At 63.8% G+C, this 57671-nt stretch carries 49 protein-coding genes and 1 pseudogene (2 of these 50 only partly in view); 24 read left to right on the plus strand and 26 right to left on the minus strand.

From position 1 onward, the window contains the following. Together NOX35_RS24235 and NOX35_RS24240 are read left to right on the plus strand one after the other, a co-directional pair. Positions 1-925, plus strand: the 3' portion of a protein-coding gene (locus NOX35_RS24235; RefSeq protein WP_256495018.1) for an aminopeptidase. Its footprint begins 257 nt before the window's first position; only the last 925 of its 1182 coding nucleotides appear in the window; its start codon lies off the left edge, out of view; the stop codon is at positions 923-925. Positions 926-1028: 103 nt separating this feature from the next. Beyond that, complete coding sequence (locus NOX35_RS24240; RefSeq protein ID WP_182284763.1) at positions 1029-2726, plus strand: phosphoethanolamine--lipid A transferase; 1698 nt, start codon at positions 1029-1031, stop codon at positions 2724-2726. Positions 2727-2824: 98 nt separating this feature from the next. Here NOX35_RS24240 and NOX35_RS24245 read toward each other — a convergent pair whose 3' ends face one another. The 5 genes from NOX35_RS24245 to NOX35_RS24265 are packed head-to-tail and all read right to left on the minus strand — an operon-like array spanning position 2825 to position 7122. After that, positions 2825-3595: an ABC transporter permease gene (locus tag NOX35_RS24245; RefSeq protein WP_003073654.1), complete on the minus strand. Its 771-nt coding sequence runs from the start codon at positions 3593-3595 to the stop codon at positions 2825-2827. A gap of 8 nt (positions 3596-3603) precedes the next feature. After that, positions 3604-4452 carry an ABC transporter ATP-binding protein gene (locus NOX35_RS24250; RefSeq protein ID WP_256495019.1) on the minus strand — a complete coding sequence of 283 codons (849 nt, stop codon included), beginning with the start codon at positions 4450-4452 and terminating at the stop codon, positions 3604-3606. A 57-nt stretch (positions 4453-4509) separates the two neighbouring features. After that, positions 4510-5538 (minus strand): ABC transporter substrate-binding protein, encoded by a 1029-nt coding sequence (locus tag NOX35_RS24255; RefSeq protein WP_182284765.1) that lies wholly within the window; start codon positions 5536-5538, stop codon positions 4510-4512. A 53-nt stretch (positions 5539-5591) separates the two neighbouring features. Beyond that, complete coding sequence (locus NOX35_RS24260) at positions 5592-6092, minus strand: nucleoside deaminase (protein WP_182284766.1); 501 nt, start codon at positions 6090-6092, stop codon at positions 5592-5594. A gap of 13 nt (positions 6093-6105) precedes the next feature. Continuing rightward, the gene (locus NOX35_RS24265) at positions 6106-7122 is read right to left on the minus strand and encodes an ABC transporter substrate-binding protein (RefSeq protein ID WP_182284767.1); all 1017 of its coding nucleotides are present in this window, start codon (positions 7120-7122) and stop codon (positions 6106-6108) included. Positions 7123-7596: 474 nt separating this feature from the next. Between NOX35_RS24265 and NOX35_RS24270 the strand changes: the two genes are divergently transcribed. Continuing rightward, positions 7597-8595, plus strand: coding sequence for an isopenicillin N synthase family oxygenase (locus NOX35_RS24270; RefSeq protein WP_256495020.1), 999 nt, complete (start codon positions 7597-7599; stop codon positions 8593-8595). A 192-nt stretch (positions 8596-8787) separates the two neighbouring features. Here NOX35_RS24270 and NOX35_RS24275 read toward each other — a convergent pair whose 3' ends face one another. The 6 genes from NOX35_RS24275 to NOX35_RS24300 all read right to left on the minus strand — a co-directional run bounded on the left by NOX35_RS24275 (position 8788) and on the right by NOX35_RS24300 (position 14766). Further along, positions 8788-9042 carry an acyl-CoA-binding protein gene (locus NOX35_RS24275; protein ID WP_003050754.1) on the minus strand — a complete coding sequence of 85 codons (255 nt, stop codon included), beginning with the start codon at positions 9040-9042 and terminating at the stop codon, positions 8788-8790. Positions 9043-9225: 183 nt separating this feature from the next. Further along, complete coding sequence (locus NOX35_RS24280; protein ID WP_182284769.1) at positions 9226-10431, minus strand: porin; 1206 nt, start codon at positions 10429-10431, stop codon at positions 9226-9228. Between the two features lie 249 nt (positions 10432-10680). Next, positions 10681-11652, minus strand: coding sequence for a quinone oxidoreductase (locus NOX35_RS24285; protein ID WP_182284770.1), 972 nt, complete (start codon positions 11650-11652; stop codon positions 10681-10683). 107 nt (positions 11653-11759) lie between these two features. After that, positions 11760-12728, minus strand: a complete 969-nt coding sequence (locus NOX35_RS24290; protein ID WP_256495021.1) for a tripartite tricarboxylate transporter substrate binding protein — start codon at positions 12726-12728, stop codon at positions 11760-11762. Positions 12729-12745: 17 nt separating this feature from the next. Beyond that, the gene (locus NOX35_RS24295; protein WP_003073674.1) at positions 12746-13804 is read right to left on the minus strand and encodes a 3-keto-5-aminohexanoate cleavage protein; all 1059 of its coding nucleotides are present in this window, start codon (positions 13802-13804) and stop codon (positions 12746-12748) included. Positions 13805-13917: 113 nt separating this feature from the next. Next, positions 13918-14766, minus strand: a complete 849-nt coding sequence (locus NOX35_RS24300; RefSeq protein ID WP_182284772.1) for a TauD/TfdA family dioxygenase — start codon at positions 14764-14766, stop codon at positions 13918-13920. A gap of 156 nt (positions 14767-14922) precedes the next feature. On the opposite strand from NOX35_RS24300, the gene NOX35_RS24305 reads away from it, so the two are divergent. Beyond that, positions 14923-15957 (plus strand): AraC family transcriptional regulator, encoded by a 1035-nt coding sequence (locus tag NOX35_RS24305; RefSeq protein WP_256495022.1) that lies wholly within the window; start codon positions 14923-14925, stop codon positions 15955-15957. Here NOX35_RS24305 and NOX35_RS24310 read toward each other — a convergent pair. Together NOX35_RS24310 and NOX35_RS24315 are read right to left on the minus strand one after the other, a co-directional pair. Then, positions 15944-17155, minus strand: coding sequence for a M20 aminoacylase family protein (locus tag NOX35_RS24310; protein ID WP_256495023.1), 1212 nt, complete (start codon positions 17153-17155; stop codon positions 15944-15946). The two genes, NOX35_RS24305 and NOX35_RS24310, sit on opposite strands and share 14 nt — an antisense overlap. Positions 17156-17239: 84 nt before the next feature. Further along, positions 17240-18400 (minus strand): ABC transporter substrate-binding protein, encoded by a 1161-nt coding sequence (locus tag NOX35_RS24315; RefSeq protein ID WP_182284775.1) that lies wholly within the window; start codon positions 18398-18400, stop codon positions 17240-17242. A 161-nt stretch (positions 18401-18561) separates the two neighbouring features. Here NOX35_RS24315 and NOX35_RS24320 point away from each other — a divergent pair, with 161 nt between their 5' ends. The 5 genes from NOX35_RS24320 (at position 18562) to NOX35_RS24340 (ending at position 25369) form a co-directional block, all read left to right on the plus strand. Beyond that, the gene (locus NOX35_RS24320) at positions 18562-20625 is read left to right on the plus strand and encodes a molybdopterin-dependent oxidoreductase (protein WP_182284776.1); all 2064 of its coding nucleotides are present in this window, start codon (positions 18562-18564) and stop codon (positions 20623-20625) included. Between the two features lie 195 nt (positions 20626-20820). Further along, positions 20821-22380, plus strand: a complete 1560-nt coding sequence (locus tag NOX35_RS24325; protein ID WP_256495025.1) for a sensor domain-containing diguanylate cyclase — start codon at positions 20821-20823, stop codon at positions 22378-22380. A gap of 301 nt (positions 22381-22681) precedes the next feature. After that, positions 22682-24277 (plus strand): flavin monoamine oxidase family protein, encoded by a 1596-nt coding sequence (locus tag NOX35_RS24330; protein WP_182284778.1) that lies wholly within the window; start codon positions 22682-22684, stop codon positions 24275-24277. Between the two features lie 30 nt (positions 24278-24307). Further along, a complete protein-coding gene (locus NOX35_RS24335; RefSeq protein WP_182284779.1) occupies positions 24308-24805 on the plus strand; it encodes a cytochrome c in 498 nt (165 codons plus the stop codon). 18 nt (positions 24806-24823) lie between these two features. After that, positions 24824-25369 (plus strand): RidA family protein, encoded by a 546-nt coding sequence (locus tag NOX35_RS24340; protein ID WP_182284780.1) that lies wholly within the window; start codon positions 24824-24826, stop codon positions 25367-25369. 64 nt (positions 25370-25433) lie between these two features. Here NOX35_RS24340 and NOX35_RS24345 read toward each other — a convergent pair whose 3' ends face one another. The 5 genes from NOX35_RS24345 to NOX35_RS24365 all read right to left on the minus strand — a co-directional run bounded on the left by NOX35_RS24345 (position 25434) and on the right by NOX35_RS24365 (position 30984). After that, positions 25434-27059, minus strand: a complete 1626-nt coding sequence (locus NOX35_RS24345; protein WP_256495028.1) for an MFS transporter — start codon at positions 27057-27059, stop codon at positions 25434-25436. Further along, a complete protein-coding gene (locus NOX35_RS24350) occupies positions 27049-27459 on the minus strand; it encodes a DoxX family protein (protein ID WP_182284782.1) in 411 nt (136 codons plus the stop codon). Before NOX35_RS24350 ends, NOX35_RS24345 begins: the two co-directional genes overlap by 11 nt. A 1-nt stretch (position 27460) precedes the next feature. Continuing rightward, positions 27461-29350 (minus strand): amidohydrolase, encoded by a 1890-nt coding sequence (locus NOX35_RS24355; protein WP_256495029.1) that lies wholly within the window; start codon positions 29348-29350, stop codon positions 27461-27463. A gap of 151 nt (positions 29351-29501) precedes the next feature. Continuing rightward, entirely contained in the window at positions 29502-30179 is a 678-nt protein-coding gene (locus NOX35_RS24360) for an isochorismatase family protein (protein WP_256495030.1), read from the minus strand. Positions 30180-30264: 85 nt separating this feature from the next. Next, positions 30265-30984, minus strand: a complete 720-nt coding sequence (locus tag NOX35_RS24365) for a pirin family protein (RefSeq protein ID WP_256495031.1) — start codon at positions 30982-30984, stop codon at positions 30265-30267. A 176-nt stretch (positions 30985-31160) separates the two neighbouring features. Between NOX35_RS24365 and NOX35_RS24370 the strand changes: the two genes are divergently transcribed. After that, positions 31161-32063 carry a LysR family transcriptional regulator gene (locus tag NOX35_RS24370; RefSeq protein WP_003050708.1) on the plus strand — a complete coding sequence of 301 codons (903 nt, stop codon included), beginning with the start codon at positions 31161-31163 and terminating at the stop codon, positions 32061-32063. Between the two features lie 109 nt (positions 32064-32172). Here the strand turns inward: NOX35_RS24370 and NOX35_RS24375 are convergent, their stop codons facing one another. The 3 genes from NOX35_RS24375 to NOX35_RS24385 all read right to left on the minus strand — a co-directional run bounded on the left by NOX35_RS24375 (position 32173) and on the right by NOX35_RS24385 (position 35377). Further along, positions 32173-33147, minus strand: a complete 975-nt coding sequence (locus tag NOX35_RS24375; protein ID WP_182284787.1) for a tripartite tricarboxylate transporter substrate binding protein — start codon at positions 33145-33147, stop codon at positions 32173-32175. A 100-nt stretch (positions 33148-33247) separates the two neighbouring features. After that, complete coding sequence (locus tag NOX35_RS24380; RefSeq protein WP_256495032.1) at positions 33248-34282, minus strand: TraB/GumN family protein; 1035 nt, start codon at positions 34280-34282, stop codon at positions 33248-33250. A gap of 24 nt (positions 34283-34306) precedes the next feature. Then, positions 34307-35377, minus strand: a complete 1071-nt coding sequence (locus NOX35_RS24385; RefSeq protein ID WP_256495033.1) for a fumarylacetoacetate hydrolase family protein — start codon at positions 35375-35377, stop codon at positions 34307-34309. Positions 35378-35486: 109 nt separating this feature from the next. On the opposite strand from NOX35_RS24385, the gene NOX35_RS24390 reads away from it, so the two are divergent. The 8 genes from NOX35_RS24390 to NOX35_RS24425 all read left to right on the plus strand — a co-directional run bounded on the left by NOX35_RS24390 (position 35487) and on the right by NOX35_RS24425 (position 45087). Next, positions 35487-36278: an IclR family transcriptional regulator gene (locus NOX35_RS24390; RefSeq protein WP_182284790.1), complete on the plus strand. Its 792-nt coding sequence runs from the start codon at positions 35487-35489 to the stop codon at positions 36276-36278. Between the two features lie 25 nt (positions 36279-36303). After that, on the plus strand, positions 36304-37464 hold the full coding sequence (locus NOX35_RS24395; RefSeq protein WP_182284791.1) for a DUF3108 domain-containing protein: 1161 nt from the start codon (positions 36304-36306) through the stop codon (positions 37462-37464). 284 nt (positions 37465-37748) lie between these two features. Beyond that, the gene (locus tag NOX35_RS24400) at positions 37749-38048 is read left to right on the plus strand and encodes a DUF3567 domain-containing protein (RefSeq protein WP_182284792.1); all 300 of its coding nucleotides are present in this window, start codon (positions 37749-37751) and stop codon (positions 38046-38048) included. Positions 38049-38286: 238 nt separating this feature from the next. After that, positions 38287-39744: a nitrate/nitrite transporter gene (locus NOX35_RS24405; RefSeq protein ID WP_182284793.1), complete on the plus strand. Its 1458-nt coding sequence runs from the start codon at positions 38287-38289 to the stop codon at positions 39742-39744. A gap of 13 nt (positions 39745-39757) precedes the next feature. Next, complete coding sequence (locus NOX35_RS24410; RefSeq protein ID WP_256495034.1) at positions 39758-41299, plus strand: FGGY family carbohydrate kinase; 1542 nt, start codon at positions 39758-39760, stop codon at positions 41297-41299. Further along, positions 41296-42978: a glycerol-3-phosphate dehydrogenase/oxidase gene (locus NOX35_RS24415; RefSeq protein ID WP_256495035.1), complete on the plus strand. Its 1683-nt coding sequence runs from the start codon at positions 41296-41298 to the stop codon at positions 42976-42978. Before NOX35_RS24410 ends, NOX35_RS24415 begins: the two co-directional genes overlap by 4 nt. Continuing rightward, complete coding sequence (locus tag NOX35_RS24420) at positions 42972-44519, plus strand: FAD-binding oxidoreductase (RefSeq protein WP_256495036.1); 1548 nt, start codon at positions 42972-42974, stop codon at positions 44517-44519. The genes NOX35_RS24415 and NOX35_RS24420 overlap by 7 nt, the downstream gene beginning before the upstream one ends. A gap of 1 nt (position 44520) precedes the next feature. Further along, the gene (locus NOX35_RS24425) at positions 44521-45087 is read left to right on the plus strand and encodes a glycerol-3-phosphate responsive antiterminator (RefSeq protein ID WP_034390045.1); all 567 of its coding nucleotides are present in this window, start codon (positions 44521-44523) and stop codon (positions 45085-45087) included. A 16-nt stretch (positions 45088-45103) separates the two neighbouring features. On the opposite strand, the pseudogene NOX35_RS24430 reads toward NOX35_RS24425, so the two are convergent. The 3 genes and pseudogenes from NOX35_RS24430 to NOX35_RS24440 all read right to left on the minus strand — a co-directional run. Next, positions 45104-45301, minus strand: a pseudogene (locus NOX35_RS24430) (DUF1016 domain-containing protein); the annotation flags it as partial. 107 nt (positions 45302-45408) lie between these two features. Further along, positions 45409-45741, minus strand: coding sequence for a hypothetical protein (locus tag NOX35_RS24435; protein ID WP_256495037.1), 333 nt, complete (start codon positions 45739-45741; stop codon positions 45409-45411). Between the two features lie 305 nt (positions 45742-46046). After that, positions 46047-47156 (minus strand): AbrB family transcriptional regulator, encoded by a 1110-nt coding sequence (locus NOX35_RS24440; RefSeq protein WP_256495038.1) that lies wholly within the window; start codon positions 47154-47156, stop codon positions 46047-46049. Between the two features lie 148 nt (positions 47157-47304). Here NOX35_RS24440 and NOX35_RS24445 point away from each other — a divergent pair, with 148 nt between their 5' ends. Then, positions 47305-48219 (plus strand): ChaN family lipoprotein, encoded by a 915-nt coding sequence (locus NOX35_RS24445; protein WP_182284798.1) that lies wholly within the window; start codon positions 47305-47307, stop codon positions 48217-48219. Between the two features lie 5 nt (positions 48220-48224). On the opposite strand, the gene NOX35_RS24450 is transcribed toward NOX35_RS24445, so the two are convergent. Both NOX35_RS24450 and NOX35_RS24455 read right to left on the minus strand, forming a co-directional pair. Beyond that, on the minus strand, positions 48225-48548 hold the full coding sequence (locus NOX35_RS24450) for a hypothetical protein (protein ID WP_256495040.1): 324 nt from the start codon (positions 48546-48548) through the stop codon (positions 48225-48227). A gap of 7 nt (positions 48549-48555) precedes the next feature. Continuing rightward, complete coding sequence (locus tag NOX35_RS24455; RefSeq protein ID WP_256495042.1) at positions 48556-51255, minus strand: EAL domain-containing protein; 2700 nt, start codon at positions 51253-51255, stop codon at positions 48556-48558. A gap of 51 nt (positions 51256-51306) precedes the next feature. On the opposite strand from NOX35_RS24455, the gene purU reads away from it, so the two are divergent. From purU to NOX35_RS24480, 5 genes are all read left to right on the plus strand, one after another. Continuing rightward, positions 51307-52155, plus strand: a complete 849-nt coding sequence (gene purU, locus NOX35_RS24460; RefSeq protein ID WP_256495043.1) for a formyltetrahydrofolate deformylase — start codon at positions 51307-51309, stop codon at positions 52153-52155. Between the two features lie 24 nt (positions 52156-52179). Continuing rightward, positions 52180-53082: a LysR substrate-binding domain-containing protein gene (locus NOX35_RS24465; RefSeq protein ID WP_182284801.1), complete on the plus strand. Its 903-nt coding sequence runs from the start codon at positions 52180-52182 to the stop codon at positions 53080-53082. 110 nt (positions 53083-53192) lie between these two features. Next, entirely contained in the window at positions 53193-55112 is a 1920-nt protein-coding gene (locus tag NOX35_RS24470; protein ID WP_256495044.1) for a UvrD-helicase domain-containing protein, read from the plus strand. A 156-nt stretch (positions 55113-55268) separates the two neighbouring features. After that, positions 55269-56390 (plus strand): ABC transporter substrate-binding protein, encoded by a 1122-nt coding sequence (locus tag NOX35_RS24475; RefSeq protein ID WP_182284803.1) that lies wholly within the window; start codon positions 55269-55271, stop codon positions 56388-56390. Between the two features lie 138 nt (positions 56391-56528). After that, positions 56529-57671 carry the 5' portion of an FAD-linked oxidase C-terminal domain-containing protein gene (locus NOX35_RS24480; protein ID WP_256495045.1) on the plus strand. It continues 405 nt past the right edge of the window, so only the first 1143 of its 1548 coding nucleotides appear in the window; the start codon lies at positions 56529-56531; its stop codon lies off the right edge, out of view.

Here is a 57671-nt window from a genome sequence, read left to right on the forward strand (position 1 = left end):
CTACGCTCAGCTGCAGCGCCCGTTTGCGGTCTGGAACGTGGTGGCGGCCCCGGCCTACAGCCTGGAGATGCACCAATGGTGCTTTCCCGTCACCGGCTGCATTGCCTACCGAGGCTACTTCAGCAAGAGCGACGCACAGGCGCAGGCACTAACGCTTCAGTCCCAGGGTTTGGAAACCAGCGTCTATGGCGTGCCTGCCTACTCCACGCTAGGCTATCTGAACTGGCTGGGCGGCGATCCCTTGCTCAGCACCTTCACCTCCTGGCAGGAGGGCGACTTTGCCGGCCTGCTGTTCCACGAACTGGCCCACCAGTTGCTGTATGTGAAGAATGACACGGCCTTCAACGAATCCTTTGCCACCACGGTGGAACGCATGGCCACCCCCTTGTGGCTGCACAGCCATGCCAGCGCCGCCACGCAACAACGCTGGCAACAGAGCCTGCAGCGGCGAGAGCTATGGCAGCAGCTGACGCGCGAGACCCGTCAGCGCCTGCAACAGATTTATGAGCAGAAAAATACTGAAGCCTTTGATGCCAAAGTGCTGGAAGCCATCAAAAGCAAAGTATTTGACGAATTCCGTGCCACTTATGCGCAGCTCAGGGCGCAATGGATTACCACTGACGAGCCCCTGCTGACCAGCCTCGCCCTGCGCGAGCAGTATTACCGGCGCCTGGCCCAGACCGATGAATGGGTGGCCCAGGCCAACAACGCCAGTTTTGGAGCCCTGGCCGCCTATGACGACTGGGTGCCGGCCATGACTCGCTGGTGGCAGCAACTGCGCGGCGAAGGCCCGGCCACTCCCGAGACCTGGCGCGGCTTCTATGCCCAGATGCGCGAGCTGGCAGCCTTGCCTGCTGAAGAGCGCAAGCTGCGGCTATGTGCCCAATGGGGAGAAGCTGCAAAAACAGCGACTCAGTGCCAATAAATACCTCAAATTGGCATAAAACAATTTTTTACAAGGGTTAACCATGTAGGAGGCTTCAGCGGTTTTTAAGAAAGTCCCGCCAGACTTCTCCGATACCTATTTTTTGCCGTCTGCTGTGGCCACCAAAGACTCCGTTTCTGCCCCATTTTTCAAGGGGCTTTTTCAACCTCGCACGCCTCAGTTCATCGCTCTGGCCCTGGCCATCTGGCTGACACTGACGGCCAACTGGGCCCTATGGCTGCGCCTGCCTTCCCTGGATGGCTATCACGGCAGTCTGGCCCTGCTGGCCCTGCGGGTTGTGCCGCTGGTGCTGGGCGCCAGCCTTCTGCTGACCTCTTTGTTTGCCTGGCCGCGCTTTACCAAGCCGCTCTGGGTTGCGCTGCTGCTGGTGGCGGCCAGTTCCCAGTACTTCATGGTCAGCTACGGCACCGTGATGGACAAGGGCATGATTCACAACATCCTGCAGACCGATGCCCGCGAAAGCTCGGACTTGTTCAACATCAAGCTGCTGGCCGAGGTGTTGATCATCGCCATACTGCCAGCCATCTGGCTGTGGAAAACCCCGCTCAAACGCGCCAACAGCGTCTGGCGCAATATGCTGCGTACCGCCTTGCTGCTGCTGGGCGGCATTGCCCTGATAGCCGCATCGCTGGCCGTTTCGTACCGCGATCTGGCCCCCGTGGTGCGCAACAATCTTTGGCTGCGCTACATGATCAACCCGATCAACCCCGTGCTCTCGGCCGCATCCGTGGCGCTGGACCCCATACTCAACAAGCCCAAGCCCTTTGTCAGCATCACGGGTGGCGCAGCTCTGGGTGCCAGCTATGCCGCAGTCCAGAAACCGCCGCTGCTGGTACTGGTGGTTGGCGAGACGGCACGCTCAAAGAACTTCAGCCTCAACGGTTATGAGCGCGATACCAACCCCGAGCTGGCCAAGCGCGATGTGCTGAGCTGGCGTAACGCCCGCTCCTGCGGCACCAGCACCCGCGAATCGGTGCCCTGCATGTTCTCCAACCTGGGCCGCGAAGGCTTTTACGCCTCCAAGGTCGAGCATGACAACCTGCTCGACGTACTGCAGGCCGCCGGACTGGCCGTGCTTTGGGTGGACAACCAGGCAGGCTGCAAAGGCGTGTGCAAGCGCATCCCCATGGCCGATACCGCCGACAGCGTGAATACGCCGGCCGGCAAGGCGCTGTGCGCCCAGGATGGCGAATGCCTGGATGCCCTGCTGCTCAGCGGCCTGGACGAGCGCATCGCCAAGCTGGACCCCGCACGCCGCGCAAAGGGCCTGGTACTGGTCATGCACCAGATGGGCAGTCACGGCCCCGAGTATTTCAAGCGCTCCACTGCAGATCTCAAGGCTTTCAAGCCCGAGTGCGCCACCAATGCCCTGTCCAGTTGCTCGCAACAAAGCGTGGTCAATGTCTACGACAACTCCATTCGCTATACCGACCACTTCCTGGCCCAGACCATAGACTGGCTCAAGACCCAGCAAAACCAGTTTGAAACCGGCATGTTCTACATGTCCGACCATGGCGAATCGCTGGGCGAGCTCGGTGTCTATCTGCACGGCATGCCTTACGCCATGGCGCCCGACGATCAGAAACATGTGCCCATGATTGCCTGGCTGGGAACGCTGGGGGCTCGCACCGGCTTGAATCAGGCCTGCCTGAGCAAGACGCTGGATCAGCCGCTCTCGCACGACAACCTGTTCCATACGGTAATGGGTTTGATGGATGTCACCTCGCCAACCTACAAGCAGCCTCTGGATGCATTTGCCAGCTGCCGCACGGCCAGCTAGGCATTGACTGCGAAGCACAAAAAGGCCAGCCGGATCGATGATCCGGCTGGCCTTTTTCGTTCTCAGGAGCAGCGTTGACAGCGCTCAGAAACAATGCCTCACTCGCCCTGGGAGCCGCGACGCGCCCAGCCCGTGGTGTGCTTTTCCAGCAGATTGAACAGTTCGTACATCACCATGGCCATGGCCCCCACCACGATCAGCCCCGCAAAGGCCAGACCCATCTGCATGGAAGAGCCGGCGGAGACCAGCAGATAGCCGATACCCTCGTTGGCAGCCGTCATCTCGCTGACCGTGGTGCCGACGAAGGCCAGCGTGATTGCGACCTTGAGCGAGCCGTAGAAATACGGCAGGGAACGCGGCAGGCCGACCTTGATCAGCACGTCCCAGCGCTTGGCCCCCAGCACGCGCAGCACATCCTCCAGCTCGGGCTCCAGCGTGGCCAGACCCGTGGCGATATTGACCATGATGGGGAAAAAGCTGATCAGAAAGGCCGTGAGAATGGCCGGGCCCGCGCCGATGCCGAACCAGACCACCAGAATCGGCACGAACGCTGCCTTGGGCAGGGCGTTGAAGGCCGTCATCAGCGGATAGAACGCCGCATAGGCCAGGCGCGAGGAGCCGATCAGAAACCCCAGCAGCACGCCCACCACGATCGCCAGTGCAAAGCCCGCCATCGTCACCCAATAGGTGCGCCAGGCATGCATGGCAATCGTGCCCGCAAACTCATAGAGCTGATGGCCTATGGCCCAGGGGCTGGGGAAGATGAATTCCGAAACGCCGAAACCCGAACAGATGATCTGCCAGAGCAGGACGATCAGCAGCAACAGCAGCCAGGGTGCCCAGCGCTCGGCGGTTTTTTGATGTTTCATGATGCGCCTTATTGAGGAATGGCTGCAGCGGTCTCGGTGCCGCTTTTGCGCAGGGCGCCAATGTGGCCGCGCAGCTCGTAGACGATGTCCGAGAACTCGGGGGTGTAAGTGAGCTCCAGATCACGCGGTCGCGGCAGGTCGATGTCGCGGCGCACCACGAAGCGACCCGGGCTTTTGCTCATCACATAGACGGTATCGGCCAGGAACACGCTCTCGCGCAGATCATGCGTGACCAGAATCACATTGAATTTCTGCTCTGCCTGCAGGTCGCGCAAGATGCACCACAGCTCCTCACGGGTGAAGGCATCGAGCGCGCCAAAGGGTTCGTCGAGCAGCAGCATCTGCGGCTCGTGAATCAGAGCGCGGCAGATGCTGGCGCGCTGCTGCATGCCGCCGGACAGCTGCCAGGGGAATTTGCGTTCATAACCCGCGAGTCCGACCTTGCCCAGCAGCTCTATGGCACGCGACTCGTATTCCTTGCGCTTTTGCTTGAACTGCGAACGGTGCGGCTCCACGATCTCCAGCGGCAGCAGCACATTGTCCAGCGTGGTGCGCCAGGGCAGCAGCGAGGACGACTGGAACGCCATGCCCGATATCTTGAGGGGCCCTGTCACGCGCTGGCCATCGACCGTGATGCGGCCCATGGACGGCATCTTCAGGCCCGTGGTGAGCTTCATGAAAGTGGACTTGCCGCAGCCCGAAGGACCGACGATGGCGATGAACTCGCCACGCTGTACCGTGAGGTCGATGGCCTCCACCGCAAAGTGGTTGGCCTGCAGCAGCTCTTCGTTATAGGCCAGCCAGACGTCCTTGAATTCGACGAAGGGCCGGGCAGCTTCTGTATCTGATGATTTCATAAAAGCAGGCTGTAGCGCCCGTCAAAAAAGCGCATCCAGCTATCAATCAATGAGCAATTACTTTTTGGGAAATACGTCGAGATCCGCGACTGGCGGCAGAAAGCGGCCGTTCCAGAGCGTCTCGGGGTTCACGCGTGTCTTGGTCGCATAGACGTCCGAGATCTGGGACGCCATCAGGGCCATGCGTGTGGGGCTGACCTGGCCAAAGCCTTCACCACGCGCATCGGCGGTGTTGATCACCGTGTCGATCGCCAGCTGCAGGCGGCGGGTTTCCAGAGCGGTGTTGACGATGCCGTCGCGCTCCTTCACATAGGCGATGGCGGAGCCGGGGTTGGCCATGACTTCCTTGGCGCCCTTGCTGAAGGCCTTGAGGAAGGCACGCACGGCTTCGGGGTTCTCGCGCACCAGCTTGGCGCTGGCGATGATGGCGTTGCCATAGAGCTTGACGCCGTTGTCGGCAAACGGCATGACCGCCACATCGGCCGCCTTGACGCCACGAGCCTCCAGGTTCAGCAGCGAAGTAAAGGTAAAGCCCGTGATGGCATCGATATCGCCGCGCACCAGCATGGTCTCGCGCAGCGGCGGATCCATGGTGGTCCATTGCACATCGCCGACCTTGTTGGCCTTGGCAAACAGCGGGAAACCGCGCCGACCGGCATCAAACACCGGTGCTCCGAGCTTCTTGCCTGTCAGATCCGCAGGCTTGGCAATGGCGCTCTTCTTGAGTGCCATGACCGAGGCCGGCGTGTTGTTGTAGACCATCATCACGGCCACGGGTTTGTCCTTGACATCGGGGTTGTTGGCATGAAACTCCATGAGCGCGGCCAGATCGGCAAAACCCATGTCGTAAGAGCCCGATGCCACGCGCTGAATCGCACCGCCGGAGCCGCTGCCGGCGTCCACCGTCACATTCAGACCTGCAGCCTGAAAATAGCCCTTGGCGACAGGTTGCAGAAACAGCGCCGCTGGCCCTTCGAAACGCCAGTCGAGCTGGAATTTGATGGGCGTGGCGGCAAAGGCAGCAGTGGCGCTGGCAAAGCTGCCCAGGGCCAGAACGGATTGCAGGAACAGGCGCTTGGTTTGCATGGTGGCTTCCCTCTCTCTATGTCAACGAGTTGTGGTTGGATTCATGTCGGCGCTCAGACCTTCCAGGCGCCCTGGTGCGAGCTGCTGGCCTCTTCGATCAAGGCCGGCCCTATGCATTCGATGGCGTGCGAAGCGGCCTGGAACACATCGCGGCAGGACAGCTCGGCATCCTTCTGGTCGAGCCGCTCGCCGCGGAACACGCGCAGCCGCTCCGCATCGATGCCATAGACCACGCGGCCAATGGCGGACCAGAAGATCGCGCCGGCACACATCACGCAGGGCTCGGCAGACGAGTACAGCGTGGCGCCCACCAGTTCATCGCGTGAATGCAAGGGGCTGGCCAGGCGGATGGCGGACAGCTCGGCATGGGCCGTGCAATCGCCGCTCTCGCCGTTGGCATTGCTGGCCTCGGCCAGAACACGCCCGTCGGCAGCCACGATCAGCGCACCAAACGGCCGGTTGCCGCGCTCGCGCGCCGTATCCGCTAGCGCAATGGCTTCGCGCAAATAGCGACCATCGGTGTCATTCAAGGCCTGGGCTGGAGGCAAGGACATGGTTGATTCCTCCTCAGACCTTGAGCATGCGGGCCGACCTGGCGGGCAGCATGCTGCTGTTGAACAGTGCGTCGGCAGATGGCGTGGTCTTGAGCGCAAAGGTCTGCACCACACTGTCCAGCTGCTGCTCCATCAAACGCTTGCTGAAGTCGCCCAGTCCATGGCTTTTCGTGTCTGCCGCGGCCACGTACTGTGCGGTGATGGACCAGCGCTCCAGCTCCAGCTTTTCATCGAGAATCGACTCACGCTGGCGCACGGCGGCAATGCCTGCTGCGGGGTTGGCAAGGCATTCCACAATCGCACGGTTGGTGGCGCGCAGGAAAGCGGCCACGACCTGCGGCTTCTCGGCGATCAGCTGGCTGGACGCGAGAATCGCATTGCCATACAGATGAACGCCTGCATCGCTGTAGCGCAGTATGGAAAGCTCCTCGGGCCTGAGGCGCGCAAACAGCGACACCGCCGAGTCATGGAAGTAGGTGGCGGCATCCACATCGCCACGCACCATGACGTTGTCTCGTGCCGAGAACTCCGTTGTCGACCAGGCAAACAGATCGGCGGGCAGGTTCTTGCGCCGCGCCACCATGGGCCAGGCACGGCGCGTGGACTCCACCGCCGCTGCGGCAACCTTCTTGCCCTTGAGGCTTCCGAAGTCCGAAGTGATGCCCCGGTCCTTGCGCCCGATGATCACAAAAGGCGCGCGGTTGTAGTACTGGTAGACGGCCTGCACGCGAGGCGTGCCGGCATTCTGCGCATTGAACTCGATCAGCGAGCTGATATCGCCCAGTCCGAGCTGGTAGGCTCCGCTGGCGATACGAGTAATCGAAGCCACCGAGCCCGACCCTACGTCCAGACTCACATCCAGCCCCTCATCGCGGTAGTAGCCGTTTTGCTGTGCCAGAAAGAACGGCGCCGTCTGGCCGTTGACGCGGAAATCCAGCGTGAATTTCAGCGGAGTCAGCGACTTGCCCTGGGCATGGACCCAGGGTGCGCTGCAAAGAGGCAGGGCAGCAAGGAAATGGCGACGTTGCATGGCGGAACTCTCAGGTCTCTGGCGACAGGAACGCCAGCAGCAGCCGCTGCTGACAGGACTTGAGCAATTTCCGGGCACTGCACGCGGATGCAGGCTGAACGCTTCTACTCGTTCAACCATCTAGCAATTGGCGTGCCTGCTTTTGATTTCCGTTTGTCGGGTATCAACAAGGTGCACGCCCGAGCAGCGCATGCATGGATTCATGCACGGCAGTGCACCAGTTTGAAGCCATGCACCAAAACCAAGAGCACCTGTGCCGTGGTGAATGGCTGGCACGCTGCTTGCTGCACTCAAATCAAGAGTAGAAGCGTTCAGCACGGTGCTTCTGACCATCGCCGGTCAGCAGCTTCGCGGGTCATTGCTCTTGAAGTGGGTGCGGCAGACAGCCGCGCCTGGTATCCACACTTCAGATGCCCGCAGCCCCATGCCCCACTGGCAGCGCCGGTGCCTGAAGTCATCGCAAGAGAAATTCTTATGCAGACCATGACCAGCCACTCCTACAGCCTTGACGAACTGGACAAGGAAGCCCGCATGGGCGGGCAAGGCGCAGAAACCTCGGCGCGCGAAGTTCGCGTCATAGACATCAGCGACTTCGAGCAGCGCAAGCAGGAGATTGCCGAGCAGATCTGGAGCGCTTCGGTGGAAATCGGCTTCTTCCAGGTTTCCGGCCACGGCATAGCCCAGGCCGATATCGACGCCGCATTCGGCAGGGCCGAACAGCTATTTGCCCTGCCGCCCGACACCAAGGCGCAATGGCCGCTATCGCGCAACGCAGGCTGGGAGCACAAGGCGCAGATCCGCCCCTCCACGCGCACCCCCGACCAGAAAGAGTCCTATCAGGTCACACGCCCGCGCATGCAGGGCCTTTGGCCCAGCGAGCAGGAGCTGCCCGGCTTCAAGCAGGCCACGCTGGCCTTTGAGCACCAATGCTGGCAGGTGGGCATGCAGTTGCTGTCCTGCTTTGCCTACAAGCTGGGCTTTGACGAGGAGTTCTTCACCCGCGCACATGACCCCGCCGTGCCCAGCTACCAGAGCACGCTGCGCATGCTGCATTACTTTGCCGTGGACCCTGCTCTCAAGGACGAAATCGGCCTGTGGCGTGCAGGCGCACATACAGACTTCGACTGCCTGACACTGTTGTTCCAGCGCGCCGGCCAGGGCGGGCTGCAGGTGCTGCCCGGCAAGGAGGCCGAAGCCCAGCAATGGACGCCCGTGAAGCCCGTGGACGGCGTCATCACCTGCAATATCGGTGACATGCTGATGCGCTGGAGCGACGACCAGTTGCCCAGCAACTTCCACCGCGTGCACAACCCGCAGCCCCATGAGTACCAGGGAGCCCGCTACAGCCTGGCCTTCTTCTGCCAGGCCAATGAAGATGCGGTGATCGAAGGGCCGGCAAAAAAATATCCGCCTATCACAGGGGCGGAATATTTGCGTCAGCGCATCAGCGCCAATTTCTCGAACAGGTACTGACACCCCTGGGCCGCCCTGCCGCTTGCCCAAGGGGGACGACCCCTTCGGGGCCGAGCGGCCCTTACTCCGAGTCCCTGACTTGGAGGTGCGTCAGTTTCCAGCCCCCGTCTTTGGCGCAGTGTGATGTGGTCTGAATTGAAACGACAAGGCCCCGGAGTGCAGGGCCTTGTCAGCGATCAGGGGCGGCGCAGATCAGCGCAGCGACTCGATGAGATCGATGTACTGCTGCTTGGCCTCATCCGGCGTCGTGCCTTCCAGCTTGGCCCAGGCATCCCACTTGGCGCGGGCCACCATGTCGGTGAAGCTGGGCTTCTTGGCTTCGTTGTCACCCTCGGTCGCCTGCTTGTACAAGGCATAGATCTTGAGCAAGGTGGCGTTGTCAGGACGCTCGCCGAGCGAGGTGGAATTCTTGACGGTCTCTTCAAACCGGGCGTTCAGATCGGACATGAAAGGTCTCCTGGGCTTTAATAGTCGAGGCCAGTGTAGCCAAAATTTCACCAAATTAGAACGACCGTTCTTTTTATTTCACAAAGTACTGCAACGCCGGCAAGCAAGCAGCCCTTTGCGACACGCCAGCCCTCCAACCCGCCTCTTCGTGATTCGCCTTGCGGCAGCAGCAACGGACAGCCTTCAGAACATCATGCGCAGACCCAGATCAAAGCCCAGCGCACTGCGCGGCTGCATGCCCGGGCTGTTACTGTAGGCTGGCTGCGGCATGATGACCGGGCTGCTCACGGCCAGCGGCGTCACACCCATCACCGCAGGATTGTTGTGTCCATTGCTCACGCTGATACGTGACACCGTGGTGTAGAGCGCCGTGCGTTTGGAGAGGTTATGCACATAACCCAAGGCCAGCTTGTTCACCGATGCGTCGCCAGTTCCCTGCCCATTTTTGAACTGCACCCTGGCCACCGACGCCCTGAGCTGATGCAGTCCGACAGGGATTTGCACACCAGCCAGAAGCCCGTCATAGCGGTCTGTGGCACGCACATCGCTGCGCGCATTGCGCACCTGCGACCACTCGCCCAACACGCGGACCGGACCGAAGTTGTACGAGCCTCCCAGGTTCAGGGACTTGATGGTTTCCTTGCGGCCATTGAAAGTGCCCAACATGCTTTCGCCATAGCCCAGTGCGATATCGGCGGGGCCGCTGGCCCAACCTATGCGGCCTCCCGCATAGCGGCCGCGCCTGGCGTCATTTTCCGGGAAGGCATACATCAGCTGACCATAAAGTCCGCCCAGCCCTGTCGGCAGGTGATAACCGATGGAGTTGTTCGCGCGCAGATAATTGTCCGTGCCTGCCGACAAACCGTTGCCCAGCAAGCGTTCGGGCAGCGTGCCGCTGGTCTGCGTACTCAGCGCACGGTTGATGGCCAGGTTGCTGCTGACCACCGCCAGCAAATTGACGCCCACGCCGTTGACGGAATAGGGATCAAAGGCCCAGTCATTCAAAAACGAGGGCGTGTGATCGCGCCCAAGGCGCAGCTCGCCCCAGTTGCCCGTCAGGCTGACGGTGGAACGTCGCCCAAAGTTCAGCGCGCCGCCGCCCGTGTCGTTGGTCACAGGCGCTTCCAGCCACATGCTGGCAGACATTCCAGCACCCAGATCTTCAACGGCACGAACACCCAGACGGCTGGCCAGATTACCCGAGGGCGAGAGCGCCCAGATAGCCTGACTGGCCGTGCGACCGGAGCCATCCCAGGCATTGCTGCGCACCATGTAGCGGCTGACGCCTGCGTCCATGACACCGAACAGCGTCACGGATGACTGAGCGCTGGCCAGACTGCTGGCGGACAAGGCAAGAAAACTCCAGATATAACGTGAAATACGTGGCATGTCATGTCTCCTTTTCGTTATGAATTCGCGGTCTTGATCCGCGAAATCACTCTAGAAAAAGAAGGCTGCAGCCCTTGTGCAGTTGATGCCATCCATTGCCTATTTGGTGCCATGTGCCCAAGGTGAAATCCCTAGGAATGTCGCCCTGCCAGATCGTCAATATCAGACAGAAAAAGCCGGCGCCTTGGAAAAGGTGCCGGCACAGATCTTCGCAATGGCTTTACGCGCCCGACATTTGCACCCGGCAGCTCATGGCACGAGTACCGTGGCTCCCACGGTCTTGCGCGCTTCCAATGCGCGATGGGCTTGTGCCGCCTCGGCCAATGCAAACTCCTGCTGCGGCTCGCTCACAATGCGCCCCGCCAGCACGTGCTCGAACAGCTCTGCAGCCATCTCCAGCATATGTGACCGGGGCTGGATGTAATGCATCATGGCCGGCCGGGTCATCCAGATCGAGCCTTTGGCGGCCAGCAGCGACGAGTCCACCACCACGGAGCCGGAAGAGGTTCCGTTGCTGACCAGCGAGCCACGCGGCTGCAGGCAATCGAGCGAGTCCATCAGTGTGTCCTTGCCTACAGAGTCATAGACCACGGGCACGCCCTTGCCTGCCGTGATTTCCTTCACTCGCTCGACGATGTTTTCACGCGAAGTCACGATGGTGTGCGTGCACCCGTTCGCCCTGGCCAGTTCGGCCTTCTCATCCGTGCTGACCGTACCAATCATGTTGACCCCCATGGCGCGGGCCCACTGACAGGCAATCAGGCCTACGCCTCCGGCAGCTGCGTGGTAGAGAATGGTTTCACCGCCCTGCAGCGGATAGACCTGACGGAACAGATATTGGGCCGTCATGCCTTTCATCATGAGCGTGGCTGCAGTACGGTCTGAAATTCCGTCGGGTAGCGGAATCAGCACTTCTGCAGGCATCACACGTGCCTGTGCATAAGCACCTTGTGGACCGATCAGATAGCCAACGCGGTCACCCACCCGGATATCCGTCACACCCGTTCCGACGGCCTCGACCACACCGACGGCATCCGAGCCCAGTCCGTTGGGCAAGGCCAGCGGGTAGCGCCCGCAGCGGAAGTACACATCGATGAAGTTGAGCGCGATATAGCTATGCCGCACACGCGCCTGGCCTGGGCCGGGGTCTCCCACGGCAACGTTTTCCAGTCGCAGAACTTCTGGACCGCCAGTCTCGTAAAAGCGAATGGCCTGAGTCATGAAATGCTCCTGTCTCTATTGTTCACCGCTAGGTGCAGCAAGCGCTGCAAAGCAAGAGTCCGGGCACCCTCAGTCGCAGACATGCCCGGGCCGATTGACAAGCCGACTCAGTTCAGCTTGATGCCGAAATTCCTGACGATCTCGCCATTGCGCTGGTATTCGGCCTGCAGTTCCGTGGAAAGCTGCTCCAGCGTTCGCTCCTGCTTGGTAGGCTCGAAGCCGGTGGACAGATAGCGCGCCTGCACCGCCTGACTGGCGTTGACCTTCTGCAGCGTAGCGTTGATCTTTTCCAGCAACGGCTGCGGCGTCTTTGCCGAGGCAAAGACGCCAGCCCAGTTGCTGAAATCAAGCTCCGGATAACCCAGCTCGGCCATCGTCGGCACATTGGGGAAATCGGGCAAGCGGCTCTTGTAAGCAACGGCCAGCAGCTTGACCTTGCCGCTGGGAACCAGCGGTTTGGTAGTCACGGAGCCGTCGAACATCAGCGGAATCTGGTTACCCATGATTTGTGCCAGTGCCGGTGCAGAGCCAGGGAACGGAACATGTTGCATATCCAGGCCGGCCTTCTGATTCAGGATCACCCCTGCGTACTGCGATGCCGTCCCCTGACTGTAGGAGGCAAAGGACAGCTGACCCGGATGGGCCTTGATATAGGCAATAGCCTCCTTGGCATCCTTGGCCGGGAACTGGGGCGAAGCAATGAAGACCATGACGGAGCGTGCCATCTGCGAGACGGGTCTGACATCCTTCATGGCATCAAAGCCCCCCTTGAGCACATGCGGAACTTCGGTCAGGATATTGGTCACCGTCACCAGCAGGGTATTGCCGTCCGAGGGCTGGGACAGCATGTATTTCACCGCCATGGCACCGCCGGCACCGGGGCGGTTTTCCACAATCACAGGCTGTTTGAGCTCATGCGCCAGCTGATCGCTGATGATGCGTGCAAACACATCGATCGTACCGCCGGGCGGCGCAGGAACAATGAGCTTGACAGGCTTGTCGGTGAAAGCGAGGGCGCTGCCCGCTGGCAAAGCTGCAGCCAGCGCAATGGACAGCAGGACTGGAATGCGTTGCATCGTGCGCTCCTTTGAACTCAGGCGACTTTGCGCAGAAAACCCTGCTGAGCACCGTTGCGATTCGGAGCAAAGCCGTTCCGAGCCAGACTTTCCTCCACCGTGTCGTAGAACACTCCGATCTGGCAGATCTCGCGCGCCTGGGCAGGAGTGGCGATGGGGCGGCTGCATTCCTTGGCAATACGCACCAACTGCTCGATCTGCTCCACCGTGCCCATTTTTCGGGTTCGGGTCTGATTCCACAGATTGTCTTCGGTGCCGCAGCGCACATGCAGGCCCATGGCAATGCCCATGAGATTGATGGGCAGCACGTTCAGCACCGATGCTTCCACCGTGAGCACCGCACCGTCGGGCACGGCGCGCACAAAATTGGCCAGGCTGTAGACGCTGGGCTGGTCCATGCCGCCGCCGATGGCCACCCAGTTCAGCACCAGCGGACCTTTGTAGATGCCGCGACGCATCAGCCGCTCAACCGACTCGAAGCTGTTGATGTTGTAGCACTGGAAGGCACTCTGAATGCCGGCCGCACTCAGGCGGCGTATATGTTCTTCGGCCCAGCCCGGCTGTGCAGGCACGGTCATTTCCTTGTAGGCATTGAACACCGCTGGGTCCTCCATCGAAGTACCCTGGATATCCCGCGCATCGAACTGCTCCAGAATGTTCATCTGCGAGGTATTGATAGTCACCGTCACCTGATCGGGCTTGGGGTCCAGCTCGGCCAGCATGTGGCGGGTATCGTCGGACAGCCATTTGGCGGCCGCGCCATCGGTTTCGGGTGCAAAGCTGATCGACCCCCCCACCTGGATGATCATGTCCGGGACGCGGGCACGCACGCCGGCAATCAGCTCGTTGAACTTGGAAAGCCGCTTGCTGCCGCGACCGTCGAGTTCACGCACATGCAAGTGCAGCACCTGGGCGCCGGCGTTGTAGCAGTCCACGGCTTTTTGAATCTGCTCCTCCATCGTGACGGGAATTTCGCCAGGGAAGTCCTCCGGCAGCCACGAAGGTGCATAAGGAGCTGCAGTGATGATGAGAGGCTGCTGATTTTCGGCAACCAGGTGACCGTCGAGGAAATTCATGATGGTGTCTCCGTTGTTATATGAATGCCATGCCCGCGCTCAGAGCCTCGCGTACAGCTGTGCTTGCACTGAACGGCCAGGTTCTGCGCCTTGCCACAGGCGTTTTCCGATACTCAAAAAGTCGGTGTGCCAATGATTCCGGCACGCTCCATCTTTCGATGGCTGGGCGGGTAGTCCATCACCGCGTAATGCTGTGTCGCGCGGTTGTCCCAGATGGCGATGCTGCCGGGCTCCCAGCGCCAGCGGACCTGGTACTCGGGGATCGCGGCCTGGCTGATCAAGAACTGCAGCAGACTGGATGAGCCCTGGGTGAAGTCCTGGCCCACACGCACATTGGCGGGCGTGTGGAAGTTCGTGAAATGAGTGGTGAAGCCGCTGACAAACAGCACTTTTTCACCGGTTTCCGGGTGTGTACGCACCACCGGGTGCTCCGCATCGGGAAACTGCGCCTTGAGGGCCAGGCGCTTTTCCGCAGGCATGGCAGCGCCAAAGGTGCACTCAATGCTGTGGCGTGCCCGCAGCGGGGCTATCACGTCCTTGATATGCGATGGAAGCATCTCGTAGGCCAGCGCCATATTGGCCCACATGGTGTCGCCGCCAACCGGCGGACATTCAACGCAGCGCAGCACGCATCCCATGGGCGGCACCTCGCGCCAGGTGGCATCGCAATGCCAGGAGTTTTCATACCGGTCCAGCGGCTTGTCCGGCGTCTTGTAGATCTGCACCAGACCGGGATGCTCAGGGTCGCTGCCGACCACCGGGTGGTCCTCCAGCTCGCCAAAACGCCGGGCAAAACCGACATGCTCGGCGCGACTGATACTCTGGCGACGCAGGAACAGCACCTTGTACTTGAGCAAGGCCGCCTTGATCTCAGCGAAAAGCCCATCATCGCGCAGCGCATCCGCCAGTTGCACATCGACCAACTCCGCGCCTATGGCACAGGTCAGAGGGTTTATCTGCATCACTGTCTCCTACACTTTTTGAACCCAGGCTTGTTGCTAGTTTCTGCCGCCCGGTAAGTCCACTGTAGAAAACCTGTGTCACATAGGTTGTGCATTTCATGCCGCACGCTATGCATCTCATGCCAAAATTTCTCCGACTTTTTGCGTGGAGCAGTCATGGTCACTTTTGTGCGCGCGGCATCTCTGACGAATTTCTCGGAACTATTCAGCGAACTGGGAGGAGACCCTGAAGCGGCATTGCGTCGCGCCGGCCTGCGCCCAGCCGTGGTGCGCGAGCAGGATCAGCTGATCGATGCTTTGACGGCCGGGCGCCTGCTGGAAGAAGCTGCAAGCATCACGGGTTGCGAAAACTTCGGCCTGCGCATGGCGCAATCTCGGCAGATTTCAAACTTCGGTGTCGTCAGCCTTTTGTTGCTGCACCAGCCCACCTTGCGCAAGGTGCTGGGCACGCTGATCGAGCATGTGCACATGCTCAATGAGTCGCTGGTGATTCATATGGACGACGCCAATGGCGTCGTGGTGCTGCGCGAAGAGCTCACCCTGCCGGAGGCACTGCCTCAATCCATGGAGCTGGCAATCGGCGTGCTGTTTCGCACCTGCAACCTGCTGCTGCATGAGCAATGGCGCCCGCTGCGGGTCTGCTTCAGCCACCCCGCGCCCGGCGACATCGGCCTGCACAAGCAGATGTTTCGTTGCCGCGTGGAGTTCGATGCGGACTTCAACGGCATTGTGTTTCGCACCGAGGACCTGGATGCTCCCAACCCCATGGCCGACCCGGTTCTGGTGCGCTATGCCAAGACCATGGTGGACACCACGCAGCAGGGCCGTCAGGCCTCCGTCGGCCAGCAGGTGCGCAAAGCCATCTATCTCATGCTGCCCTCGGGCAATGCCACCTGCATCTGCGTGGCCCAAGGTCTGGGGCGCAGCGTACGGACCCTGCAGCGCGAGCTTAGCGGTGAAGGCCTGAGCTTTACCGACCTGCTGCAGGAGGTTCGTTCAGATCTCGCCCAGCGCTATGTGCGCAACCCTGACTACCCCGTGGGCCAGATCGCGACCATGCTGGGCTACAACAGCCACAGTGCCTTCACACGCTGGTTCAGCACGCTCTTTGGCTGCCCGCCCGAGGTCTGGCGTGAAAGAAATCTTCCACCCAACCCGCAACGGCCGGCCCAAGCCTTCAGCCGCGCGTAGGCTGGTCCAGCCAGCGCTGGGCCAGCTTGACCCAGAAGGTCGCTCCCAGCGGAATCAGCGCATCGTTGAAGTCGTAGCTGGGGTTGTGCAAGGTACAGGGGCCGCCGCCATGCCCCAGGGCGCGATGATCACCATCGCCGTTGGCGATAAAGCAGTAGGCACCGGGCTTTTCCAGCAGCATGAAGGCGAAGTCCTCGGCCCCCATGGATGGCTCTTGCGGCACCACACCGGCATCGCCCAGAATCTCGCGCATCACGGCCTGGGCAAATTCGGCCTCGGGGGCCGTGTTGATGGTCGGCGGGTAGTTGCGCACGAACTCGAACGTGCATTGCGTGCCATGTGCGGCACAGACGGCTTCGCTGATCTGCTGCATGCGCTGCTCGATGAGGTCCAGCACCTCCAGCGTGAAGGTACGCACCGTGCCCTGCAGCTCCACGCTGTCCGGCACGACGTTGGTTGCCTCGCCGGCATGGACCATGGTGACCGACACCACGCCCGCCTCGATGGGCTTGACGTTACGGCTGACGATGGTCTGGAAGGCCATGATGAGCTGGGCCGCCACGGGCACCGGATCCACCACCATATGCGGCATGGCCGCGTGACCGCCCTTGCCGCGCACCACGATCCTGAATTCGTTGCTGGATGCCATGGCAGGCCCTGCCCCCACGGCCATGGTGCCGGCCTTCATGCCCGGCCAGTTGTGCATGCCAAACACGGCCTGCATGGGGAACTGCTCGAACAGTCCATCGTTGACCATCTCGCGGGCACCGCCACCACCCTCCTCGGCAGGCTGGAAGATGGTGTAGACCGTACCCTCGAAGCTGTCGCGATGTGCGGCCAGATATTGCGCCGCTGCCAGCAGCATGGCCGTGTGGCCGTCGTGACCGCAGGCATGCATCTTGCCCGCATGGCGGCTGGCATGGTCAAAGGTGTTGAACTCCTGCATGGGCAGGGCATCCATATCGGCACGCAGGCCGATGGCTCGGCCGCCATTGCCGCCGTCACGGCCATGAATGATGCCCACCACACCGGTCTTGCCCAGACCGCGATGGATCGCTATGCCCCATTGCTCCAGTTTCGCCGCGACCAGATCCGAGGTCCGTATTTCCTCGAAACACAGCTCGGGGTGGGCGTGGATATCGCGACGCAGCGCGGCAATCTCAGGGGCGCTTGCTTGAAGTTCGGGCAGCAGGGCCATGCGCTCTCTCCTTGGGGTCATCAATGGCAAAGATGCCATGATGGCTCAAAGCGAGAGAGCTTGCGCCCTGCACGCCTCTAAGCCTCACACACGGACCTTGCCGTCGCCCGTGAGCATGGACAGCTCGACAAAACGCGGCTTGCCGGCCTGTGGGCGGAAGGCGATGGGAAAACCCGCCACCTGCTGGCCGTTCATGGCCTCCAGCGCCGTCACCAGACCATCGCGCTGCAGCCGGCCAGCGGCAGCGGCAGATTTAAGCGCCTCACCCACGACACGGGCGGCCAGATAGCCCTCCATGCTCGAGTAATCGGGCTGCAGCGACGCACCGCTTTTCTGCAGGGCTGCCTGAAACTCGCGTGCCAGGGGATGCGAGGTCTTGAACGGCGATGGCACGACCTGGGTGACCACCACCCCCTCGGCATCCTTGCCCAGTGCCTGCGCCAGTGCCGAAGTGCCCACGAACGAGACGTTGTAGAACTGTCCGCCATAGCCGGCCTGGCGTGCCGCACGCACAAAGGCGGCACTGGCCGCATAGGTGCCGACCTGCACGATCACATCGGCACTCAGCGGCACCAGGGTCTTGACGGCCTTGGCCACATCCCGGGAGTTGCGCTCCACCGTAGCGGCGCCCACGGGCTTGAGACCATGACTTTGCAGCGCCTGCGTCACCCCCTCGAGACCGGACTGCCCGTAGGCATCGTTCTGGTGAAACACTGCGATCTTATTTAGCCCCAGCGAGACCAGCTGCCTGACCATGAGAGCGGTTTCATCGGCATAGGAAGCACGCAGATTGAAGACCGCCTGGGCGAGCTTGGGTTCGCGCAGACCGGCCGCCCCTGTCAGCGGCGCAATCAGTGGCAGCTTGGCCTTCTGCAGCAATGGCAGTGCGGCCATGCTGGTGGGCGTGCCCAGGTAGCCGAACAAGGCCATCACATCGTCGGCAATGAACTTCTGGGTATTGGCCACACAGCGTTCGGGCTCGTAACCGTCGTCCAGCGTGCGCAGCTCCACCTGGCGACGGCCGATGCCGCCCTGGGCGTTGAGCTGATCGAAATACAGCTTGGCACCCTGCACAAACTGCATACCCAGCTGCGCTGAAGGGCCGCTCAGCGCGCAGGACTGTCCAAGCACAACGGGCCCACTCGAATCCTGGGCATAACTGGCGCCGGTCCAGTTCCCGGCAGCCACAACTGCGCCAGCAGTCATGAATTGACGACGATTCCACTCCACTCGCTTGTCCTGCATTGCTCTCGATCTCTCTCTACGGGCTACTCATTGCCACGGGCTGGATCAGCCCGTTTCTGGGGTCTTGCATCTCAGGTTTTTTGACATGGATGCGCGCCGCATAATAGGCCCACAAAGCGGTCTCCAGCCGCAAACCGCTCCAGATTTTTCGAGCCCACGACATGCCTCATATCGTTCAAGTACGCGGCGCCTGCCCGCATGACTGCCCGGACACCTGCGCCCTGGTCACCACGGTGGTCGATGGCACGGCCACCAAGGTGCAAGGCAATGCAGAACACGCTCACACGGGAGGCGTGCTCTGCGCCAAGGTCAGCAAGTACACCGAACGCACCTACCACGCAGGGCGAGTGCTGCAGCCTCTCAAACGCAGCGGCCCCAAAGGCAGCGGCCATTTCACCCCCGTGAGTTGGGACGAAGCACTGAGCGATATTGCCCAGCGCCTGCACGGCATCGCTCGGCGCGCGCCCGAAGCCATACTGCCCTACAGCTATGCCGGCACCATGGGACTGGTGCAGAGCGAGAGCATGGACCGGCGCTTTTTCCACCAGTTGGGCTCCAGCCTGCTGGATCGCACCATCTGCGCCAGCGCCGGCAGCGAGGCGCTGGCCGCCACCTATGGCGGCAAGCTGGGCATGCGCGTGGAATTCTTTACCGAAAGCCGGCTGATCCTGATCTGGGGCAGCAACAGCATTGCCAGCAATCTTCATTTCTGGCGCTATGCGCAGGAAGCCAAGCGCCAGGGCGCCAAGCTGATCTGCATAGACCCGCGCAAGAGTGAAACCGCCGACAAATGCCACGAGCACCTGCAGTTGCTGCCCGGCACCGATGCGGCACTGGCTCTGGCGTTGATGCACGAGCTGATCGTGCACGACTGGCTGGACCATGACTACATTGCCCAACACACCCAGGGCTGGGACGCACTCAAGGCCAGAGCCTTGCAATGGCCGCCCGAGCGTGCGGCCCAGGTCTGCGGCCTGACGGTGGCGCAGATCCAGTCCTTGGCACGTGACTACGGCACGACCAGGCCAGCGGCCATTCGCCTCAATTACGGCATGCAGCGAGCACGCGGCGGCGGCAATGCCGTGCGCGCCGTGGCCTGTCTGCCGGCTCTTGTCGGCGCCTGGCGCCATCGCGCGGGCGGGCTGCTGCTGTCCGCCTCGGGGGTCTCGCCTTTCAAGCGGGCTGCGCTTCAGATGCCGCAGTTGCTGGGAGAGCGTCGCCCACGCACGCTGAACATGAGCCAGATTGGCGATGTGCTGCTGCATGAGGGCGGCGCCGGCTTCGGCCCCAAGGTGGAAGCCATCATGGTCTACAACAGCAATCCCGTGGCGGTGGCGCCAGAGTCGGCCAAGGTGGCCGCGGGCTTTGCGCGCGAAGATCTGTTCACCGTGGTGCTTGAGCATTTCTTGACCGACACCGCAGACCATGCCGACTACGTGCTGCCCGCCACCACGCAGCTCGAGCATTGGGACATCCACGGCAGCTACGGCCATACCGATGTGCTGCTAAATCGCCCGGCGATTGCCCCCCAGGGCCAGGCGCGCAGCAACGCGCAGATCTTTCGCGATCTGGCCATGCATATGGCCAGGCTGGACTCCGCTTTTGCAGCCGCATATTTTTCTGAGTCTGATGAATCTCTATGCCGCACAGCAGTCTCGGACACTGCTATTGATTTTGAAGAGCTGCTGCAACAGGGCTTTGCCCATATCCCGCTGCCCGATGCGCCGTTTGCCGAAGGCGGCTTTGCCACGCCATCGGGCAAATGCGAATTCGACAACCCCGCCCTGGCCCGGTTGGGCATCAACACCTTGCCCGACTATCTGCCCAATTACGAGCCGCCCACGACGGCCTACCCGCTGGCCATGATCTCGCCACCCGCACGCAACTTTCTCAACAGCAGCTTTGCCAATGTGGCCAGCCTGGCCCGCATGGAAGAGCGTCCGCTGCTGGAGATGCACCCCGATGACGCAGCTGCGCGCGGCATTGCCGACGGTGACCGGCTGCGCGTCTTCAACCGGCGCGGCGAGCATGTCTGCCACGCCGCCGTCAACGGCCGTGCTCGCGCCGGTGTGGTGGTGGGCCTGGGCATCTGGTGGCGCAAGCAGGGAGCCAACGGCACGAATGTGAACGAGCTGACGCATCAGCAGCTCACAGATATTGGCCGGGCGCCCTGCTTCTACGACTGTGCAGTAGAGGTAGAAAAGTTCAAGGAGTTGTCTGCCTGACACGCCTGCATGGTGGTTGACCATGAGCAGGGCCACGGCGCGAGCAACCATAATGCAGACACTCAATGAATATGCGGCCGGGGTCTGCGCCTGTCAGAGCACACAGGTACAGCGCAGAGCCGCCCAGCTCTCGCGACATCATCTGTGAAGAAATCTCTCCCCTGGCACCGCCGGCTTGCGCCTAACCGGCTTGATTTGCGTCGACTGATACTGGCCCTGACCATCTGCAGCGCGCTGATACCGTTTCTCAACACTTTCTATGCCGGCTATCTGGTGCAGCGCCAGCAACTGATCGACAACACGCTCGAAGGTCACCATGCCTACGCCACCAAACTGGCCAGGAGCACAGACGATTTTCTCCAGTCCGCCCTCCAACAACTGGAGTACAGCGCCAATCTGATGGGGGCGCACATGAATGACGTTGAATATCTGGCCAAAGAGGCCACGCGTCTGCGCCTGCAAACCAAGAGCTTCAACTCCGTCACCATCATCGATCCCACGGGGTATGTGCTGGCGACATCGCCCGAAACCCTGCAGATCAAGGGGAAGACGCTGCAAAGCGCCGGAGTGACACAGACATTGAGCACGCGAGGGCCCGTGATCAGCCAGCCCTATATGTCCACGGCCGGCAACTACATCATCTTTGTCTCTCAGCCCATTTTCGACCCTCAGGGCGAATTCCTCGGGGCAGTGGGCGGCAGCATCTACCTCAAGGAAGACAGCATCCTCGACACCCTGTTGGGCTCGCACTTCTACCAGGATGGGACCTATGTCTACGTGGTGGACAAGAACAAGCACATCATCTATCACCCCGACAACAATCGTATTGGCGACCAGGTGATCAACAACGATGTCATCAACGCCGTGATCAGGGGCGAGTCGGGTACGGCGCCGGTCGTCAACAGCAAGGGAGTGGAAATGCTGGCCGGCTATGCCGTCATTGATGCCTCGGGCTGGGGCATTGTGGCCCAGCGTCCCAAGGCGGCCACACTGGCCCCGCTCAACAAGCTGATGCGCTCCGTGCTCTACAAGACCCTGCCCATCGCCCTGCTGATGCTGGTGGTCATCTGGTGGAGCGCGCGCCACATTGCCAGCCCGCTGCGCCAACTGGCCAATGGCGCTCACGATATGGACAAGCCCGAGACGGCGCAGAACATTCAGGCCGTCAAGTCCTGGTACTTCGAGTCCTACGAGCTCAAGAAGGCCATGCTCAAGGGCCTGAGCCTGCTGCAACGCAATATCACCAAGCTGCGCGAGGATGTGAACACCGACCCGCTGACAGGCCTGGGCAATCGCCGCCATCTGGAGGCTGCCATCACGGCCTTCCAGACGCAAGCGCTGCCGTTCTCGGTGGTTGCCATCGACATCGATCACTTCAAGGATATCAACGACGACTTTGGCCACGATACAGGCGACGAGGTGCTCAGACAGCTCGCACGCACCATGCGCGAGGTCTCGCGTGTCGATGACCTGCCCTGCCGCGTGGGTGGCGAGGAGTTTCTGCTGCTGCTGCCCGGCACGGCTCTGGAGGCCGCCACCCATGTCGCCGAGCGCCTGCGCCAGATGGTCGAGAAGATGGAGATGCAGCATGTGGGCCATATCACCATCTCGCTGGGCGTGGCCCACTGGCCCGACACCGACCCCGATATCAAGGCCGTCTTCCAGCAGGCCGACGTCATGCTCTACGCGGCCAAGCGGGGCGGACGCAATCGTGTCATGGTCAGTGAGGCCAGCGAGCCTCCCAGCGAGCTCTGAACCCGGCGACACCGTAGTTCCAGTCCACTCTCAAGGCGTATCCGCTGTCACAGCCGATACGCTTTTTTTGAGCTCATTGTGTGACTTCTCTGCACCAATTTGGCCATTAATGCTTCAAATTAGTGAGCATGCACCATACGCTTCAAGAGGATCGAGCGCAGATTGCTCTGAATTACATAACAAGTAACTGATTTCATTGAACTAATACCTCGAGCCCCTGCCCTGGCACAGCTCTTGCTGAAAACCCTTGCCCCGCAGCCCCGGATGGACAGCGGAATACACAACAGCAAAGGAATTTCAGATGCCAGAGCCAAGCAAGCATGTCAGTCGCAGACAACTGCTCTCGATGATCGGAAAGGTCGCGGGCGGCAGTGCCATGTATCAAGCCATGAGTTCACTGGGCTATGCCGCCGAATCGCATTACAGCGGTCCGGTCAAGCTCGGCAACGCCAAACCTGGCGCATCGGTTCTGGTGCTGGGCGCTGGCCTGGCAGGCATGGTGGCAGCCCACGAGTTGCGCGCGGCCGGCTACAAGGTGCAGTTGCTTGAATACCAGAGTCGCGCTGGCGGCCGCTGCTGGACGCTGCGCGGCGGCGATGAGTTCAGCGAACTCGACGGCACGCGCCAGAAAGTGGGCTTTGCCAAGGGCAACTACTTCAACCCCGGCCCCTGGCGCGTGCCCTACCACCACCATGCGATGCTGGACTACTACAAGCGCTTCGGCATCAAGCTCGAGGCCTTCAACCAGGTCAACTACAACGCATATCTGCACAACAGCAAGGCCCTGGCCGGCAAGCCCCAGCGCTTTCGCCATGTGCAGACCGATGTCTATGGCCATGTGGCCGAGCTGCTGTCCAAGGCTACCAATCAGGGCGCACTGGACCAGAGCGTCAGCCGGGAAGACAAGGAACGCCTGCTGGAGAGCCTCAAGGCCTGGGGCGTGCTGGACAAGGAGTACCGCTACCGCGCCAGCAATGCGGTCAGCGATTTCCGGGGCTACGACATCGACCCCGGCGGCGGCCTGATGGCGCAGGCCAAACCTTCGACGCCCATGGGCCTGCACGAGCTGCTCGAGTCCAATTTGTGGCGCCAGATGGGCGTGGGCAATATCTACGAATTCCACAGCGCCATCTTCCAGCCCGAAGGCGGCATGGACATGCTGGCCCAGGCCATGGCGCGCGATCTGGGCCCGGCCATACGCTACAACGCAAAGGTCACCAGGATCGCCCAGAACGACAAGGGCGTGACCGTGGACTATGTGGACGCCCTCAAGCCCGGCAGCACGCTGCAGGCCCGCGCCGACTGGTGCGTGTGCACGATTCCGCTGTCCATCCTGAGCCAGATCGAAGTGCAGGCCGGCAGCGCCATGCAGAACGCGATTGCTGCCGTGCCCTACGGCAGCTCCATGAAGGTCGGTCTGGAGTTCAAGCGCCGCTTCTGGGAAGAGGACGAACGCATCTACGGCGGCATCAGCTACACCGATCTGCCGATCCAGCAGATCTCCTACCCCTCCACCGGCTATATGGGCAACGGCCCCGCCGTGCTGCTGGGCGCCTATGCCTTTGAGAACTCCAACAGCTACCGCTTCTCCTCGCTCAAGCCGGCCGAGCGCGTTCGCCTGGCGCTGGAGTACGGCGCGCAGATCCATCCGCAGTACAAGCAGGAGTTCCTCAACGGTGTGTCGGTCGCCTGGCATCGCATGCCCTGGATCAACGGCTGCTTCGGCAACTGGACCGATGCACTGCGCGAGCAGCACTACAAGGATCTGGCACAGATCGACGGTCGCCTGGTGCTCGCGGGCGAGCATGTCTCGTACATCCCCGCCTGGCAGGAAGGTGCCGTGCTGTCTTCGCTGGACGCCATCCAGCGTCTGCACGCCAAGGCCTCCAGTCTCTGATCGCCCATGTCAGCCACAAGGAACTTCACCATGCACATATTGCACCGTCTTTGCGCCACTGGCGCCCTGGCCCTGGGTCTCTCCGGCGCCGTCCTGGCCCAATCACAGGGCATGAAAACCCAGGATGTGAAAAACCTGCAAACACTGCAATCTGCAGCCGTTCTCTCCATCTCGCCCGCCGATACCCAGGCGCTGATGCAGAACTTCTCTGTGGTCCGCCCACGCTTCAGCCAGAACGGCGGAGAGACCCTGTACCAGGCCATCTGCCAGGGGTGCCACATGGTCAAGGGCGAAGGTGCCAAGGGCGCGGGCTTCTACCCGGCGCTGGCCTCCAACCCCAAGCTGGCAGCCGCTGCCTACCCGGCCTCGGTTGTCATGAACGGCCTGCACGGCATGCCGTCCTTTGCCAGCAAGCTGTCCGATGAGCAGATTGCCGACGTCGTGAACTATGTGCGCAGCAACTTCGGCAATCAGTACCCGGACAAGCTGTCTGCCGCCGACGTCAAACCCTTTCGCATCACCCCATAAATCCATTCAGGAGATCACATGAGCATCCCATCCATCTTCAAGACCGCAACCACTGCCGCCCTGCTGGGCGCTGCAGTCCTGCTCACCGGCTGCGCAGCCACCACCTCCGGCGGTGGCGATGTCCTGCGTTACAAGACACCGGGCTCGACCTTCCCCATCGCCGCAGCCGTGGAAATTCCCACCGATGCCCGCACTGTCTACCTCTCGGGCAAGGTACCGCCCGTGGTGGACAAATCCAAGCCCGCCGGCGATCCTGCTGCCTATGGCGGCGACACCGAAGGCCAGACCGTGGCCATCCTCAAGGGCCTGGAAGAGCAGCTCAAGGGCATGAATCTCGGCATGAGCGATGTGGTGAAGATGCAGGTCTTCCTGGTGGCCGATCCCGCCAAGGGCAACAAGATGGACTTTGCCGGCTTCATGCGTGGCTACACCCAGTTCTTTGGCACGGCTGCCCAGCCCAACCTGCCCGCACGTTCTGCCTTCCAGATTGCAGCCCTGGCCAACCCGGCCTGGTATGTGGAAATCGAGGTCGTGGCAGTGCGTGCCGCCAAGCCCGTCAAGTAAGTCACGCGCCGGCCTTGCATTCATCGCCGGCCCGGTCAGCGATGAATGTCGATTCCCGCGCTGCTCAGTGGGAGGGGAAGCCCGTTTCCTGCTGGGCGCTGCGCGTATCGAGCGCCAGGAAATGGTGAACCACGGGCTTGTCCGGCCCCTGGTGGTAGCGCAAAGCGGCGGCCTGCAGATCGGCGTCGGCCTTGGACACGCGACCATGCTGGCGCAGGTGCTCGGCCCAGGACTCGACCAGGAACCACTCGATCACCCGGCCCGGCTCGCCGGTGTGCTCGGCCACGCCCCAGGCATAAGCCCCATCGCGACGGCGCTCCTCGGCCACTTGCTGCATGGCCTGGAAAAAGGCGGTCAGGTCTTGATGCGCAATCCGGTACTCGATCTGAATCATGACCGGGCCGCGGTCGTGGGCCACGGGTTCAGCCAGCAGGGGCTCGGGCCAGTGGTTGGACGGCTGCAGATCGGCCTCGCCAGTGGGCAGCTTCACGCGGTGGAAAACCAGGGACACCAGCACCAGGCCAACGGCTCCGATCAGCAGCGTGACCGGCAGGCCCAGCAGGCCGGCGATCAGACCCCAGCCCAGACTGCCCAGCGCCATGGCGCCGTTGAACACCATCAGGTAGATGGCGAGACCCCGGCCGCGCACCCAGTTCGGCAGCACCGCCTGGGCCACGCCGTTGAGCGTGGTCAGCGCAACAATCCAACCCAGACCCAGCACCAGCATCAGCGCCACTGCAGCCCACTGGGGCGGCGCCAGGCTCAGCACTGCCATCACCACGGCAGTAACCACCGAGGCCAGCAACACCAGACCGTCGGTATCGAGGCGCTTGCGCAGCTTGGGCAGCAGCACGGCACCCAGGATGGCACCGGCACCCACTGCACCCAGCATCACGCCATAAAAACCGGCCGTGCCGCCCAGCATGCGGCGCGCCACCAGGGGCAGCAAGGCCCAGACCGAGCTGGCGAACAGGAAGAACACAGCGGCGCGCAGCAGCACCACATGCAGTTCGCGGCTGGCACGGGCATAGCGCACACCGGCCCGGAAGGCGCCAAAGAACTGCTCGTTGAGCGCCGAGGCCTCGGCCTTGGGACGCTTCCACCAGATGAGGGCAGCGATCACGAACACATAGCTGAGCACGTCGAGACCGTATGCCGCTGCGGCGCCGAAACTGGCCAGCAGCAGACCACCGGCGGCCGGGCCGATGGCACGGGCGATGTTGATGCCCAAGGAATTCAGGGCCACAGCGCCCTTGAGTTCGCTGCGCGGCACCAGCTCGGGCACGATGGACTGCCAGGTCGGCCCCATGAGGGCGGCACCGATGCCGCCGACAAAGGTCAGGGCCACCAGGTATTCCACCGTGAGGGTGTTGGTCTGGGCCAGCACCAGCAGCGTGCCGCTCACGGCTCCCAGCAGCACCTGCACGGCGATCAGGAAGCGGCGACGGTCCAGGATGTCGGACAGCACGCCGGCCGGGATGGCCAGCAGAAAGACCGGCAGCGTGGCCGCCGTCTGAATCATGGCGACGGCCGTGGGGCTGGACGAGAGTTCGGTCACCATCCAGGCGCTGGCCACATCGCGCATGAAGCTGCCGATATTGCCCAGCACAGTGGCGGCCCACAGCACGGCAAAGACGGGAATGGCCAGGGGTGCGAAGCTGCCCGAGGCGTTTTTTCTGTTATCCGGCATGCGAGCCTCCGAGATCGTGCCAGGCGACGAGCAACATGCCGCCGACCAAGCCCCAGTGTTCAAAAAATGCGTTGGCAGCACGCTGGCGCTCGGCCTGCGGCGCTGCCCAGAAGCGGTCTGCCAGCAAGGCCGCCAGCACGGTGAATCCGGCCAGGGCCAGAGCCCCCAGCCAGCGGTACCAGCCCGTAAGGATCAGGGCCGAGGCCGCCAGCTGCAGCACCAGAGCGGCGGCTGCGATGGGTGCGGCCGGGGTCAGGCCCAGGGCCTTCACCTCGGCTACAGCCCCGCGGAAATCCCGGGCCTTGTACCAGCCACCCTGCAGGTAGGCCACACACAGGCACAGCAGGGCCAGCGACTGCACCCAGGGGGCGGTGGCTGCAGCGCGCAGCGCCTCACCCATGTCACACCGCCCAGCAGGCGCAGCCCAGCGCGCCCCAGAAGCCCTTGAGATCGGCCACGGGCAGCTTGCTGCTCCAGGCCGTGGCATGGGCATGCCCGTGCAGATTGCAGTTGCTGGCGCAGCCGCAGCTGGCAGCGGCGTTGCGCATCACGGACTGCAGCGGCGCGCCTTCCTGCACTCCCCAGGCGCCGTAGCCCTTGAAGGTGCGCACGGGGGACCAGTCAGGCATGGCCAGGGGCGGGGCCGATTCATCGAAGTCGGCGAAGGCGCCGACGCCGTAGACCACCTTGCCACCCACCACGGTGAGCAGGGCCGATGTGTCGGCAATGTCGGACTCGGGGCAGGCGAAGAAGTCGCGGTCGGGCACGATCAGGTCGGCCAGCTGGCCCACCTGGATGCGGCCTTTCTTGCCCTGTTCGTTGCTGAACCAGGTCACGTTCTCGGTCCACATGCGTAGCGCCTGGTCGCGGCTCAGGCAGTTGCGCTGGGGCGTGAGCTGCAGGCCGCCCACGGTCTTGCCCGTGATGAGCCAGGACAGCGAAACCCAGGGGTTGTAGCTGGCAACGCGGGTGGCATCGGTGCCGGCTGACACGTTGACGCCTTTTTCCAGCATGCGCTTGACGGGCGGCGTGGCCTCGGCCGCAGCGGCGCCATAGCGCTCGACGAAGTATTCGCCCTGGTAGGCCATGCGATGCTGCACTGCCACGCCACCGCCCAGGGCCGCAATACGGTCGATGGACTTCTCGGAAATGGTTTCGGCGTGGTCGAAGAACCAGTTCAGGCCGGCCAGGGGCGTGTCCTGGTTCACCTTCTCGAACACATTGAGCGCGCGGTCTATGGTCTCGTCGTAGGTGGCGTGCATGCGCCAGGGCCAGCGGTTCTGGGCGAGGATGCGCACCACTTCTTCGAGCTCGCCTTCCATGCCGGGCGCCAGCTCGGGCTGGGGCTGGCGGAAGTCCTCGAAGTCGGCGGCCGAGAACACCAGCATCTCGCCTGCGCCGTTGTGGCGGAAGTAGTCCGTACCCTGCTTGTACTGCGAAGTGGAGGTCCAGCGCAGAAAGTCGTCCTTCTCTTCCTTGGGCTTTTGCGTGAACAGGTTGTAGGCCAGGCGGATGGTGAGCTGGTCGGCATCGGCCAGCTCCTGAATCACGTCGTAGTCGTCGGGATAGTTCTGCATGCCGCCGCCAGCGTCAATGGCGCCGGTCACACCCAGACGGTTGAGTTCGCGCATGAAGTGGCGTGTCGAGTTGACCTGGTAGTCGCGTGGCAGCTTGGGCCCCTTGGCCAGCGTGGCGTAGAGAATGGAAGCATTGGGTTTGGCCAGCAGCAGGCCCGTGGGGTTGCCGACGCTGTCGCGCAGGATCTGGCCGCCGGGCGGCTCGGGCGTGTCCTTGGTGTAGCCCACGGCACGCAGGGCGGCGGCATTGAGTAGGGCACGGTCGTACAGATGCAGGATGAAGACCGGGGTGTCGGGCGCCACGGCGTTCAGCTCGGCCAGCGTGGGCAGACGCTTTTCCACAAACTGGTGCTCGCTGAAGCCGCCTACCACGCGCACCCACTGGGGCGCAGGAGTCACATCCACCTGCGCCTTGAGCATGGCCATGGCATCGGCCAGGCTCTTCACGCCGTCCCAGCGCAGCTCCATGTTGAAGTTCAGGCCACCACGGATCAGATGCAGGTGGTTGTCGATCAGACCCGGCAGCGCACTGCGTCCGCCCAGATCGATGCGTTGGGTCCGCGCGCCGGCCAGGGGCAGGACTTCGCGGTCGCTGCCGACGGCACTGAAGCGCCCCTGGCTTACTGCCACGGCCGTGGCTGTGGGCTTGCTGTGGTCCAGCGTGGTGAAACGGCCGTTGAACAGGATCAGATCGGGGGTGGAGGGCTGGGTCATGGAGGTCTCCGGTGGTTCAGCGACGCGAAGAGTGCGCCAGATTTCGTAGCGAGCAGACCGAGATCGCATTGAGGACCGCTGCCGTACATGCGCACGGCGATAACCGAAGGTGCAAGATCGGTCTGCGCAGTAGAAAGATGATGTGCTCTTTTTAGCCTTCGTGGGCGCCGAACATGGTCTTGGCGTAGGTGATGCCGATGCCGTAGCCGCCACCCAGCTTCTTGGCGATGCCTGTGGTCATGTCATAAGTCTCGGTGCGGGCCCAGTCGCGCTGCATTTCCAGCAGGTATTGCAAGGACGTGATGGGCTGGGCACCGGCCTGGACCATGCGCTCCATGGCGCGGTTGTGGGCTTCGGTGGAGATGTCGCCGCAGGCATCGGCAATCACGAAGACCTCAAAGCCCTGGTCCAGCGCCGACAGGGCCGGTCCGACGATGCACACGCTGGTCCACAGGCCGGCCAGCACGATGCGGGGCTTGCCGATCTCGTTGACCTTGCGGATCACGGCCTCGTCTTCCCAGGTATTCATCGAGGTGCGATCCAGCAGGGACTGACCGGGGAAAGGCGCAGTCACTTCCTCGAACATGGGGCCGGAGAAACTCTTTTCTGCCACGGTGGTGAGGATGGTCGAGGCTCCGAAGCCGGCGGCAGCCGAAGCGACCAGGGCGGCGTTGGAGCGCAGTTGTACGGGGTCGATGGAGTGCGTGGCAAAGGCCATCTGCGACTGGAAGTCGATCATGATCAGCGTGTGGTCATGGGGGTTGAGCAGCTTGGCACCGGGCTTGGCGACGGCGATGGGACGGGCGATGGAAGCGTTGGCGTTGGTCATGGTGAAACTCCTGGGTAAAGCGTGAGCGAGAGGCTGCAGGGGAAACAAGAAAGCAGAATGAAAACCGGGGTGTGAAAACTGTTGCTTACAAGGTGGGCAGTTCGCGGGGACGCAGATCAAAGACCAGCACCTCGGCACCTTCTCCCTGATCGAAGCGCAGGGACCCGGCGTTGCGGATGCGGGCGCCGTCGCCTTCGGACAGACGCTCTCCGTTCACGCAGAGGCTGCCGCGGGCCACATGCACATAGACATGGCGCTCGGGCCCCACATCGAGTTCGGCGGACTCTTCACCGTCGAACAGCCCGGCATAGACCCGGGCGTCCTGGCGCACGGCCAGCGTGCCGTCCCGGCCTTCGGGGGCGATGATCAGGCGCAGGCATCCGCGCTTGTCGGCATCGTCCACATGGACCTGCTGATAGCGTGGAGCGGCGCCACGCTCTGCGGGCACGATCCAGATCTGCAGAAAGTGCACCGGGTCCTGGGCCGAGTGATTGAACTCGCTGTGCTCCACACCGGTGCCGGCGCTCATCATCTGCACGTCGCCGGGACGGATCACCGAGCCCGTGCCCATGGAGTCCTTGTGCTCCAGGGCGCCATCGAGCACATAGGAGAAGATTTCCATGTCGCGGTGGCCGTGGGTGCCGAAGCCCTGACCGGGGGACACATGGTCGTCATTGATGACCAGCAGATCCGAAAACCCTTGCTGGTTGGCATCGCGGTAGTGGCCGAAGGAGAAGGTGTGGCGCGATTGCAGCCAGCCATGGTTGGCGCGACCGCGGTGGCTGGATGGGCGAACTTCAAGCATTTTTCTCTCCTAGACAATCGATGGTGTTCACACTTTCTGCTGCTGGCCTGCCGGCCTTGTTTTGCTGCATTCCGTGTGGCGATGAATGAAGTATCCGTGGCCTGATATGCGGTCATGCTGAAAGAAAATCCTCTCAATCATCGATAATTTCGATGATTATTTTTCAGGCACCCAATATGCTCAAACTCTCTCTGGAAGCCATCGAACTGGTGGACACCATTGCGCGCCATGGCTCGTTCGCCGGTGCGGCAGAGCGCCTGCACAAAGTACCGTCAACCATCTCCTATGCCGTGTCCAAGCTCGAGGAACAGCTGGGGCTGAACCTGTTTGTGCGCAACGGCCCGCGCGTCAGTCTCACGCCAGCGGGCGAGGAACTGCTCAAGGAAGGGCGCTGGCTGCTGGCGGCCGCGCGTCAGCTCGAATCTCGGCTGCGCCAGATCGCCACGGGCTTCGAGACCGAAGTGCGCCTGGTGCATGACTCGTTGATCCCCACCAGCGCCTTCGGCGCCGACATTCAGGCCTTCGAGGCGCTGAACAGCGGCACGCGTCTGCGCATCGGCAGCGAGACGCTGACCGGCACCTGGGAAGCCCTGCGCGAAGGCCGGGCCGACCTGATCGTGGCTGCGGGCGAAGGCCCGGCCGGCGGCGGCCACAAGGCCGTGGCCGTGGGCCAGCTCGATTTCGTGTTCTGCGTGACGGCCAGCCACCCGCTGGCGCGCCTGGGCCGGCCACTGGCGCGCAGCGACCTGCTGGAACACACCGCCGTGGTGGTGGGTGACGGCGCGCGCTCGCTGACCGACCGCACCGTGGGCCTGCTCACCGGCCAGCGACGCATCACCGTGCCGAGCATGCAGGCCAAGATCGAATGCCAGGCCGCCGGGCTGGGCCACGGCTTTGTGCCGCGCGCCTGCGTGCGTGTGGAGCTGGAGACCGGGGTGCTGGTGGAACTGGCGGTGGAAGAGCCGCGTCCGCCCGAAACCTTCTGGCTGGCCTGGCGCAGCGATGCCCGCGGCCGGGCCCAGCAATGGTGGCGCGAGCGCCTCAGCCGCCCACTGCTGCCCGGCATACTTCCCTACTGAAACGGCCCTGCAACGCAAGCTGGCAGGGCCGTGGTGATGTGAGCCGACGAGGTCTGCGGCAACGGTTCAAGCCATGCCCGGGACCTCGCGAAGCTCAGGGACGGGACTCTCAGTCCAGCTTCACGCCAGCCGTCTTGATGACCTCACCCCAGCGCTTGGCTTCGGTGCGTGCCATCTGGTGGAACTGCTCGGGCGTGCCGGGAAGGGCTTCCATGCCGAAGTCGGCCATGCGCTTGACCACATCGGGGTCCTTGAGGGCTTTTTGCAGGTCTGCATTGAGACGCTGCACGATGGCTGGCGGCAATCCCTTGGGACCCAGAATGCCCTGGAAGGCGTAGACCTCGGAATCCTTGAGACCCAGCTCGGCCAGCGTAGGCACGTTGGGAAGATTGGGCACGCGCTTGGCCGTGCCTATGGCCAGGGCCCGCACCTTGCCGGACTGAATCACGGGCAGGCCCGATGCCAGATCCAGGAACATGCAAGGCACCTGGCCGCCCATCACATCGGCCAGCGCGGGCGCGGCGCCCTTGTAGGGGATATGGGTCAGACTCGTGCCGGTGCGGTTCTTGAACAGCTCCATGGCCAGATGGTGGGGCGAGCCATTGCCGGGCGAGGCGTAGTTGAGCTTGCCGGGGTTGGCCTTGGCATAGGCCAGGAATTCCTTGAAGTCCTTGGCTTCGAATGCGGGGTTGACCACCAGCGCCATGGGGAAGCGGCTGATGCCGCCCACATAGGTGAAATCCTTATCGGGGCTGAAAGGCAGCTTGCTGAACAGGTGCTCGTTGAACGCCAGGATGGCGTTGTCGGCCGACATGATGGTGTAGCCATCAGGCTTGGCCGCAGCAACGAGCTGGCCGCCGATATTGGTCGAGGCGCCCGGACGGTTGTCCACCACGATGGTCTGGTTCAGCGTCTTGCGCATGGACTCGGCCACGGTGCGGGCCAGCACATCGGTGCCGCCTCCGGGTGGGTAGGGCACAACCCAGCGCACGGGGTTGGCAGGCCAGTCCTGCGCCATGGCGAAGGGGGATGCGGCAGCAGCCGAGCTGGCTGCCACGGCAGCCAGGAATTGACGACGATCCATCGTTTGTCTCCTTGAGGGTGATGTAGGGGGGTTGTGGAATGATTTTTGGACCCCGCCAGGCTGCCTTTTTCTATTAATTGATAGCTGCCTGCGCTTGTCTCTATTCGGTTTGAATCGGTTTTGACTCCGATTTCTGTATGGGTGGCAGTTTGAAGCTCACGCGCTCGACCTGATAGCCTTTCTGACGCAGCAGCTCGGGCAGCCCCATGGGCCCGACCATATGCAGTGCACCCACGGCAGCAAACACGGTCTTGCCCTGCTGGAGCTGACGAACAATGCCATCTGCCATGCCCGGATTGCGTCCATCCATGAGGCGCGCGTACTTGAGCCGATCACGCTCGGTCTTGATGCAGTCGCACCAGTCGGCATAGTTCTCCAGCTGTTTTTCGTTGCCGCTGACCCAGATATTCGCCAGTTGCTGCAGGATTTCCGGAGCCTTGGGGTCATCAAGCTGGTCCAGCCCGTCGCGCACGCTTTCCTGCACCTCCAAGGGATCGTCGGAAAGCAGCTCCTCGAGCTGGGTCTGCGCCGACTCCAGCCCCACCACAGGCTTGTGCAACGCATGGGCCATGCCTGCCAGCAGCAGATCGGCGCCAAACTCGGCCACCAGTCCCTGCTTGCGGCCCAGTTGGCTGACCAGGCCCAGCAGTTGGGCGTCCGGACGTTGTGTGCTCAGATGCTCGGCACAGGCCTGCTTTCGATGCTGCGCCAGCCGGGCCTCCAGCTCTGCGGGCAGCGCAGGGGCATCGACACGGGCCTGGAAGCCTTCAATCAACTGCTGCATGACCTGCGGATTCAGCACATCGAGCTCCAGCGCCAGCAGGTCCACCCCGTACATGGAGCGCACGATGGTGCGACCGGGCAGGATCCACTCCCGCTTGCCCACATGCAAGGTGCCGTAAAGCCAGCTGGTGCGCTCGCCGTCCTGCACGCGCCAGAGCAGGCCCCTATCCTGCACATGGGGGGCCATGGCCTGCACTTCGGCCGGTGTTGGCGGGCTGAACGGCGGCGGGCAACTGGCAGCAGGTTCGGCGGCTGGTTCTGCCGCCATGGACAGGCCCGTCAACAAGGCGAGCGCCATGGCCGGCACGGCCTTCAGAGGCAAAATCCAGCGCGAGAGATTAAGACTTGGCATGGGCATGACGACTGCAACGAGAGCTTAGTCTTCGGAGCTATCCACAGGCTGAGCTTCGTGCAAGTCATCCTTGCTGCCGCCGGGCGGCGCAATGTTCTGGTCGATGGCGCCGAAGATGCTCTGGCCGTCCTTGCCCTTCATCTCGATGCGGATGGTGTCGCCGAACTGCATGAACTCGGTCTTGGGCGTGCCGTCCTGAATGGTCTCTATGCAGCGCTTTTCGGCAATGCAGCTATAGCCCTTGGGCCATTCCATGCGCTTGTTCTTGCCGCTGCCGGTCTCCACGCCCTTGTTGCTCACCGTGCCGCTGCCCACGATGGAGCCGGCACGTACATTGCGGGTCTTGGCGATATGGGCGATCAGTTGGCCGAAGTGAAAAGTCATCTCCTCGCCCGCATCGCACATGCCGACCTTGCGGCCGTTCCAGGTGCTCTGCAGCGTCAGATGCAGGCGGCCGCTCTTCCAGGCATCGCCCAGCTCGTCCAGTGTCACGGCCACAGGGCTGAAGGCCGTGGCGGGCTTGCTCTGAAAGAAACCAAAGCCCTTGGCCAGTTCGCCGGGTATCAGATTGCGCAGGCTCACGTCATTGGCCAGCATGACAAGACGGATGCCGCCCAGCGCATCCCTGGCATCCGTACCCATGGGCACATCGCCGGTGACGACGGCAATCTCTGCCTCGAAGTCTATGCCCATGGCCGTGCTGGGCACGATCACATCGTCGCAGGGGCCGATAAAGTCATCGCTGCCGCCCTGGTACATCAGCGGGTCGGTGTAGAAGTTGGCCGGCACCTCGGCATTGCGCGCCTTGCGTACCAACTCCACATGGTTGATATAGGCCGAGCCATCGGCCCACTGATAAGCTCGCGGCAGCGGTGCCATGCATCGCCGGGGATCGAAGGGAAACGCGTGGCGGGCCTTGCCGTTATTGAGCTCGTGCGACAGATCCTGCAACTGGGGGGCCATATAGCTCCAGTCATCCAGCACCTGCTGCATGCGGTTGGCAATGCCGGTGGCATAGCAGGCCTGGCTCAGGTCGCGCGAGACCACGATCAGTTGTCCGTCGCGCGAGCCATCCTTGTAGGTTGCCAGTTTCATTCTCTGTCCCTCTGCTCACGGCAGCGGTGCTGGCACAATGCCTGACAACGCTAGCCAAAATTACGATTGGTTAAATTGATTTAACTAAACAAAACACAATTCTATTGCAATGGAAAAGGAACGCGCAGGGATTCAGTCGGTCGAAGTGGGTTTCTCCCTCATCGAAGCGCTGGCGCAGGCCAGCGGCCCGCTGATGCTCAAGGATGTCGCCGCCGCCGCCGGCATGAGTGCCGCCAAGGCGCACCGCTATCTGGTGAGCTTTCAGCGCATCGGCCTGGTGGCGCAGGACGAGCGCAATTCGCGCTACGACCTGGGTCCTGCGGCACTGAAGATCGGTCTGGCCTCGCTGGCCCGCCTCGACCCGGTGCGTCTGGCGCGGGAGCGCATTCCGGCGCTGCTCGAGACCCTCAATCACACGCTGGCCATTGCCGTCTGGGGCAACCATGGCCCGACCATCGTGCATTGGGAGGAATCGGCGCAGTCTGTCACCGCCAATCTGCGCCTGGGCGACGTCATGCCCATGCTGGCCTCGGCCACGGGGCGCTGCTTCGGCGCCTGGCTGCCACGCGAGGCTACGGCCGCGTTGCTGGAGCCCGAGATCGAGCGTGCACGCAAGGCCAGACGCCAGGACCTGCCCCAGACCGAAGAGGCCGTTGCGGACATGCTGGCCGAAGTCCGTGCGCGCGGCACGGCCCGCGTGGTCGATACCGTGCTGCCGGGCATCGTGGCCTTCTGCGTGCCGGTCTTCGATGCCTCCGGCCATATCGTGCTGGGGCTTATGACCCTGGGCTCGCTGGCGACTTTCGACCCGGACTATGGTGGAGCCATCGACGCGCCGCTGCAGGCGGCCGCCCGCCAGCTCTCCAGCGATCTGGGCTGGCGCGCCGCTCCCGGCCACTGAAACCCGCAATCTCCGAATCACGCTCATGGGCCGCTCCCCTCAGGCAAGCCAGGCACGCAAGACACTGCTGCCCATCACCGGCTTGGTGCTGGCAGCCCATGGGCTGTTGCTCTGGGGCCTGCCCGAACTGAGCCCGCCGGACAAGGCAGCGGACGACCAGATCGTGATGGAGACGCGTATGCTGCAGGCGCCTCCTCCTCCGCCTGCACCCGCAGCGCCCAAGCCGGCTCCAACTCCAGCTCCGGCGCCTCAACCCAAGGCTGCACCCCGTGCGCCAGCGCCGACTCCTGCTCCCGTGCCAGCTCCCGTACCGGACGAACAGGAGTCGGCGTCAAATCCGCCTCCAACTCAGGAGCAACAAACGCAGGAAGCGCCTGAAACAGAAGCACCCGCCAATACAGGGCAGCCCGCTGCTGCTGCAGAGCCGGTTCCCGAGCCCATGGCCGAGCCTCCCGAAGCCAATGCTGCCGACACGGCCCGCCCCATCCAGGTCACGCCCGCAGGCAGCGCGCCGCTGCCGCCAGGCTCTGTACTGCCCGTCACCCTGCCCAATTCCGCCACGCTGGAGTTCAACGCCTCGGGTCAGGTCAAGGGTTTTCAATACTCGGCCGGCGCCCAGCTGCAATGGCAGCATGACGGCCAGTACTACCAGGCCAGACAGTCGATCAGCATGTTCTTGCTGGGCGAGCGCTCCCAGACCAGCGAGGGGCTGATCACGCCCAAGGGCCTGCAGCCGCTCAATTTCAGCGACAAGGGGCGCAAAACCCAGTCCGCCGCCTTCGACGTAGCCGACGGCAAGGCGCACTACAGCGGCGGCCAGACCGATGCGGCGATTGGCGATGGCGTGCAGGACCGCCTCAGCGTGTTTCTGCAGCTCTCGGCCCTGATGGCTGCCGCCCCCGAAAAATATCCGCCAGGCACACTGATAGAACTGACCACCAGCAGCGCACGCTCAGCCGTGCGCTGGCAGTTCCGCGTGGGTGCCAGCGAGGCGCTGGAGCTGCCATTTGGCAGCGTCATGGCGCTGCGTCTGGACAAGCTGCCCGGCAAAAGCAGCAGCGACCAGCGCGGATCGGTCTGGCTGGCACCGTCCATGCAATACCTGCCCGTGCGCATCAAGCTCACCCAGGGACAGGACGACTTTGTCGACCTGCAGCTCAAGAAATATCTGCCCGCGCCGCAATAGCCTCCATGCCGTACCCTGGCATAAACCCCGAGACCACTGCGCCCAAAGCGCTCACTCACCTCCCTGCCAAGGCCTGCAACCTGCATCGGCTCGGGCTGAACGCTGTCGCGCCGTTCAAGGACTTGCCTACTACAGATCGGGAAAGCCGGTTGCCCACAACCATGTCCAATCCATGGAATACTGTGCCCAAGTGCCAAGAGCAGGCATTTCCACCTTGAAATGCGGCACCCTGTCGCCATATCCATGGCAGGCATGCTCATAACGGAAGTGAAAGGAGGAACACCATGCAAATGCTTTACGACTCTGAATCCTTTGCGGTGCTCCATCTGCGTCCCGATATGGAGGCAGACGTTCCGGCAGGCACAGCCAAGGCCGAGATCCAGCAAGCCCATCAACTGCCGCGCCACGGCTTCGAGATCGTGGACAAGCGCTCGGGCAAGGAGGTGTATCTGGACGGCTCCTGGGCCGAAATGTTCCAGAAGCAGATCCTCGCCTGGCAGCAGGACGCCCCCACCGAGGAGGAAGTGGAAGAAATTCTCGACACCTACACGGGCCTGGCCCAGCAGCCTGTCGTGGTTCACTAACAGCACACAGCGCAGGGTCCCAAGAAGGGAGTTCGCGCCAGGCCCGCCGCAGGTTCTCTGCAGCGGGCCTTTTCTTTGGGCGCGGCCATTGCGCGCACCCTGGTGCTTTCACTGATCCGCAGGCTGCGCTTGCTGCCTAGAATCGCCGCACAGGTTCAAGATTTGAAGACCATCTGTGAGATGGTCTTGTCGCGCCTGTATGGTCTGCCGGCCTCTTGCAGAAACACAGGAGGCCAGCATGCAGACCAGCATCCACAGGGTTCGCGGCGTTCAGGATGTCATCGCCTACATCGACGCACGCCAGGGCATTTCAGGCCGCGCCGGCACCATCTGGTGGCTGGCACTCGGCGGACTTTTCCTCGACGCATTCTCCAACTCCGCACTCAGCGTGGGCCTGGGCCCCATGACGCGCGACCAGCAACTGACGCCGGCCGAAGTGGCCTGGATGACGTCGCTGGCCTCCTGGGTGTCCATTGCCTTCAATCCCATCGGCGGCTGGATGGCCGACCGCTGGGGCCGCATGCGCCCCCTGGTCATCGCCAAGGTGCTGGCCGTGGCCGGTGCGCTGCTGGTCAGCATGGCGCCCGACTACGCCACCATCCTCTTCGGCCGCTTCTTCGTGGGCGCGGCCTATGGCATCGACTTCGCCATCGCCATGGCGGTGCTGGCCGAGTTCACGCCCGCCCGACTCAAGAGCCGGCTCAATGTCTGGCAGGGCATGTGGTACATGGCCGTGTGCAGCAACCTGGTGCTGGCGCTGTGGTTCCATTCCTGGGATGTGGGCGATTCGCTGTGGCGCTATTCGGTGGCCGCCACGGCGGTGTTCGGCCTGTTCATCCTGGGCATGCAGGCTGCGCTGCTGGTGGAAAGCCCGACCTGGCTGGCACGCAAGGAAAGGCTGGATGACGCCGCCCGCGCCATGACGCGCATCTACGGCGCCCGTGGCCACCGCTTCGAGGCCGCGCCGCCCGCCGAACGCCTTCCCGTGCTCAACCCGGCGCGGCGCGGGCTGGCCAATGTACTGCTGATCTTTCGCGGCATCTACCTGCCGCGCACGCTGCTGGCGGCCACGGTGCAGATAGGCCAGTCCATCCAGTACTTTGCCGTGGGCTGGTACCTGCCGCTGATCAGCGCCTCGCTGTTCGGCAAGGACTTCCGCGAGGCCACGCTGGGTGCGCTGGTGTTCAACGTGTTCGGCATCGTCGGCGGATTCCTGTCGCCCGTCATCGGGCGCCGGCTGGGCCTGCGGCGGGCCTCGGCCTTCGGCTTTGCGCTGGTGTTCCTGATGCTGCTGGTTCTGGGCCTGTTCAACGGCCGCATGCCCATCTGGCTGGCCGTGGCCGTGCCCTCGCTGTTCATCCTCTTTCATTCGGGCGGGCCCGGCGCCAACGGCAAGAGCCTGTCCACGCTATCGTTCCGCAGCGAGCTGCGCGCGGGCGCCAATGGCGTGATCGGCGCGCTGGGCGCCATGGGCGCGGCGCTGGGGCTGCTGGTGTTCCCGCTGTTCCGCCAGCAGTACGGGCTGGAGAACACCTTCCTCATCCTGTCCGTGGTGCCGCTGCTGGCCAGCATCGTCTGCTTTTCCATCCGCTGGGACCCCACGCGCACCACAGTGAACCCCGACGACGAGCCCGGCGCGCCCCAGTTCGCGGACGACGCCGCCCCGCCCGCCAAGATCGCTCAAACCACCGCCTGAAAGAGAGCACTCCATGCACCATGAAGCCGTGATCCTCTGCATCGACGAAGGCACCTCGGGCACGCGCGCCGCCGTCGTGGGGCGCGACGGGCAGGTGTCCGCCCAGGACTATCTGCCGCTGGAAATCCACTGCCCGCGCCCCGGCGTGGTCGAACAGGACGCCGACCTGCTGCTGGAGCGCACGCTGGACGTGTGCCGCCGCGCCATCGCCCGCGCCCAGAGCAGCGGCCAGCAGATCGTGGCTCTGGCCATTGCCAACCAGCGCTGCTCGGCCGTGCTCTGGGATACGGCCACGGGCCGTTCGCTGGCGCCCATCATGGTCTGGCAGGATGCGCGCCACCGCGACGAACTGGCCCTGCTGGCCGGCGACTGGGATGCCCGGCTGATCCGCCACGCGGGCCGGCCCGTGGGCGTGCGTTCGCCCTACCTGTGGGCCGCGCACAAGCTGCGCGAATGCCCGGCCGTGGCCCAGGCCTGGCGCCAGCGGCGGCTGGCCTTCGGCACCATCGACTCCTGGCTGCTGTGGCATCTGTCGGATGCGCGCGCCGTGGTCACCACGCCCACCAATGTGACCTCGGGCAACGCCTATGCGCTGGGCGAGCACCGCTACCTGCACGACTGGCTGGACGCGCTGGAGTTTCCCGCCGAACTGCTGCCCCGCCTGTGCGAGGACGTGCAGGACTTCGGCCGCACGCGCACCGAGCTCCTGGGCCTGGCCGTGCCCATCCTGGCCTGCGCGGGCGACCAGCATGCGGCGGCCGTGGGCCTGGGCTGCCTGGAGCGCGGCCAGGCGCTGTGCGTGCATGGCACGGGCAGCTTCGTTGATGTGCTCACGGGAACAAAGCTGCCCGCGCATGACGCGGCCCATGAAAGCTCGCTGACCATGACGGCGCGGCGCATGGGCGGTGTCTCGCGCTATGCCATCGAGACCTATGTGCCCACCACGGGCTCGGCGCTCAACTGGATCTGCGAGAAGCTGCAGTGGTTCGACAACCCGCAGCAGATCAGCACCCTGGCCCGCGAGGCCGAGACGCCGGCCGACCTGGTCTTCATCCCCGCGCTCACCGGCCTGCGCCTGCCGGCCATGGAGCCGGGCGCGCGGGCCTCGATCTCGGGCGTGTCCATGGCCACCTCGCGGCCGCAGCTGGCGCGCTCCATCCTCGAAGGCATTGCGCATTCCGTGGCCTCCTGCGTGCAGGCCGACGAGGCGGCAGCAGGCACCGAGGTGGGCGAGCTGCTGGTGGGCGGCGGCCTGTCGGGCAGCGATGCCCTGCTGCAGATCCAGGCCGACCTGGGCGGCCTGCCCGTGCGACGCCTGACCGATACCGACAAGGCCAGCCTGCGCGGCATCGCCTTCATGGCCGGCAGCGCGGGCCTGCTGTGGGACGGGCTGCCGCAGGCCTGCGCCACGCTGCGCACCGAAGCGGTCTTCGAACCGCGCATGGCGGTCGACGAGCGAAGCGAGCGCCGCAGCATCTGGCGCGCCCGCGTGGGCGACGAACTGGCCCGCGCCCGGGCGCCCGGGCGCGCCGCCGCCCTGGAGGGCCGCGCATGATGCAGTGGCCCTTCGGCAAGGAACGCAGGGACAGCGCCATGCTGACCCAGACCGCACCGCTGCAGCTGCAGCGCGCGGACCAGCTCGCGCGGCTGGGCGACGAGGCATTCGACCTGCTGGTCATCGGCGGCGGCATCACCGGCGCCTATGCCGCGCTGGACGCCAGCCTGCGCGGCCTGCGCGTGGCCCTGGTGGAGAAGGACGACTTCGCCTCGGGCACCTCGTCCAAGTCCTCCAAGATGGTCCATGGCGGCCTGCGCTACATCGAGCAGGGCAACCTGGGACTGGTGCGGCACTCGCTGCTGGAGCGCCAGCGCCTGCGCCGCAATGCGCGGCACCTGGTGCAGCGCCTGCCCTTCCTGTTTCCCGTGATGGAGCGCGACGGCGTCTTCGACGCCCGCCTGGCCAAGGCCTTCGGCAGCCTGCTGTGGACCTATGACCTGGCCGGCGGCTGGCGCGAAGGCATCCTGCACCGCAAGCTCGGCAAGGCCGAGGTGCTGTCGCACTGTCCGACCTTCCGCGAAGAGCAGCTCCTGGGTGGCTACATGTACTTCGATGCGCGCGTGGACGATGCGCGGCTCACGCTGGCCGTGGCGCGCACGGCGGCCTTCCATGGCGCGGCCGTGCTCAACCATGCCCGGGCCACCGCCATCACGCGCAACGCCCACGGCGGCGTGGACGGCGCCATCGTCCAGGCCGATGGCCGCGAGATCACGGTGCGCGCGCGCAGCGTGGTCATGGCCACGGGCGTCTGGCTGCGCGACTGGGATGGCCGCAGGCCCGACCAGCAGGCGCAGCTGCACGTGCGCCCCGCCAAGGGCGTACACGTGGCCATTCCCTGGCTGCGCATACGCAACGACTGCACCGTCACCATCCCCGTGCCGGGCCGCAGCCGGCGCGCCACCATCACGCGCTGGGGCGATGTCTCCTACCTGGGCACCACCGACGAGGACTATGCGGGCAGCCTGGACGACGTGCACTGCACGCGCGCCGAGCTGGACTTCCTGCTCGAAGGCGCCCGATCGGCGCTCAAGGTGGACCTGTCGCCCGAGGACGTGGTCGGCTCCATCGCCGGCTGCCGCCCCCTGGTCGGCCCGCCCGGCGGCAAGACCGTGGAGATGAAGCGCAACCACGAAATCCATGTGGCGACCGACGGCCTGGTCACCATCGTCGGCGGCAAGCTCACCACCTCGCGCCATATGGCCGAGCAGACCGTGGACGCCGTGGAAAAGCTGCTGGGCCGGCGCACGCGCTGCACCACCACCTCGGCCTTCCTGCTGGGCGCGGCCGGCTACGACGCCCAGGCCATCACGGCCACGGGCGGACTGTCGGCCCATCTGGGCGAGCGCTACGGCACGGAGGCGCGCTTCGTCAGCGACATCCTCGACGCGCATCCCGCGCTGGCCCGGCCCATCGTCGAGGGACTGCCCCACACCGAGGCCGAAGTCCTCTACGCCGCGCGCCACGAAATGGCGCGCACGGTGGAAGACGTGCTCTCGCGCCGCATGCGCGCACGCCTCATGGCGCGCGATGCATCGGCCCGCGCCGCAGCGCGCGTGGGCGACATCCTGGCCCAGGAACTGGGGCTGGCACCTGCGCAGATAGCGCAGCAGATCCACGACTACCGCCGCGCCATGGAGCGCGAGAAACAGATTTTGATGGGAGACATCCAATGCTGAGCAAAGACGCAATCGCCCGTGGCTACAACCGCCGCAACTACGTGGTGGGCGCCCCCACGACCCCAGGCTGGGCAGCGCAGGCCGCACCCGCATCCGAAGGTGCGGCCACTGGCAGCCCCTGCGGCCTGCAGCACAAGCCAGTGGCCGTGCCCGAGGCGGTGCTCGCCGCACTGCGCGCCGCCTGTGACCGCGTGCAGACCGAGCGCGCCGACATCGTCGCCGGCACGCGCGACTGGTGGGCACGCACCATGGTGGCCGAAACCTCGGGCCACCCGGCCACGCCGCAGGCCGTCATCGCCCATGCATCCACCGTGGAGCAGGTGCAGGCCGTGATGCGCATTGCCGATGCACATGCCATTCCCGTCACCGTCTCGGCCGGGCGCAGCAACGTCACGGGCGCGGCCCTGCCCCTGCGCGGCGGCATCGTGCTGGACCTGTGCGCGCTCAACCGCTTCATCGCGATGGACGAGCAAAGCCAGATCGTCGAGGTCGAGGCCGGCATGTTCGGCGACGTGTTCGAGGAAGCCATCCAGCGCCGCCACGGCATGACCATGGGCCACTGGCCCTCGTCCTTCGGCATCAGCACCGTGGGTGGCTGGGTGGCCTGCCGGGGCGCAGGCCAGTTGTCCACGCGCTACGGAAAGATCGAGGACATGGTCCACGGCATGGACGTGGTGCTGGCCGATGGCCGCCTCGTCACCGTGGGCGGCTACGCGCGCGCGGCCATCGGGCCGGACCTGCAGCAGCTGTTCATCGGCTCGGAAGGCACGCTGGGCGTGATCGTGCGCATCCGCTTCAAGCTGCACCGCCTGCCCGACCACGGCCGCGCCATCGCCTATGGCTTTGCCAGCTTTGCCCAGGGCCTGGAAGCCTGCCGCCAGATCCTGCAGCAAGGCGCCAACCCCGCCGCGCTGCGGCTGTATGACGCGCTGGAAAGCGGCGTGCAATTCGGCCGCAGCGACCTCAACGTGCTGCTGATCGCCGACGAAGGCGCGCCCGAGATCGTCGATGCCGTCATGGCCATCTGCGAGCGTGTGTGTGCACCTTTGGGTGAACGGCTGGACGGTGCCGCCACCCTGGAGCGCTGGCTGGACACGCGCTACCTGACCGGCAAGAGCGCCGAGGGCTTCAAGAAAGGCCCGGGCTTCGTCGCCGACACTCTGGAGATGTGCGGCCCCTGGAAAGACCTGCCGGCCATCTACGAGGAAGTGGTCGCCGCGCTGCAGGCCATCCCCGGCACCCTGGCCGGCTCGGCCCACCAGTCGCATGCCTATGTGGATGGCGCCTGCCTGTACTTTTCGCTGCGCGGCGAGGTGGCCGTGGACCAGCGTGCCCATTGGTACCGCGCGGCCTGGGACGCGGCCAACGCCGTGCTGCTGCGCCACGGCGCCACGCTCAGCCACCACCACGGCGTGGGCCTGCTGCGCGCGCCCTACATGCGGCAATCGCTGGGACCGGCCTTTGCCCTGCTGGAGGCCACCAAGCGCATGCTGGACCCCAAGAACCTGCTCAACCCCGGCAAGCTGGGGCTGGACCTCTGACATGGGCCGCCCGGACAACTCCCTGGGTGCGCGGCTGGCGCGCCGCCCCGTCATCGCCACCCTTTACGGGGCCGAGCAGATGGACGCGCTGCTGGCCAGCCAGGCCGAAGTCGCCATCGTCGCCAACATCGAACTGCGCCGCCTGCGCTCGGTGATCTCCACCATCACCGGGGCGGGCAAGATCGCCATCGTCAACATCGACAGCTGCGACGGCATCTCGCCCGACAAGGGCGGCGTGGACTACCTCGTGGACCTGGGCGCCAGCAGCCTGCTGTCCACGCGCGTGGCCACCATCCAGCGCGCCAACAAGGCCGGGCTGCTGACCATGCAGAAGGTCTTCGTCACCGACCGCTCCACCTGGCCGCGCAGCATCAAGGCGGTGGAGCAGAGCGACCCCAACCTCGTGCAGATCATGCCCGCCCCCATGCTGGCCCATATCACCGAGGCCGAGCGCCGCATCCTGCCGCCGCTCGTGGCCTCTGGCTTCGTCTGCAGCCAGGACCAGGTGCAGCAGGCGCTGGCCGGTGGGGCGATTGCGGTATCTACCAGCGACAGTGGGCTGTGGTGAGGAGCGGCTGCCAGGGTCATGGTTGGCCAGCATCCGTGTGGAGCACTCGCCGAGACTCCTGCCTGCGTCGAGTGCTCTCCAGCTCTTTTTGAAGCAACTCGGCATCCGGCAATACCATCCGGTAGTTGGCCGCCATCGCCTTGGTCGACAAGCCATCCAGCGCATACCGCGCCAAGGCATGGCCCTTGTCGGCGCACAGGATCAGGCCGACCGGCGCGGCGGCAGATTTGCCCGCTGCCGCAGGTGTCCTCCTTGTCATTGCGTCACCTTCACGGCACAGGACAACCGGAGGGTTGCCTTCCGACAGCCCGGCCCTGCGCCTCAGCTCCCTCGCCGGCTCCGCATCTTCACGCGCTCCACCAGATCCTTGAGCAGATCGAAGTGCAGACGCATGTGCTTGAGCGAGTGGCGGTAGCGTGAGCGAGGCAGCTTGAAGGCCTTGTCGGCAAGCTGAATGGCGCTGGCCGCCATGTGCCATTGCTGCTCGAATGCCGCATGGTCCTGCGGCGGATCGGCCTGCATGCGCCGAATGTGTGCCAACGCAAGTTCCACCGCGCATGCCACTTCGAACTGGCGCGCATTGCGTCCCCGCTTATCGTGGCAGGCCAGGGGAAAGCGCCGCCAGCGTGCTCTCCGCCATGGACAGCGAGACATGCATGGCCTATTGCCAAGTTGGCCAGGTGGGGGATGGGGTGGCCTTCTCTGTTTCTGGGCAAGGCAGCGCATGCGCTGCCACGCGGGCAGCGTTTTTGGAGGAGGTCATGGGTCAGCCCTCCCGTTGGTGGAGAGGGCTGATGGAGACAGGCTCGGCATGATGGCCGGCCAGGGAGACGGAAGACATGGTCTTGATTCCTGCGTGAACAAGACCCCGATTGACGGTGGGGGCTGCAACGCCGGTTCAGGTGTTTCTACGCACCGGGCCTTTCGGCTTGCCGCCAAGTGTAGCGATACAAGCTGCTCTACTGCACCGTCCGGCCCGGCAGGCGCCCGCGCGCCTCCACCCAGCGGAACAGCGGCGCCACCAGCAGCAGCACGGCAATCAGCCGGCAGACCTGGAAGGCCGTGACCACGGGCACGCCCAGCTGCAGCACCTTGGCGGTGATGGCCATCTCGGTGATGCCGCCCGGCGAGGTGCCCAGCAGCAAGGTTACCCAGGGCAGGCCTGTGGCAGCGTGCAGCAGCCAGGCGAAGCCCGCGCAAACCGCCATCAGCCCCACGGTACCCAGCGCCACCATGCCCAGCCAGCGCGGAGCGGTGTGCAGGAACTCACGTCGAAAGCGCACTCCCAGGCTTACGCCGATCACCAACTGGGCGGCATTCATCAGCCATTGCGGCACGGCAGACAGCTCCAGGCCGGCCATGGTCAAGCCCATGGATACGGCCAGCGCACCCAGAAACCAGGGATTGGCACGCCTGAGCCTGAGCATCAGCAATGCCCCGGCGCCAGTGGCCAGCGCCAGCCAGGCAAAGCCCGGCCATTGCACATTGCGCACGCTGGGCAGCGTCAGGCCGGGGTCGCCCTGCAGCCCCGCCCATTGCAGGGCAAAAGGAATGCTCACCGTGACTATCACCAGCCGCAGGCTGTGCGCCGCAGCCACCAGATCGGTGCGCGCATGCTCGCGCTCGGCCAGCAGCGTCATCTCCGAAGCCGCACCTATCGCCCCCGAGAAATAGGTCGTGGCGCGCAAGCGCTCTTCGTCCATGCCCGGTTGCCCCAGCATGGAGGGGGCCTGCACGCGATACAGCCAGCGCCCGAAGGCCCAGCCCAGCAACAGGGCCCAGGCAATGGCCAGCGCAATCGCCCACCACAGACCGGCGACCAGCTCGGTCACCGCAGGCGTGAAATACAGGCCCAGAGCGCCGCCTATCGTCCACTGCCCCAGATCGCGCAGCCTGGCCCAGCTTTGGGTGGGCGCCCCGCCTATCGATAGCAGGGAGATGGAAATCAGCGGACCCAGCATCCACGGCAGCGGCGTATGCAGCACCAGACAGAGCTGGGCTGCCAGCCATGCCAGCAGCAAAGTAGCGGCCACACGGGCCAGAAACAAGGGGGGAAGCAATACGGACATGTGCACGGGAATCCGGCAAGGCACGACAATGGACGCGCGACAGGGGCAATGCCCCGCAGTATCGCGGCAAAACTCGGTGGGCAAAGCCGGTGGGAAATCTACAGCTACGAAGCCATGCCCCGTCTTTCAAGATTGGACTGCTCAAACCATGTGGACTGCATCTCAGGCATCTATGCGCCTGAAGCCTCATTCTTCGCGCCCCGCGCTTTCTTTTCTGGCCACGGCAGCCGCATTGCTGCTCGGCGGCTGCGCCCATCAGACCAGCACGCTAACCTCCAGTGCAGACTGGCAGCAGACGCTGGCGCAATGGACCGATGCCCAGGTCATCGCTCTTGGCGAGCAGCATGACCAGATTGCCCATCATCAGTGGGAAGCACAAACCGTGCAGCTGCTGGCGGCTGGGCAGCGCCTGGGCGCGCTGGTGATCGAGATGGCACCGGCCGGGGGCAGCACGGCCAGCCTGGCCACCACAGCGACCGAAGAGCAGGTGCAGCAGTCACTGCAATGGCAAAGCGGCGCTGCTGGCGGTGGCTGGCCCTGGCAGGACTATGGCCCCATGGTGATGAACGCCGTGCGCGCCGGTGTACCCGTACTGGGCGGCAATCTGCCGCGCGCGCAGATGAAGCAGACCATGGGCCAGTCCCGCTATGACAACCACCTGCCAGTCCCGGGCTGGCAGTTGCAGCTGGACGCCATCAAGGATGGACATTGCGGCCTGCTGCCCGAGTCCCAGTTCGCCCCCATGGCCCGCATCCAGCTGGCCCGCGATGAATCCATGGCCAAGGTCACGGCCACCGCCGTGCAGCAATTGAGCCGGCCCGGCCAGTCCGTGCTGCTGGTTGCGGGACGCAGCCATGTGCGCAGTGATATCGGCGTGCCCACCTGGCTGCCCAAGGATTTGAGGCAGAAAGTGGCGATAGCCCAATCGGATAAAGCGCCAACAGCTATCAGTATGAAAGCAGACAAGCTGCTGACACTGGCGGGCAATGCCTCACAGGACCAATGCGCCCAGTTGCGCGAGCAGTGGAAAGGCCGCCCAGCCCCCCAGACACGGGCCAACTGATCTGCTCAGTCCAGCAGCCCCTTGTTCCTGAGGGCCTGCTCCAGCAACCGCGCCAGCCGCTCATCCGGCAACTGGGCGGTGTAGTTCAGCGTGTGAAACCAGGGGTTGGGGTGCACGGTCTCGAAGTCGCAATCCAGCATGAGGCGATAGCCACTGCGGGAAGGTGGGTGGTCCGTCAGGTATTCAGCCAGCCAGTCCTGCAGCCAATCGCCGCAGTCATCGAAGTTGTCGCAACCGAACACGGCCTCCACCAGCCTCAGCGGCAATTTGAAAGTAAAGCTCTGGGCCGGGTGATAAGGCTGGCAGGGCGGGCACATGGCTGAGTTCATCAAGCTGTCACGCCGCTCTGCACATCGACCAGGGGCTGGCCGGCGCCTGCTTTTCCAGCAGCCGCGCAAAGTCCTCCGCCGGCAAGGGGCGGCTGCAGAAATAGCCCTGGAAGAAGTCACAGCCCTTGTCTTGCAGAAAAGACAGCTGCTCCTGCGTTTCCACGCCTTCGGCCAGTACCTTCAGGCCCATGGCATGACCCAGGGCAATGACCGAGCTGCTGATGGTCATATCGTCCGCGCTGTGCGGAATGTCACGGATAAAGCCCTGGTCGATCTTGAGCAGATCGAGCGGGAAGCGCTTGAGGTGCGCCAGCGACGAATAACCGGTGCCAAAGTCATCAATGGCCAGACGCAGGCCCAGCTCGCGCAGGCGGTTGAGCACGGCCAGCGCCTCTTCGGGCTTTTCGGCCAGTGCACTTTCGGTGATTTCCAGCTCCAGCAGGCTGGCCGGAAAACCCGACTTGTTGAGCGCATCGGCCGTAGCCCCGGCAATATCGGTCAGCAAAAACTGGTGCAGCGAGACATTGACTGCAATCGTCAGATCGGGCAGACCGGCAGCACGCCATTGCTGACCCTGACGACAGGCCTCACCCAGCACCCACAGACCCAGCTGGCCGATGACGCCCGAGTTTTCCGCCACGGGAATGAAACGGGCCGGCGAGATCAGGCCTTCCTCTGGGTCCAGCCAGCGCAACAGGGCTTCAGCCCCCATCAGGCGCCCCGTCGCCAGCTCAATCTGTGGCTGGTAATACAGACGCATATGGCCCAGCTCCAGCGCACGGCGCAGGCGCGCCTCCAGCGCCAGGCGCTCGCGGGCGGCCTGGGTCATGTTCTCATGGAAGAAGCACCAGGCATTGGAGCCTCTGGCCTTGGCTCCATACACCGCTGCATGGGCGCCCTGCAGCAGATCGTCGGCTGTCAATGCATGGTCGGGATACAGACAGATGCCTGCGCTGACGCTGACCACCACCGACAGGCCATCTGGCGTGGTCCAGGGCTGGCCGGCTGCTGCCATCAAGCGCTCGGCCACGTCCACCGCGCTGTCGCGACCGCAAATGGATTGCGCCACCACGCAGATTTCATCGCCCGCCAGGCGGCCAATGATGTCGCCGTGCCGCAAAGCACCCTGCATCTGCACAGACACATGCCTGAGCACCTCGTCGCCGATGGAGTGGCCATAGCTGTCGTTCACGTCCTTGAAGCGGTCGATATTGAACAGCAGCACGGCCATGCGACGGTTGGTGCTCCGACTCAATTCCACCGCCTCGCTCAGCATGCGCGTGAATTGAGAGCGGTTGGGCAGACCGGTCAAGGTGTCGCGATGGGCCAGAAACTCCAGTTGCTGCTCGCGCGCCTTCTCGGCCGAGATATCGGTGAACATGCAGACGTAATGCGTCACCTTGTCGTTGGCATCCTTGACCGCACTCAGCGACATGCGCTCGGGAAAAACCTCTCCATTCTTGCGCCGATTCCAAATTTCGCCCTGCCAGTGCCCTGTGGCATGCATGCTGGCCCACATGGCGTCATAGAAGGCCTTGTCATGTCGGCCGGACTTGAACATGCGCGGCGTCTTGCCCAACATTTCCGCTTCGCTGAAGCCCAGCAGCTTCGTGAACGCGTGGTTGACCGAGAGAATTCGGCTGTGTGCATCGGTCACCACCACACCTTCGATGGTGTTGTCCACCACCGTGGAAGCCAGGCGGCTGCGCTCATCGGCCTCGCGACTCGCAGTCTGGTCGGAGAGCAGACCCGAGATCCGTATCAGGCGTCCGCTCTCATCCTTGTAGGCCTGGCCGCGTGCGCGGAACCAGCGATACAGACCGTCAAAGCACAGCAGACGTGCCGTCAGCACCAGCATGCTGCCCTGCTCCAGTGCTTGCTCGGCCTGGGCGCGCGCACCTGCGGCATCTTCGGGGTGCAGGCGCTGTTGGAAATCGAACTCCCGGGCTAGATCCTGGCCCTGATAGCGCAGCAAGGCACTCATGCCCGTGGAGAAGTTCAGCCGCTGCTCGAGCGCGTCCCACTCCCACACGCCATTGCCGCTGCCCTCCAGCGCCAGGCGCAGCATGGTCTCGCTGCGCATCATGGCCTTGCGCGCACTCACCATCTCGCTGAGGTCCTGCAGCACGCAGACCAGGGCCACCGGCCCGTCCACACCCGAAGCCGCCACGCGGCTGGTGGTGCACAGCACGGGCGTAACCTTGCCGGTGCCGGCATTCACGCATTGGCGCAGCACCTGGAAGTAATCGGTGCTGCCGTCCAGCAGGCGCTGCAGCTGCAGAGCAACCTCGTCCTGGTCATTCACCGGCACCAGGACGCGAAAATCCTGACCGCGCAGCGACTCGACGCTGCAGCCCAGCCAACCCGCCAGCTTGGCATTAGCCCAGACAATCTCGGCACCGCCCACATGCACGCGAGCCATGCCGGCCGGTGCGTGGCGCACCACCAGCTCCAGCTCCTGCGCCGTCTCCCGGCCACGCTGGTCGGCGCGCGCCTTGCGCTGCATGAACCAAAGTGCAACCAGCGCTGTCGCCAGCAACCAAACAATGAACAGGCCTATCTGCCAACGCAGAGACTGTCGATTCAGCGATACATCAAAATAGCCGAGCACGCCCGCCTGCGCCCCCAACCAAAGCATCCCCACGCACAAATAGAGGGTGACAATCACCCAGGGTGTGAGCGCAGAATGCCCCTCCTCGCTTTTCATGAATTTCCTTTGTCCGCAGGGTCCTCGCCTTGCTGCGACAATTGCCGAGCTATGACCCAAGCCTATATTTTGACTTTATCCTGCCCAGACCGACTGGGCCTGGTGCATGCCGTTTCCGGATTCTTGCTTGAACAAGGCGGCAATATTGAAGAAGCAGCGCAGTACAACGACCCGGTAACCGGTCTGTTCTTCATGCGCGTGCAGTTTGCCTGCGATGGCAAAGACGCCGCCTCTCTAAAGGCATCCGTTGCCGAATTAGCTGATCAATATCAAATGCAGTGGAGTTTGCACTCCAAGTCCGAGCGCATCAAGACCGTCATCATGGTCAGCAAGGAAGGCCACTGCCTCAACGACCTGCTGTTCCGCTGGAAATCGGGCCTGCTGCCCATCGAGATCAAGGCCATCATCAGCAACCACCGCGAGTTCTATCAGCTGGCGGCCAGCTACAACATCCCCTTCCATCACATTCCCGTGACTGCCGCGACCAAGGCCCAGGCCGAAGAGCGCCAGTACGAGATCATCGAGGAGGAAGGCGCCGAGCTGGTGGTGCTGGCGCGCTACATGCAGGTGCTGTCCAACGACCTGTGCAAAAAGCTGGCCGGCCGCGCCATCAATATCCACCACAGCTTCCTGCCCAGCTTCAAGGGCGCCAAGCCCTACTACCAGGCGCATGACCGCGGCGTGAAGCTGATCGGTGCCACCGCCCACTATGTGACGGCCGACCTCGACGAAGGCCCGATCATAGAGCAGGACGTGGCACGCGCCGACCATACCGACACCGTGGAGGACCTGACGGCCCGTGGCCGCGACACCGAGAGCCAAGTTCTGGCCCGTGCCGTGAAGTGGCATAGCGAGCGCCGCGTCATTCTCAACGGTCACAAGACCGTGGTGTTCCGCTAAATCCCTGGGCTTGGGATTGATCATATGACCCGCAGCCCCGGCGCCTTGAACAGCATTACGGCCAGGCGGATTCCGCCGATACAGTGCCTGCTCACCTTCGAGGCTCTGGCGCGGCTGCGCTCGGTCACGTTGACGGCGGAGGAGCTGTGCGTCACGCCCAGCGCCGTCAGCCACAGGGTCAAGCAGCTGGAGCAGATTCTGGGAGCGCGCCTGTTCGGCCGCACGGATTTCTCGCTGACCACGGATGGCAGCTCCTATCTGGCCCATGTGCGTGAAGGCCTGGGCGCCTTGCAACGCTTTCCGGGAGCGTCAGCCTCGCCTGGGCGCAGGCGCCTGAAGCTGGCCGTCACCCCCACTTTTGCGCGCGTGATCCTGATCCCGCGCCTGCGCCAGTTCACCGAGGCCTATCCCGAGATCGACATTGCGCTGCAGGTGTCGATTCCGCTGCTGGATGTGATCGGCGAGGACGCCGACCTGATGGTGCGCTTCGGCGCCGGCCACTATGCCGATGTGGAGCATATCGAGCTGGCCCGCGACACGGTCACACCGCTGGCCTCGCCCAGCTTCATCCGCGAACATGGCCCGTTCGAGCGCCCTGAAGACCTGGAAGGCATGCCGCTGCTGCGCAGCCCGCTGGAGCCCTGGCGCACCTGGTTCGCCGCCACCGGCCTCGACATGGCCGAGCCCAACGAAGGCTCGCAGTTCAACGATATCGGCCTGATGTGCGATGCCGCGTCGGCCAGCATGGGCATAGCCCTGGTACGTCACAAGCTCGGCGCCCCCTGGCTGGAAAACGGAACGCTGGTACGCCTTTTCGATGTCGATGCACCCAGCCCGCACGCTCACTACCTGTGCTGGAAGACCGGCATCATGGACCGCTGGGAATGCGCTGCCTTCGCTGAGTGGCTGCGCAAGGCGATGGGCTGAGCTGCCCCCGCGGCTTCGCTGCGGCACAGCTCTTGCTCGCCGTCCCTGGCCCGGCGAGCAGTTCGTTACACGGGCTGCTCGATGGATAACGAAGATGGAGCACCCACGGCATGAACCTGCAGCCCAGGCTGTACCCCGGCCTTGACCAGAACCAGGCCCTCAACAGAGAAGCGTCCTCGCTGCTCATCCGCGCCCTGGCCGGCACGGGCAAGACGACCACGCTGGCCATCAAGGCCGCCGACCTGATCCGCACCCAGGGCGCACGCAACGTGCTGATGCTGGCCTACTCGGAGGCCGGCATCAAGGCCATTCAGGCGCGCCTGGACCGGCTCTCCGCCATGCCCCTCGAAGGCCTGCATCTGCTCACTCTGGAGCATTTTTGCGCCCGCCTGCTCGAAGAGCAGGGCGACCCTGTACCCATGCTCTCCTCCGGCCTGGAGAAGAATCTGCTCATCCAGCAGGCGCATGAAGCGCTGTCGCAAGAGGCCGAGCGGCATGCCGAGCTCGACATTCCCGAGCTGGCGGACTACTTCGCCCGGCCTCTGGACATCAGTGCCTTCCTCGCTTTCGAGGCCCAGGCCAAGCAGTGCATGCTGGAACTCGACATCGACGACAGCGGCCTCGGCGCGCTGGCATATTGCCGAGACAACGCCCTGGACTACGGCCTGTACCGGCTGCTGCGCAGCTATGAGCGGCTGCGCGCAGGCCCCACCCAGGAGCCACTGTTCTATGCACCCGGCGACTGCACCTATGCGCTGGCCTGCCAGCTGGCCGCACTGGACTACGATGCAGACTTCCCTTTGCTGCAGGGTCGCTTCGAAGCCGTGCTGTTCGACGAACTGCAGGACCTGGACGAGGCCGCGCTGCTGGTGCTGCGCCATCTGGCGCGCGGCAACGGGCGCTTCATCGGTGTCGGCGACTTCAACCAGCACATACTGCCTGGCGCCTCCTCCATCTTTGGCGACAGCGCCCAGCGCATACTGCAGGAGCTGCCCGCGGGCACCGGCCAGGCCACGCTCAACACGACCTATCGCTTCGGCCCCGTCATCTGCCAGGAACTGAACCGGCTCTTCGGCGTGGAGTTCGACGCACATTACCGCAACGCCTCGGCCTGGTTCGAACATCGCCATGGCGATGACGAGGACTGCGCCCGGCAATTGCTGGATATTCATGCCGCCGTGGCCCGTCAGCCCCGCAAACCGCAGGATCCGCCGGCCGTGTTGCGTGTCATCCTGCATTCGCCCGAAGATTCGGTACTGCTTGAATGGCTGTTCGCCCACGAGGGCGTGCACTATGCCTGCAAAGGCATGCAGCGCTTCTACCAGCGCCGCGAAATCGCCCTGGTGCTGGCCATGCTGTGGGCCATGCAGGGCTGCAGCGGCGGTGCGCTGCTCTCGCAAGGCATTCTGAGCAGCGCTGCCGAAGGTCTGATGCGCTATGTGCGCCATGCCAGCCCGCCCGACCGGGATCTGCTGGCCAACGGCCTGTTCGACATGACTGCACTGGGCGACGCCCCGCCGGAATCCGACACGCTGCGCATCGCCGCCGAACTCATGGGACAGCAAGCCGCCATGCGCCGCTTCCTCGCCGCCTACATCGCACCAGACTCCCCCTGTGCCCGGTTGCTGGCCCTGCCCGCCGACCAGTGCGCCGATGCGGGGCAGTTGCTCCGGCACCCTCTGTTACGGCAGTTCTTTGCCCAGGCCCCCATCAGCCAGGACGAACTGGGCCAGTGCCTGGCCAGCCTGCAAGCGCTGTCGCGCATCTGCGCCGGGCTTTCCGTCGATGAATTCCTGGGCCGCCTCAGCCTCATGGTCCAGTCGAGCATCGCGCAGCATCAGCGCCATGAAAAACCCAGCTTGCAACTGCTCACGGTAGAACGCAGCAAAGGCCATGAATACGAGTATGTAGCCGTGCCCTTTGTCAATTCCAGGCACTTCTCGCCCAATGCGAGCGACCCACAGCGCAACATGCTCTACGTCGCCATGACCCGTGCCAGCAAGCGCCTGTGGATACTGGAGAGCAGATGACGACGCAAGGCCATGGGACGATGCAGATCAAGCCCGTATCTCATAAGCGGGTCAAAACACCATAACGTCGCACCCAGCCGACATGGCCACAGTTGCCCTCTCCCACTCTTGTTGCAAGCCTCCCACCATGGGCTCACGACAACGAGGAGGAGACCCATGCAAACCCCATCGCGCTGCGCCTGGCTACTGGCCGTCGGCATCACCGCCAGCCTGACCCTGCATGCGCAGGAGAACAAGCTCACCATAGGCGCCAGCTTGCCGCTGTCAGGCCCGCAGGCCGAGGCCGGCAAGGAAGGGATGAGCATCATGCAGGCGCAGGTGGAGGCATTCAACAAGCAGGGAGGCCTGGGCGGCAAAGCTTTGACACTCAAGGTGCTGGACGATGGCTACGAGCCACAGCGCGCCGCCAGCAATGCACGCCAACTGGTCCAGGAAGGAGCCCTGGCCCTGCTCAACTGCTGGGGAACGGCCAGTTGCACAGCCATGCAACCCGAGGTACAGCAAGGCCAGACGGCCCTGGTGGGCGTGATTGCCGGAGCCGGCAGCATGCGCCAGCAACCGGGCCGTTTCATCTATCCGCTGCGCGCCAGCACCCAGGCTGAAATCGCGGCCATGCTGCAGCAGATGCAGACCATAGGTCTGCGGCGGATCGCCATCGTTCACCAGAACGACGGCTTCGGCAAAGACAGTCTGCAGATTGCCCTGGCCGCCTTTGCCGCCAAGGACCTCAAACCCGCCATCACGCTGGCCGTGGAAGCATCGGGTGCCAATACCCCTGACCTGGCCAGGCAACTGGCCGCCCTGCCCGATCTCCAGGGCGTCATCGTGCTGGCGGGTGCCCCTGCCAGCATAGGTCTGATCACCATGGCCAGACAGGCTCATGTCACGGCGCCTTTCTACAACCTGGCCGCCCAGGCCAACCGCGCCGTGGTGCAAGGGCTGGGCCCTTATACACGCGGCATTGCCTTCACCACCCTGGTGCCCAGTCCCTGGAAAGGCGCGGTTCCGGCCATCAAGGACTACCAGCAGCTTCTCGACCACGGCGGCATGCCGCCTGCCTCCTATCTGGGCCTGGAAGTCTTTCTCAATACCCGAACCCTGCTGGATGCGCTGCGTAAAGCTGCGCCCACAAGCAATCGAGCGGGCTTGCTGGCCGCCCTCGACGCCATGGGCGAGATTCGCTACGGCGCCATGCATCTGCGCTTCACACCGCCGCGCACCGGCTCCAGCTATGTGGGGCTGACCATGATTGATGCGAGCGGTCATTTCAGAGAATAAATCAACTTCAAGTCTTATTCATCAATCGTCAAAAGCTATCGTTTCAAGAGCAAATATCATCATCATCGCAAAGCATTTCAAGCAGCTTTGCAATAAAGCTCACACCAATGCGCGGGCGCATCCCCTACATTTGCAGGCATGACGTTCGCCAGCACTTTTACCGATCTCGTCGCCACCTCCAGCGCAGCGGCCAACGCCGCGCACCACCCGCCCGAGCAGTCCGAGCGTGCTCGGCGCCAGGCCGAGGTGGTGGAGGCCCTGCGCCCCCATGTGCCGGCGCATGCCCTGCTCTATCAGAGCGAAGACACCACACCCTATGAGTGCGACGGACTGACGGCCTACCGCCAGCGCCCTCTGCTGGTCTGCCTGCCCGAGACTTATGCACAGGTGCAGGCTGTGCTCAAGGCCTGCCACGCCATAGGAGCGCCCGTCATTGCACGTGGCGCGGGGACGGGGCTTTCGGGCGGTGCCATGCCTCACCCCATGGGCGTGACGCTGTCGCTGGCGAAATTCAACAAAATCCTCAAGGTCGACGCCTACAGCCGCACGGCCCTGGTTCAATGCGGCGTGCGCAACCTCGCCATCAGCGAAGCCGCTGCCCCCTACGGTCTGTACTATGCGCCCGACCCCAGCAGCCAGATCGCCTGCACCATCGGCGGCAACGTGGCCGAAAACTCGGGCGGCGTGCACTGCCTCAAGTACGGGCTCACGGTGCACAACGTGCTCAAAGTGAAAGGCTTCAGCATCGAAGGCGAGCCCGTCGAGTTCGGCTCGGATGCTCTCGACACCCCCGGTCTGGACCTGCTGGCCGTCATGATAGGCAGCGAAGGCATGCTGGCCGTGGTGACCGAGGTCACGGTCAAGCTCGTGCCCAAGCCCCAGCTGGCGCGCTGCATCATGGCCAGCTTCGACGATGTGCGCAAAGCGGGCGACGCGGTGGCTGCGGTGATCGCGGCCGGCATCATTCCGGCGGGTCTGGAAATGATGGACAAGCCCATGACGGCCGCCGTGGAGGACTTTGTGCGCGCCGGCTACGACCTCACGGCAGAAGCCATTTTGCTTTGCGAGAGTGACGGCACGCCCGAGGAGGTCGAGGAAGAAATCGCCCGCATGAGCGAAGTGCTGCGCCACGCCGGCGCCACGGCCATCACCGTCAGCGAAAGCGAGGAAGAGCGTCTGCGTTTCTGGAGCGGACGCAAGAACGCCTTTCCCGCCAGCGGCCGCATCAGCCCTGATTACATGTGCATGGACTCCACCATTCCGCGCAAGCGTCTGGCCGAC

It is taken from the genome of Comamonas sp. C11 (assembly GCF_024496285.1).
In the GTDB taxonomy this organism is placed as follows: Bacteria; Pseudomonadota; Gammaproteobacteria; order Burkholderiales; family Burkholderiaceae_C; genus Comamonas; species Comamonas testosteroni_F.

Coding starts and splice junctions, on each gene's coding strand:
- NOX35_RS24395 (WP_182284791.1), top strand. CDS start 36,304: ATGGGCCGCTCCCCTCAGGCAAGCCAGGCACGCAAGACACTGCTGCCC.
- NOX35_RS24335 (WP_182284779.1), top strand. CDS start 24,308: ATGCACATATTGCACCGTCTTTGCGCCACTGGCGCCCTGGCCCTGGGT.
- NOX35_RS24275 (WP_003050754.1), bottom strand. CDS start 9,042: ATGTCCGATCTGAACGCCCGGTTTGAAGAGACCGTCAAGAATTCCACC.
- NOX35_RS24390 (WP_182284790.1), top strand. CDS start 35,487: ATGGAAAAGGAACGCGCAGGGATTCAGTCGGTCGAAGTGGGTTTCTCC.
- NOX35_RS24445 (WP_182284798.1), top strand. CDS start 47,305: ATGTGGACTGCATCTCAGGCATCTATGCGCCTGAAGCCTCATTCTTCG.
- NOX35_RS24360 (WP_256495030.1), bottom strand. CDS start 30,179: ATGACCAACGCCAACGCTTCCATCGCCCGTCCCATCGCCGTCGCCAAG.
- NOX35_RS24465 (WP_182284801.1), top strand. CDS start 52,180: ATGACCCGCAGCCCCGGCGCCTTGAACAGCATTACGGCCAGGCGGATT.
- NOX35_RS24455 (WP_256495042.1), bottom strand. CDS start 51,255: ATGAAAAGCGAGGAGGGGCATTCTGCGCTCACACCCTGGGTGATTGTC.
- purU (WP_256495043.1), top strand. CDS start 51,307: ATGACCCAAGCCTATATTTTGACTTTATCCTGCCCAGACCGACTGGGC.
- NOX35_RS24315 (WP_182284775.1), bottom strand. CDS start 18,400: ATGCAGGACAAGCGAGTGGAGTGGAATCGTCGTCAATTCATGACTGCT.
- NOX35_RS24255 (WP_182284765.1), bottom strand. CDS start 5,538: ATGCAAACCAAGCGCCTGTTCCTGCAATCCGTTCTGGCCCTGGGCAGC.
- NOX35_RS24295 (WP_003073674.1), bottom strand. CDS start 13,804: ATGAATTTCCTCGACGGTCACCTGGTTGCCGAAAATCAGCAGCCTCTC.
- NOX35_RS24440 (WP_256495038.1), bottom strand. CDS start 47,156: ATGTCCGTATTGCTTCCCCCCTTGTTTCTGGCCCGTGTGGCCGCTACT.
- NOX35_RS24270 (WP_256495020.1), top strand. CDS start 7,597: ATGCAGACCATGACCAGCCACTCCTACAGCCTTGACGAACTGGACAAG.
- NOX35_RS24245 (WP_003073654.1), bottom strand. CDS start 3,595: ATGAAACATCAAAAAACCGCCGAGCGCTGGGCACCCTGGCTGCTGTTG.
- NOX35_RS24345 (WP_256495028.1), bottom strand. CDS start 27,059: ATGCCGGATAACAGAAAAAACGCCTCGGGCAGCTTCGCACCCCTGGCC.
- NOX35_RS24380 (WP_256495032.1), bottom strand. CDS start 34,282: ATGCCAAGTCTTAATCTCTCGCGCTGGATTTTGCCTCTGAAGGCCGTG.
- NOX35_RS24470 (WP_256495044.1), top strand. CDS start 53,193: ATGAACCTGCAGCCCAGGCTGTACCCCGGCCTTGACCAGAACCAGGCC.
- NOX35_RS24250 (WP_256495019.1), bottom strand. CDS start 4,452: ATGAAATCATCAGATACAGAAGCTGCCCGGCCCTTCGTCGAATTCAAG.
- NOX35_RS24310 (WP_256495023.1), bottom strand. CDS start 17,155: ATGGCCCTGCTGCCCGAACTTCAAGCAAGCGCCCCTGAGATTGCCGCG.
- NOX35_RS24300 (WP_182284772.1), bottom strand. CDS start 14,766: ATGCAGATAAACCCTCTGACCTGTGCCATAGGCGCGGAGTTGGTCGAT.
- NOX35_RS24265 (WP_182284767.1), bottom strand. CDS start 7,122: ATGCAACGTCGCCATTTCCTTGCTGCCCTGCCTCTTTGCAGCGCACCC.
- NOX35_RS24260 (WP_182284766.1), bottom strand. CDS start 6,092: ATGTCCTTGCCTCCAGCCCAGGCCTTGAATGACACCGATGGTCGCTAT.
- NOX35_RS24415 (WP_256495035.1), top strand. CDS start 41,296: ATGATGCAGTGGCCCTTCGGCAAGGAACGCAGGGACAGCGCCATGCTG.
- NOX35_RS24385 (WP_256495033.1), bottom strand. CDS start 35,377: ATGAAACTGGCAACCTACAAGGATGGCTCGCGCGACGGACAACTGATC.
- NOX35_RS24425 (WP_034390045.1), top strand. CDS start 44,521: ATGGGCCGCCCGGACAACTCCCTGGGTGCGCGGCTGGCGCGCCGCCCC.
- NOX35_RS24285 (WP_182284770.1), bottom strand. CDS start 11,652: ATGACTCAGGCCATTCGCTTTTACGAGACTGGCGGTCCAGAAGTTCTG.
- NOX35_RS24365 (WP_256495031.1), bottom strand. CDS start 30,984: ATGCTTGAAGTTCGCCCATCCAGCCACCGCGGTCGCGCCAACCATGGC.
- NOX35_RS24410 (WP_256495034.1), top strand. CDS start 39,758: ATGCACCATGAAGCCGTGATCCTCTGCATCGACGAAGGCACCTCGGGC.
- NOX35_RS24475 (WP_182284803.1), top strand. CDS start 55,269: ATGCAAACCCCATCGCGCTGCGCCTGGCTACTGGCCGTCGGCATCACC.
- NOX35_RS24330 (WP_182284778.1), top strand. CDS start 22,682: ATGCCAGAGCCAAGCAAGCATGTCAGTCGCAGACAACTGCTCTCGATG.
- NOX35_RS24435 (WP_256495037.1), bottom strand. CDS start 45,741: ATGTCTCGCTGTCCATGGCGGAGAGCACGCTGGCGGCGCTTTCCCCTG.
- NOX35_RS24355 (WP_256495029.1), bottom strand. CDS start 29,350: ATGACCCAGCCCTCCACCCCCGATCTGATCCTGTTCAACGGCCGTTTC.
- NOX35_RS24320 (WP_182284776.1), top strand. CDS start 18,562: ATGCCTCATATCGTTCAAGTACGCGGCGCCTGCCCGCATGACTGCCCG.
- NOX35_RS24405 (WP_182284793.1), top strand. CDS start 38,287: ATGCAGACCAGCATCCACAGGGTTCGCGGCGTTCAGGATGTCATCGCC.
- NOX35_RS24420 (WP_256495036.1), top strand. CDS start 42,972: ATGCTGAGCAAAGACGCAATCGCCCGTGGCTACAACCGCCGCAACTAC.
- NOX35_RS24280 (WP_182284769.1), bottom strand. CDS start 10,431: ATGCCACGTATTTCACGTTATATCTGGAGTTTTCTTGCCTTGTCCGCC.
- NOX35_RS24350 (WP_182284782.1), bottom strand. CDS start 27,459: ATGGGTGAGGCGCTGCGCGCTGCAGCCACCGCCCCCTGGGTGCAGTCG.
- NOX35_RS24290 (WP_256495021.1), bottom strand. CDS start 12,728: ATGCAACGCATTCCAGTCCTGCTGTCCATTGCGCTGGCTGCAGCTTTG.
- NOX35_RS24450 (WP_256495040.1), bottom strand. CDS start 48,548: ATGAACTCAGCCATGTGCCCGCCCTGCCAGCCTTATCACCCGGCCCAG.
- NOX35_RS24370 (WP_003050708.1), top strand. CDS start 31,161: ATGCTCAAACTCTCTCTGGAAGCCATCGAACTGGTGGACACCATTGCG.
- NOX35_RS24305 (WP_256495022.1), top strand. CDS start 14,923: ATGGTCACTTTTGTGCGCGCGGCATCTCTGACGAATTTCTCGGAACTA.
- NOX35_RS24340 (WP_182284780.1), top strand. CDS start 24,824: ATGAGCATCCCATCCATCTTCAAGACCGCAACCACTGCCGCCCTGCTG.
- NOX35_RS24375 (WP_182284787.1), bottom strand. CDS start 33,147: ATGGATCGTCGTCAATTCCTGGCTGCCGTGGCAGCCAGCTCGGCTGCT.
- NOX35_RS24400 (WP_182284792.1), top strand. CDS start 37,749: ATGCAAATGCTTTACGACTCTGAATCCTTTGCGGTGCTCCATCTGCGT.